The 55666-nt window shown below is 62.1% G+C and carries 54 protein-coding genes, 5 pseudogenes and 1 riboswitch (1 of these 60 cut by a window edge); of the genes and pseudogenes, 17 read left to right on the forward strand and 42 right to left on the reverse strand.

All coding sequences use genetic code 11. The annotated features are described in order from the left end of the window. Positions 1-89: 89 nt before the first annotated feature. Positions 90-194 (reverse strand): annotated as a pseudogene (locus GPJ75_RS20755) (DUF892 family protein); the annotation flags it as partial. Between the two features lie 132 nt (positions 195-326). Between GPJ75_RS20755 and ku (GPJ75_RS20760) the strand changes: the two are divergent. Then, complete coding sequence (gene ku / locus GPJ75_RS20760; protein WP_163270928.1) at positions 327-1142, forward strand: non-homologous end joining protein Ku; 816 nt, start codon at positions 327-329, stop codon at positions 1140-1142. On the opposite strand, the gene ligD is transcribed toward ku (GPJ75_RS20760), so the two are convergent. Together ligD and ku (GPJ75_RS20770) are read right to left on the reverse strand one after the other, a co-directional pair. After that, complete coding sequence (gene ligD, locus GPJ75_RS20765; RefSeq protein ID WP_163270930.1) at positions 1143-3635, reverse strand: DNA ligase D; 2493 nt, start codon at positions 3633-3635, stop codon at positions 1143-1145. Then, a complete protein-coding gene (gene ku, locus GPJ75_RS20770; protein ID WP_163270932.1) occupies positions 3636-4478 on the reverse strand; it encodes a non-homologous end joining protein Ku in 843 nt (280 codons plus the stop codon). It lies immediately after the preceding gene. 352 nt (positions 4479-4830) lie between these two features. On the opposite strand from ku (GPJ75_RS20770), the gene GPJ75_RS20775 reads away from it, so the two are divergent. Then, a complete protein-coding gene (locus tag GPJ75_RS20775) occupies positions 4831-5415 on the forward strand; it encodes a sigma-70 family RNA polymerase sigma factor (protein ID WP_163271191.1) in 585 nt (194 codons plus the stop codon). A 222-nt stretch (positions 5416-5637) separates the two neighbouring features. Here the strand turns inward: GPJ75_RS20775 and GPJ75_RS20780 are convergent, their stop codons facing one another. From GPJ75_RS20780 to GPJ75_RS20790, 3 genes are all read right to left on the reverse strand, one after another. Further along, entirely contained in the window at positions 5638-5856 is a 219-nt protein-coding gene (locus tag GPJ75_RS20780) for a hypothetical protein (protein ID WP_163270934.1), read from the reverse strand. 106 nt (positions 5857-5962) lie between these two features. Next, a complete protein-coding gene (locus GPJ75_RS20785; RefSeq protein WP_163270936.1) occupies positions 5963-6409 on the reverse strand; it encodes a DUF421 domain-containing protein in 447 nt (148 codons plus the stop codon). Positions 6410-6418: 9 nt separating this feature from the next. Continuing rightward, a complete protein-coding gene (locus GPJ75_RS20790; protein ID WP_163270938.1) occupies positions 6419-6925 on the reverse strand; it encodes a hypothetical protein in 507 nt (168 codons plus the stop codon). Positions 6926-7036: 111 nt separating this feature from the next. Between GPJ75_RS20790 and GPJ75_RS20795 the strand changes: the two are divergent. Then, positions 7037-7317: pseudogene (locus GPJ75_RS20795) on the forward strand (SDR family oxidoreductase); the annotation flags it as partial. 76 nt (positions 7318-7393) lie between these two features. Here GPJ75_RS20795 and GPJ75_RS20800 read toward each other — a convergent pair. The 9 genes from GPJ75_RS20800 to GPJ75_RS20840 all read right to left on the reverse strand — a co-directional run bounded on the left by GPJ75_RS20800 (position 7394) and on the right by GPJ75_RS20840 (position 16358). Further along, on the reverse strand, positions 7394-8482 hold the full coding sequence (locus GPJ75_RS20800) for an ABC transporter ATP-binding protein (RefSeq protein WP_163270940.1): 1089 nt from the start codon (positions 8480-8482) through the stop codon (positions 7394-7396). A gap of 2 nt (positions 8483-8484) precedes the next feature. Continuing rightward, the gene (locus tag GPJ75_RS20805) at positions 8485-9270 is read right to left on the reverse strand and encodes an ABC transporter permease (protein WP_163270942.1); all 786 of its coding nucleotides are present in this window, start codon (positions 9268-9270) and stop codon (positions 8485-8487) included. Continuing rightward, positions 9267-10253 carry an ABC transporter permease gene (locus tag GPJ75_RS20810; RefSeq protein WP_163270944.1) on the reverse strand — a complete coding sequence of 329 codons (987 nt, stop codon included), beginning with the start codon at positions 10251-10253 and terminating at the stop codon, positions 9267-9269. Before GPJ75_RS20810 ends, GPJ75_RS20805 begins: the two co-directional genes overlap by 4 nt. Positions 10254-10374: 121 nt before the next feature. After that, positions 10375-11484, reverse strand: a complete 1110-nt coding sequence (locus tag GPJ75_RS20815) for an ABC transporter substrate-binding protein (protein ID WP_163270946.1) — start codon at positions 11482-11484, stop codon at positions 10375-10377. Positions 11485-11572: 88 nt separating this feature from the next. Continuing rightward, the gene (locus tag GPJ75_RS20820; protein ID WP_163270948.1) at positions 11573-12664 is read right to left on the reverse strand and encodes an NAD/NADP octopine/nopaline dehydrogenase family protein; all 1092 of its coding nucleotides are present in this window, start codon (positions 12662-12664) and stop codon (positions 11573-11575) included. 46 nt (positions 12665-12710) lie between these two features. Further along, positions 12711-13289, reverse strand: a complete 579-nt coding sequence (locus tag GPJ75_RS20825) for a peroxidase-related enzyme (protein WP_163270950.1) — start codon at positions 13287-13289, stop codon at positions 12711-12713. Further along, the gene (locus GPJ75_RS20830) at positions 13286-13792 is read right to left on the reverse strand and encodes a CMD domain-containing protein (protein WP_246249161.1); all 507 of its coding nucleotides are present in this window, start codon (positions 13790-13792) and stop codon (positions 13286-13288) included. Before GPJ75_RS20830 ends, GPJ75_RS20825 begins: the two co-directional genes overlap by 4 nt. Positions 13793-13800: 8 nt before the next feature. Beyond that, a complete protein-coding gene (locus tag GPJ75_RS20835) occupies positions 13801-15312 on the reverse strand; it encodes an NAD(P)-binding domain-containing protein (protein ID WP_163270952.1) in 1512 nt (503 codons plus the stop codon). Beyond that, on the reverse strand, positions 15309-16358 hold the full coding sequence (locus GPJ75_RS20840) for a LysR family transcriptional regulator (RefSeq protein ID WP_343036334.1): 1050 nt from the start codon (positions 16356-16358) through the stop codon (positions 15309-15311). The genes GPJ75_RS20835 and GPJ75_RS20840 overlap by 4 nt, the downstream gene beginning before the upstream one ends. A gap of 350 nt (positions 16359-16708) precedes the next feature. On the opposite strand from GPJ75_RS20840, the gene GPJ75_RS20845 reads away from it, so the two are divergent. The 3 genes from GPJ75_RS20845 (at position 16709) to GPJ75_RS20855 (ending at position 22371) form a co-directional block, all read left to right on the forward strand. Then, a complete protein-coding gene (locus GPJ75_RS20845) occupies positions 16709-19960 on the forward strand; it encodes an autotransporter domain-containing protein (protein ID WP_163270956.1) in 3252 nt (1083 codons plus the stop codon). Positions 19961-19980: 20 nt separating this feature from the next. Further along, a complete protein-coding gene (locus tag GPJ75_RS20850; protein WP_246249162.1) occupies positions 19981-20487 on the forward strand; it encodes an invasion associated locus B family protein in 507 nt (168 codons plus the stop codon). A 168-nt stretch (positions 20488-20655) separates the two neighbouring features. Beyond that, the gene (locus GPJ75_RS20855) at positions 20656-22371 is read left to right on the forward strand and encodes an ATP-binding response regulator (protein ID WP_163270960.1); all 1716 of its coding nucleotides are present in this window, start codon (positions 20656-20658) and stop codon (positions 22369-22371) included. On the opposite strand, the gene GPJ75_RS20860 is transcribed toward GPJ75_RS20855, so the two are convergent. From GPJ75_RS20860 to GPJ75_RS27455, 13 genes and pseudogenes are all read right to left on the reverse strand, one after another. Next, entirely contained in the window at positions 22368-22991 is a 624-nt protein-coding gene (locus GPJ75_RS20860; RefSeq protein ID WP_163270962.1) for a LuxR C-terminal-related transcriptional regulator, read from the reverse strand. The two genes, GPJ75_RS20855 and GPJ75_RS20860, sit on opposite strands and share 4 nt — an antisense overlap. Before the next feature lie 324 nt (positions 22992-23315). Further along, the gene (locus GPJ75_RS20865; protein ID WP_163270964.1) at positions 23316-24593 is read right to left on the reverse strand and encodes an amidohydrolase family protein; all 1278 of its coding nucleotides are present in this window, start codon (positions 24591-24593) and stop codon (positions 23316-23318) included. Then, the gene (locus tag GPJ75_RS20870; RefSeq protein WP_163270966.1) at positions 24590-25531 is read right to left on the reverse strand and encodes an ABC transporter permease; all 942 of its coding nucleotides are present in this window, start codon (positions 25529-25531) and stop codon (positions 24590-24592) included. Before GPJ75_RS20870 ends, GPJ75_RS20865 begins: the two co-directional genes overlap by 4 nt. A gap of 2 nt (positions 25532-25533) precedes the next feature. Further along, the gene (locus GPJ75_RS20875) at positions 25534-26583 is read right to left on the reverse strand and encodes an ABC transporter permease (protein WP_163270968.1); all 1050 of its coding nucleotides are present in this window, start codon (positions 26581-26583) and stop codon (positions 25534-25536) included. After that, positions 26573-28129, reverse strand: coding sequence for an ABC transporter ATP-binding protein (locus GPJ75_RS20880; RefSeq protein WP_163270970.1), 1557 nt, complete (start codon positions 28127-28129; stop codon positions 26573-26575). The genes GPJ75_RS20875 and GPJ75_RS20880 overlap by 11 nt, the downstream gene beginning before the upstream one ends. A gap of 154 nt (positions 28130-28283) precedes the next feature. Then, positions 28284-29321 carry a BMP family protein gene (locus tag GPJ75_RS20885; RefSeq protein ID WP_163270972.1) on the reverse strand — a complete coding sequence of 346 codons (1038 nt, stop codon included), beginning with the start codon at positions 29319-29321 and terminating at the stop codon, positions 28284-28286. 155 nt (positions 29322-29476) lie between these two features. Next, on the reverse strand, positions 29477-30052 hold the full coding sequence (locus tag GPJ75_RS20890) for a hypothetical protein (protein ID WP_205602593.1): 576 nt from the start codon (positions 30050-30052) through the stop codon (positions 29477-29479). A gap of 4 nt (positions 30053-30056) precedes the next feature. Then, a complete protein-coding gene (locus GPJ75_RS20895; RefSeq protein WP_425483177.1) occupies positions 30057-31295 on the reverse strand; it encodes an agmatinase family protein in 1239 nt (412 codons plus the stop codon). Between the two features lie 39 nt (positions 31296-31334). After that, a complete protein-coding gene (locus GPJ75_RS20900) occupies positions 31335-32126 on the reverse strand; it encodes an ATP-binding cassette domain-containing protein (RefSeq protein ID WP_246249163.1) in 792 nt (263 codons plus the stop codon). Continuing rightward, positions 32123-32944, reverse strand: coding sequence for an ABC transporter permease (locus GPJ75_RS20905; RefSeq protein ID WP_163270974.1), 822 nt, complete (start codon positions 32942-32944; stop codon positions 32123-32125). Before GPJ75_RS20905 ends, GPJ75_RS20900 begins: the two co-directional genes overlap by 4 nt. A gap of 68 nt (positions 32945-33012) precedes the next feature. Beyond that, entirely contained in the window at positions 33013-34083 is a 1071-nt protein-coding gene (locus tag GPJ75_RS20910) for a putative urea ABC transporter substrate-binding protein (RefSeq protein WP_163270977.1), read from the reverse strand. Between the two features lie 104 nt (positions 34084-34187). Then, positions 34188-34310, reverse strand: a riboswitch (guanidine-I (ykkC/yxkD leader). 287 nt (positions 34311-34597) lie between these two features. After that, a pseudogene (locus GPJ75_RS27755) lies at positions 34598-34921 on the reverse strand (proline iminopeptidase-family hydrolase); the annotation flags it as partial. Next, positions 34919-35574: pseudogene (locus tag GPJ75_RS27455) on the reverse strand (IS110 family transposase); the annotation flags it as partial. The pseudogenes GPJ75_RS27455 and GPJ75_RS27755, both read right to left, overlap by 3 nt. A 337-nt stretch (positions 35575-35911) precedes the next feature. Here GPJ75_RS27455 and GPJ75_RS20920 point away from each other — a divergent pair. Further along, a complete protein-coding gene (locus GPJ75_RS20920; RefSeq protein WP_163270979.1) occupies positions 35912-37771 on the forward strand; it encodes an ABC transporter ATP-binding protein in 1860 nt (619 codons plus the stop codon). 353 nt (positions 37772-38124) lie between these two features. On the opposite strand, the gene GPJ75_RS20925 is transcribed toward GPJ75_RS20920, so the two are convergent. The 5 genes and pseudogenes from GPJ75_RS20925 to GPJ75_RS20945 form a co-directional block, all read right to left on the reverse strand. Continuing rightward, entirely contained in the window at positions 38125-39426 is a 1302-nt protein-coding gene (locus GPJ75_RS20925; protein WP_163270982.1) for a PQQ-dependent sugar dehydrogenase, read from the reverse strand. 310 nt (positions 39427-39736) lie between these two features. Further along, positions 39737-40471 (reverse strand): phosphotransferase enzyme family protein, encoded by a 735-nt coding sequence (locus GPJ75_RS20930; RefSeq protein ID WP_163270984.1) that lies wholly within the window; start codon positions 40469-40471, stop codon positions 39737-39739. A 335-nt stretch (positions 40472-40806) separates the two neighbouring features. After that, entirely contained in the window at positions 40807-41481 is a 675-nt protein-coding gene (locus GPJ75_RS20935; protein WP_163270986.1) for a UPF0149 family protein, read from the reverse strand. Continuing rightward, positions 41447-41581 (reverse strand): annotated as a pseudogene (locus GPJ75_RS20940) (transposase domain-containing protein); the annotation flags it as partial. The pseudogene GPJ75_RS20940 and the gene GPJ75_RS20935, both read right to left, overlap by 35 nt. A 178-nt stretch (positions 41582-41759) precedes the next feature. Beyond that, positions 41760-41945 carry a hypothetical protein gene (locus GPJ75_RS20945; RefSeq protein ID WP_163270988.1) on the reverse strand — a complete coding sequence of 62 codons (186 nt, stop codon included), beginning with the start codon at positions 41943-41945 and terminating at the stop codon, positions 41760-41762. Positions 41946-42088: 143 nt separating this feature from the next. Here GPJ75_RS20945 and GPJ75_RS20950 point away from each other — a divergent pair, with 143 nt between their 5' ends. Together GPJ75_RS20950 and GPJ75_RS20955 are read left to right on the forward strand one after the other, a co-directional pair. Next, complete coding sequence (locus GPJ75_RS20950) at positions 42089-42454, forward strand: DUF2200 domain-containing protein (RefSeq protein ID WP_163270990.1); 366 nt, start codon at positions 42089-42091, stop codon at positions 42452-42454. Between the two features lie 85 nt (positions 42455-42539). Then, positions 42540-42881 (forward strand): 4a-hydroxytetrahydrobiopterin dehydratase, encoded by a 342-nt coding sequence (locus GPJ75_RS20955; RefSeq protein ID WP_163270992.1) that lies wholly within the window; start codon positions 42540-42542, stop codon positions 42879-42881. A gap of 228 nt (positions 42882-43109) precedes the next feature. Here the strand turns inward: GPJ75_RS20955 and GPJ75_RS27620 are convergent, their stop codons facing one another. Together GPJ75_RS27620 and GPJ75_RS20965 are read right to left on the reverse strand one after the other, a co-directional pair. Then, positions 43110-43250: a hypothetical protein gene (locus GPJ75_RS27620; RefSeq protein WP_205602595.1), complete on the reverse strand. Its 141-nt coding sequence runs from the start codon at positions 43248-43250 to the stop codon at positions 43110-43112. Position 43251: 1 nt separating this feature from the next. Next, positions 43252-43677 (reverse strand): hypothetical protein, encoded by a 426-nt coding sequence (locus GPJ75_RS20965; RefSeq protein ID WP_163270994.1) that lies wholly within the window; start codon positions 43675-43677, stop codon positions 43252-43254. Positions 43678-43812: 135 nt separating this feature from the next. Here GPJ75_RS20965 and GPJ75_RS20970 point away from each other — a divergent pair, with 135 nt between their 5' ends. The 6 genes from GPJ75_RS20970 to GPJ75_RS20995 are packed head-to-tail and all read left to right on the forward strand — an operon-like array spanning position 43813 to position 49127. After that, on the forward strand, positions 43813-44496 hold the full coding sequence (locus tag GPJ75_RS20970) for a (2Fe-2S)-binding protein (protein ID WP_246249164.1): 684 nt from the start codon (positions 43813-43815) through the stop codon (positions 44494-44496). Positions 44497-44500: 4 nt separating this feature from the next. Beyond that, positions 44501-46915, forward strand: a complete 2415-nt coding sequence (locus tag GPJ75_RS20975; RefSeq protein ID WP_163270996.1) for a xanthine dehydrogenase family protein molybdopterin-binding subunit — start codon at positions 44501-44503, stop codon at positions 46913-46915. A gap of 22 nt (positions 46916-46937) precedes the next feature. Next, entirely contained in the window at positions 46938-47927 is a 990-nt protein-coding gene (locus GPJ75_RS20980; RefSeq protein ID WP_163270998.1) for an FAD binding domain-containing protein, read from the forward strand. Between the two features lie 3 nt (positions 47928-47930). After that, on the forward strand, positions 47931-48077 hold the full coding sequence (locus GPJ75_RS20985; RefSeq protein ID WP_163271000.1) for a hypothetical protein: 147 nt from the start codon (positions 47931-47933) through the stop codon (positions 48075-48077). Positions 48078-48129: 52 nt separating this feature from the next. Next, a complete protein-coding gene (locus GPJ75_RS20990; protein ID WP_163271002.1) occupies positions 48130-48732 on the forward strand; it encodes a cytochrome b/b6 domain-containing protein in 603 nt (200 codons plus the stop codon). Beyond that, on the forward strand, positions 48729-49127 hold the full coding sequence (locus GPJ75_RS20995) for a hypothetical protein (protein ID WP_163271004.1): 399 nt from the start codon (positions 48729-48731) through the stop codon (positions 49125-49127). The genes GPJ75_RS20990 and GPJ75_RS20995 overlap by 4 nt, the downstream gene beginning before the upstream one ends. Positions 49128-49161: 34 nt before the next feature. Here GPJ75_RS20995 and GPJ75_RS21000 read toward each other — a convergent pair whose 3' ends face one another. From GPJ75_RS21000 to GPJ75_RS21030, 7 genes are all read right to left on the reverse strand, one after another. Then, positions 49162-49548: an RES domain-containing protein gene (locus tag GPJ75_RS21000; RefSeq protein ID WP_163271006.1), complete on the reverse strand. Its 387-nt coding sequence runs from the start codon at positions 49546-49548 to the stop codon at positions 49162-49164. A gap of 125 nt (positions 49549-49673) precedes the next feature. Then, positions 49674-50444 (reverse strand): ABC transporter permease, encoded by a 771-nt coding sequence (locus GPJ75_RS21005; protein WP_246249165.1) that lies wholly within the window; start codon positions 50442-50444, stop codon positions 49674-49676. Next, complete coding sequence (locus tag GPJ75_RS21010) at positions 50441-51142, reverse strand: ABC transporter permease (RefSeq protein WP_163271008.1); 702 nt, start codon at positions 51140-51142, stop codon at positions 50441-50443. Before GPJ75_RS21010 ends, GPJ75_RS21005 begins: the two co-directional genes overlap by 4 nt. A 68-nt stretch (positions 51143-51210) precedes the next feature. Then, a complete protein-coding gene (locus GPJ75_RS21015) occupies positions 51211-51984 on the reverse strand; it encodes an ABC transporter ATP-binding protein (RefSeq protein ID WP_205602596.1) in 774 nt (257 codons plus the stop codon). A 24-nt stretch (positions 51985-52008) separates the two neighbouring features. Next, positions 52009-52686 (reverse strand): GntR family transcriptional regulator, encoded by a 678-nt coding sequence (locus GPJ75_RS21020; protein WP_163271010.1) that lies wholly within the window; start codon positions 52684-52686, stop codon positions 52009-52011. 12 nt (positions 52687-52698) lie between these two features. Continuing rightward, positions 52699-53628, reverse strand: a complete 930-nt coding sequence (locus GPJ75_RS21025) for an ABC transporter substrate-binding protein (RefSeq protein ID WP_163271012.1) — start codon at positions 53626-53628, stop codon at positions 52699-52701. Positions 53629-53682: 54 nt separating this feature from the next. Then, positions 53683-53877, reverse strand: coding sequence for a hypothetical protein (locus tag GPJ75_RS21030; RefSeq protein WP_163271014.1), 195 nt, complete (start codon positions 53875-53877; stop codon positions 53683-53685). 155 nt (positions 53878-54032) lie between these two features. On the opposite strand from GPJ75_RS21030, the gene GPJ75_RS21035 reads away from it, so the two are divergent. Both GPJ75_RS21035 and GPJ75_RS21040 read left to right on the forward strand, forming a co-directional pair. Further along, positions 54033-54803, forward strand: coding sequence for a cyclase family protein (locus tag GPJ75_RS21035; protein ID WP_163271015.1), 771 nt, complete (start codon positions 54033-54035; stop codon positions 54801-54803). A gap of 10 nt (positions 54804-54813) precedes the next feature. Then, positions 54814-55666, forward strand: the 5' portion of a protein-coding gene (locus GPJ75_RS21040) for a fumarylacetoacetate hydrolase family protein (RefSeq protein WP_163271017.1). The gene runs 107 nt beyond the window's last position; the window shows 853 of its 960 coding nt (coding positions 1-853); the start codon lies at positions 54814-54816; its stop codon lies beyond the right edge, outside the window.

The following is a 55666-nucleotide window of genomic DNA, read 5'->3' on the forward strand; positions in this document are numbered from 1 at the left end:
GCCGCTCGCTCGCTACAGCGCGGTTGAGGGCGCGCGCGCGAGCGGCTTCGTCACCGCCGCACCTACACCACGGGCTGGGACACGACCTAGTTCTCGATCCGCTGAGCCTGGGCCTCCAGCATCTTTTCCGCCTGCTCCTCCATGGCGTGAGCATCCCGCAACCACTGATTCAGTGTTTCGTTGAGGTCGGCCATCTGCATCTCCTTCCGGCTTTCCGCTGCGTTCGCCCAACAGCCCATTTGAACGATTGTTCCGTGGCAGAGATGAACCGTGGAAACAAAGTCGCCTCCACAACGTTTTACGATCTCACCTCTTGGAGAAATTCGATGGCGCCGCGTCCATACTGGAAAGGCTACCTGAAGCTTTCGCTGGTCACCTGCGCGGTCTCCCTCACGCCGGCTGTAACCGAACGTGAAAAGGTGCGCTTCCACACGGTGAACGCGGAAACTGGACACCGTGCCAGAAGCCGATACGTGGACGCGGAGACAGGTGAGCCCGTCCCCGATGACGAGGAAGTGCGGGGGTATGAAGCGGAGGAAGGCCGCTATGTCTTCATTGAAGATGAGGAACTGGAGGCGGTGGAACTCGAAAGCACGCGCACGATCGACATCGACGAGTTCGTTCCTGCCGACTCGATCGAGTGGTTCTGGTACGACAAGCCATACTACCTAATGCCGGATGACGAGGTCGCCGAGGAGGCGTATGCCGTTATCCGAGAGGCAATGGCCGCAACGAGCACTGTCGGCATTTCGCGGCTGGTCCTTTCGCGCCGGGAACGGGCGGTGATGCTGCAACCGCGCGGCAAGGGCATCATCTTGTGGACTCTGCGCTATGGGGACGAGTTGCGCGATCCCGCGAAGGTCTACGGTGACGTGAAGGCAAAAAAGGCGGAGCCCAAGCTGGTGTCGCTCGTCGAAGCGCTGATTGAGGATCTGACGAGACCGTGGGATGAGTCCATTGTCCGTGATCCCGTGCAAGAGCGCCTGAAGGAAATCATCGAAAGCCAAAGCAAGAAGAAGACCAAGAAACCGGCGAAGCGGAGAAAGAACGACGGGGAGCCGGAAACACAAGGCAATGTCGTCAACATCATGGATGCTCTGAAGCAATCGATCTCGCAGGAGAAGGAGAGGAAAAAGGGGTAGTCAGGCTGCTTTCCTCGACGCTCTCCGCAGTGGAACAGCTGCCTTCGGGAACTCTTCCCATGGATGGTGATCCAGACCCGCCAGCCGCGAAAGTGTATTCTCCACTGTAAAATAGCTCGGACCGATGGCGAGACTCAGTTCTTCCCATGCAAGCGGCAGGGAAACAGCCGCGCCAGACCGAGCTCTCGTCGAATAGGGTGCGACAGTGGTCGAGCCTCGGGCGTTGCGCAAATAGTCGACAAAGATCCTGCCCACGCGCTTCGACTTCGTTGTGGTCGCCACATATCGCTCGCGGCTGTCGGATGCCATGCCGTCGGCGATGCTCTTAGCGAATGCTTTCACATCGTCCCATCCCGCCTCGGGCTCGAGCGGCGCCACGACGTGCAGGCCTTTCCCGCCCGATGTCTTCACGAAGCTCTCCAGGCCTGCCGCATTTAGCCGCTCCCGCGCTTCGAGGGCCGCCTCGATCACCTCGCCCCATTCCACGTTCGGTCCCGGATCCAGGTCGATAGTGATGAGATCCGGCCGATCGAGATCACTGAGCTGCGACCCCCAGGGATGGATTTCCAGCGCGCCGCCTTGGACCAGCCCTAGAAGGCCCGGCAGGTCATCGATCGCGATAAGGGGCTGCTCATCCTCGGGATCGTCCGCTTTCAGGATTTCCTTCGACTGTCCGCGCCAGGCATGTTTCTGAAAGAAGCACTGACCACCCACCCCATCGGGACAGCGCACCAGCGCCAAAGGCCTGTTGACCACGAAAGGCGCAATCAGCGGCCAGATTTCGCAGTAGTAGTCGGCAAGGCCCGCTTTGGTCACGCCGGCATCCTTCCAGTAGAGCCGGTCTGGGTGGGTTAGTTTCACCGCGGGAGCCGCCTTGCCGGACGTTGTCGAGGAACCGGCGCTTGGCGGTGCGCTGAAGACCACATCCCGCGCCTTCTTGTCCTCGCGCAGGCCGCGGAAGGATGCGTGCCTTATCACGCCGTCAACCGTCCACCTGCTGAACTCAATCTCGGCGACAAGTTCCGGCCGAACGAATTTCGCCTGTCTTGCCTCATCGGCAGAGAGACTTCGGGCAAACGGGCTTTTCGGCTGCCGCAGCGTGTCCAGTCGCCTGAAAAGATCTTGCGCAGCATCCAGCGAATAGCCCGTGCCGACACGCCCTGCATAGGTCAGCTTGCCGCTGTCATAATACCCGAGAATGAGAGAACCGATTGCCCTGTTTGCTGTGGTGGAAGGCACGAACCCGGCGATGACGAACTCCTGCCGCGCGGCACATTTCGATTTGATCCACTCCTTGCCTCTGCCGGACCGGTAGGGCGCGTCGCGGCTCTTCGATACGATGCCCTCAAGGCTTAGCCGGCAGGCGTGGCGCAGTACGATTTCGCCCTGCTCTTCAAAATGCTCGCTGTACCTCAGCACGTCTGGCGCGGCCTTCAGCAGGCTGGCCAGCGTCACCTTTCGCTCGATCTGGGGCGAGGGGCGAAGGTCGTGGCCGTCAAAATAGAGCAGGTCGAAGGCGTAAAAGGCGAGGCGATCAGTGCGACCGGCGCCGAGGTCGGCCTGAAGGGTGGAGAAATCGGTGGCCCCCGCCGGTCCCTCGACCACGACCTCGCCGTCTATGATCGCTTCCGCTTTCGTCAGCTGCGCCAGGGCCGAAGTAATGCGGCCGCCGAACCTATCTGTCCAGTCGAGCCCGCTGCGGGTGAGGAGGCATATCTTGCCCTTCCGGATATGCACCTGCAGGCGGTAACCGTCGAACTTGATCTCGTGGAGCCACTTGGTGCCCTTCGGCGCCGACTTCCGTAGGGTCGCCAGCGCCGGTTCGACGAAACCGGGATAGGCCGCCTTCTTTGCCTTCTTCGGTAGACGGGGTGGTTCGGCCTGCGGCTTCTCGATCCTGCCCGTCTTGGAGGACCAGCCGGGCGCTTCGCCGGCGATCTCCTCGAGGGTCCTGCCTGTTTTCACCGACTCTGGGCGCTCCTCGATAATGTCGGGATCGCCAGCGCCGCGCGCGAACTCGTCCTCCCCCTTGATAAGCAACCAGTTTTCTTTCTTCTCCCGCGGCTTCTTGGCCATCCGGACGAGATGCCAACGGCCGCCGAGCTTTTCTCCTTTGATTTCGAAATCAATCCGTCCCTTGGCGTATCCCTTCTTTGCATCCCCGATCGGCGACCAGCGGCCGCGATCCCACAACAGCACCGTTCCTCCCCCATATTCGCTCTTCGGAATCGTGCCTTCGAATGAGCCGTATTCGAGAGGGTGATCCTCGACCTGGACGGCAAGCCGCTTCTCCCCGGGAACAAGACTCGGCCCCCTGGTCACGGCCCAGCTTTTGAGCACCCCCTCCATCTCCAGGCGCAGGTCGTAGTGAAGCCGCCGCGCCGCGTGCTTTTGTATGAGATAGCCGTTTCCCGCCAGACGAGTCCCCGCTGTCCCACGTGGTTCCGGGGTTGTCTTGAAATCGCGCTTCTTGCGGTAGGCGGTCAGTCCCATCTAACCCGCCTTACGCCGCTGTGCAGGCACTGTCTTCTTCTTGTCCGTCGCGGGCTTTTTCGCCCTGTCTGCGGCTTTGGCGCTCTCGCGCAGGGCATCCATCAGGTTAACAACCTTTGTCTCCTTCGGCCGTTTGGGCGTCATGATTTCCCGCCCTTCCATCTTCGCCCGCACGAGGTCGACCAACGCGTTGTCGTACCGGTCCTCAAAGGTGCGAGGGTCAAAAGACCCAGCCTTGGTGTTGATGATGTGTTTGGCAAGGTTGAGCATCTCGCCCTCGACCTTGAACTCGGGCAGTTCGTCGAAGAGCTCGCCAGCCTGTCTGACCTCGTAGTCGAAGTTGAGCGTATGCGCCACCAGCCCCAGTCCCTGCGCCCGCAACAGCAGCGCACGCGCGCGGCGGAAAAGCACGGCCTTTCCGACCGCCGCCACGTCCTTGCGACGCATTCCCTCGCGAATGACAGCGAACGACTCGCCCAGAATTCCCGTCGGCGGCGCCAGGTAGTATGGTCGGTCGAAATAGACCGTGTCGACGTCGGGGCAGCGGATAAAGGCGTCGATGCGGATGGTCTTGTCGCTCTCCGGTATCGCGCTAGCGACCTCTTCGGGGTCGAGGACGACCTGTTCGCCTTCCTCCGTTTCGTAGCCTTTTGCCCGTTGCTCACGCCCGACCGGCTTCTCGGTTTCCTCGTCGATATACTGGCGCTTCACGCGGTTGCCGGTCTTGCGGTTGAGAATGTGGAAGGAAATGCGTCTTGAAGTGGTGGCGGCGGCGTAGAGCGCCACCGGAAAAGCCAACTCGGCGATCTTGATGTGCCCTTTCCATGTCGCCCTGGGTGCCATTACTCTTCACTCCACTTCCGGCATACTGAATCAACCCGACACCGGAAGAGAAGTTCCCGCGGTCGGAGGGCCGTGCCGCAAAGGGCCGCGGGGAGCCGCAGATTGCCGGTACAGGTGAGAGGGCGCCCCACGGACGTCGACGTATACACGCCTTTTTCCAAGACCTGACGTCCACGCGACTGTCGCCGCACCATGAAGCCCTTTCGAAAAACCTGCATCCAGGCATCAATCTGTACAGCAGCGCCATCACGTCCCGTTACAGCTTCGGAACTCTATGACCGATGATGCATTGCCAAACAGGTACATCGGGAGAAGGGGGATTCGGAGCTATCTAATCCAAAGGAGACGCGGCATGCCGCCGTCATCGGACTGGAAGAATGGCACCCAATTTCATCCTGACGGCGAGATCGTCGCCTTGATTCCGGCGCTTAGAGCTTTCGCGCGTACGTTCTGCCGCGATCGGTACGATGCCGATGACCTTGTCCAGGAAACGCTGGCAAAGGGGTTGGCGAACATTCACCAGTTTCAGCCCGGCACGAGCATGAAATCCTGGCTCTTCACGATCATGCGCAACACGTTCTGCACCCGCGCAAGAATCATGCGGCGCGAATTGCCCAGCACGGAGGACTGCGCATCCATGCGACCGGCGACGGACCCGACACAGGGATGGTCAGTACGCGGTAGCGAGGTGCGCGAGGCCGTCCAACGGCTCCCGGCCCAGCAGCGGCAGGTGCTCGTGCTCGTCGCTCTTCTCGGCGCAAGCTACGAAGAGGCCGCCGAAATTTGTGGCTGCGCGATGGGAACGGTCAAAAGCCGCCTGAATCGCGCCCGCCTGCGGCTCGTCGAAGAGTTGGGAGAAGACTCATCCCGCTCGTCGCTTGAGATGATGGACGAGCATCCGGCCACCTCGATGAAGGCATCCGCCTTCAGCAGGTAAGTGTCCCCCAATCCGCGGCTTGAGACGGCGTTCCTGCCCGCGCATCGCGGAACGAGCACTGGATGATTCAACGACCGGCATGGATCGGGTCCGACTTGCTGCTGCTGGTGGCGCTGACTGGATTCTCGGCAGGAAGCCTCGTCCGCAACGAACGTCTCCGGCCCGACGTTCCACGATGATTTCACAGGCGAACAAGTTCAGCGCAGCCGGACCATAGCGAGGCTACCGTGTCGGGGCCTGCGGTGCCAGGAAGCTACCCACATCGACGATGATCGCCTCGACCTCGCCATCCCGCGTCAGGACGACGTCGCCGGCTGGTTTCTGTATCAGTCCTTCGAAGAAGCCGGTGTCGACGAATTCGCCGCTTGCAAGCGGTCGGCGGAACAGTCTAATCGGGATGAGACCGAACGGGAAAAATGAACACTGCGCACGGATGCTCATTAGCCGCCAGAACTTCCGGTGGGCTCGCGTCCGGTCAGGTGGCAAAATCCGTTAGCCAACAGTTTCTGCATCTCGCGGCTTCAAAACAGCCCCCCACATGTTGTCGCTACTGTTCCCTCGGGATGATGCTGAGGTTGCCGCTGATTTCGAGCACAGCGTACTCGACCTGGTCCAGCCGGCTGAGTCCATGTTGCTGCCGGGCGCTCTCCATGACATCGTCCAAGCTTACGCGCGCGCGCCGCAATGCGTGAAAGTCGGGCTGTCCGCGGCTGATAAGAACCGTTGGCAAACCGTCCAGCAGGGCTGCGGACCGGGGCGACTGTTGCTTGAGGTAGGAAAGGACGATGTCCGTGACGAACAGCGTCACAATCAAGACGGCCGCGTTCGTGATCGAGTAGTCTTCGCCAAGCAGCGCCTGTTGCGTTGTCTCGGCGACGATCAGGAGAAGCACGAAATCAAAAGGCGTGACCTGCGCCATAGTGCGGCGACCCGAAAGCCGCGTGACGAGCAGAAGCACGAAATAGACTGCAAGGCCGCGCAATACCGATTCCACACCGACCTCCTATGGCAATACCACTGTCCATGCGGTCTCGCTCGCCGAGCCGATCGAAACGTCGAATGAGGCCCAGCCGGGGCGCAACATCTTGACGTCGAGATCGATTCTCTTGGTTCCGCTGCCGGTCAGGGAAAACCGAAGCAGCAGGCCCAAGGTGGTGGCTTCGCTGTGGTCTGGTTGCGGTTGTATTTGTTCGATTGTGAAAAGATTGTGGAACGTCGGGCCAAAGACGACCGTTACGGTAGAGGTGTCTCGCACAGCCAAGCTGATGCTGTCGCTGTCCTGCCAGCGTGAAACACGCGGCAGAACCACGGTCGCGTCCCCTAGCTGCAGGGTCTGCTTGCTGAAATAGCCCCCGCCGCCCGAGAAACCAGCCAGCGCCACCAGCAGCAGCAATCCGAACCCGATCCAAGCAAGTCGCTGGATCGTCCAATGCCGGTTCTGAAACGAACGGTCCTCAGCCAGTTGGAGGCCATCGTTCCTGATCGGCGGCGGCTGGATGTCGTTTGACATGCCTCCAGAACCTGCAGAACTGCCTATTGTTCCCATAGAAGCCGTGGTCGGAGCGCCCATCAACCGAATGCAAAGCTGCACGACCCGATCGAACAAGGCTGCTGCGAGCACCTTGAAAAGTCGGAGGTGGCGAAGGAGAGCATCACCGTAAACGCTATCTGCCCAGGCATCATCGATATCGACATGTGGGCCTGCAATGATGCCGCTTGGGCAAGCTACTCGGCAACTGCAAGCCGGGCGAACTGATGGCGAAAAGGGTAAAGCACATTCCGATGGTGCGCGCAGGTACCAGCGAGGACGTCTCCGGTCTCGTGGCCTTCCTTGCAAGCATCGACGCGACCTATATCACCGGCCGAACGATCAATGCCGACAGTGGATTGATCAGGTCGTAGCCATAGAATGGTTGGGCAAGTAGGTGGGCCGATTGCCCTTTGGCTTCTCGAGCCAATCGCCTACCAGGTCGATGCGCTAGTCCCGCAACACCGTCAATCGCTCAGGCTCCCAGCTTATCCAGAGCCGGTCATCGGCAACCTGCGCAGCGTTGCCTGCATCCATATAGGCGTGGATGACCGTATTCTGGTGCCCGCCGATGCGGATGTCCAAGGAGGTGCGACTCCCCTTGAAGAGCTTGCTGACGATACGCCCCTCGATGGCGTTCATGCGGGCTGGCTTCCTGGGATGGCACATCACGTTTTCGAGCCGTAGCGAGGCCGTGACCGTGTCGCCCTCGCAAGGCTGGTGGCCGTGCGCCACGCCGCGCACGTCCGTGCCGTTCCAGTCGATGGCGATCGTGTCCTTGTCGATACCGCGCACCGTGCCTTCGATGAGGTTGGTCTCGCCGATGAACTCGGCCACGAAACGGCTCTCCGGGCGGAAATAGAGATCCTCCGGCGTGCCGGCCTGTTCCACCCTGCCGGCATTCATAACGACGACGCGGTCCGACATGGTCAGGGCTTCTTCCTGATCATGCGTGACGAAGAAGAATGTCTTGCCGGTGCGCTTCTGAATATCCTTGAGCTCGATCTGTACCTGGCCGCGCAGCTTGGCGTCGAGAGCGCCGAGCGGTTCGTCGAGCAGAAGCAGCTTGGGGTCGGGGGCGAGTGCGCGGGCGAGCGCCACGCGCTGCCGCTGACCGCCGGATAGCTGGTCCGGCGAGCGGTCGCGGAAGCCGGAAAGCTGCAGGAAGTCGAGAAGTTCTCCCATCCTGCGGTCGATCTCATCGCGCGGCTCGCCTTTCAGCTCCAGCCCAAAGGCGATATTTTGACCGACTGTCATATGCGGGAACAGCGCATAATCCTGAAAAACCATGTTGACGTCGCGCCGGTTGGGCGGCTTGCGGGTCACGTCGACGCCGTCGAGGACGATGCGGCCTTCATCGGGCGTTTCGAATCCACCGAGCATGCGCAGCGTCGTGGACTTGCCGCAGCCGGATGGACCGAGGAACGTGACGAATTCGCCGGCCATGATCCGCATGTCCAGCCGGTCCACCGCGACGACGCTGCCGAAGCGTTTGGTGACGTTGTCGATATGGACGATGGTATCCGTTTCGCCGGTCATTGTCAGGAGCCCTTGTTCAAGCGCCGCATGGAGCGCTCGGCCCACAGGCCGAGGATTGCAGTCATGATGAGTACGATCGTCGAGATGGCGTTGATCTCCGGCGACATGCCCGAGCGCAGCTTGGCGAAGATCAGCACCGGGAGGGTCGGCTGGTAGCCACCGAGGAAGAAGGCGCGCACGAAGTCGTCGAAGGACAGCAACATGCAGAAGATTCCAGCTCCGATCAGTGCCGGCTTCAGATAGGGCAGCGTCACGCGGAAGAAGGCGACGATGCTGTCGGCGCCGAGGTCGCGCGCTGCCTCGATGTGGCTCTTCGGCTGGGTCGACAGCCGCGCCATCACCACAAGCGCCACGAAGGGAACATTGTGCACCGTGTGGCCAAGGATGATGGCCAGCATGCCGGGCTCTATATCGATCAGCCGCGCGAAGATGCGCAGCGCAATGGCCGAGATGATGCCTGGAATGACAGCGGGGAGACAGGCAAGCGCAAAGACGATCGCCTTGCCGCGGAACATGTTCGGCCCGAGGAAGGTCGCCATCCATGTGCCGATGATCAGCGACAGGACCGTCGTCGAGACGGCGATCGCCATGGAGTAGCCGAAGACCGCCAGAACCTGCGTGTCCTGCATGACGGTGGCATACCAGTCGAAGGTCCAGGCGCGGATGGGAAAGCCGATGAATTTCGAATCCTTGAAGCCCATCGTCACCATCAGTGCCAAGGGCACGAAGAGATAGATGACGAAGGCCCAGTAGACGACAGACATCACGATGCGCGTGTGGCGGGTCATCGTATCATTCCCTTTCCGCCACGGCCCATCAGCTTCAGAAAGATACCGGTGGCGGCCAGAGTGGCGATCAGCATTATCGAGGAGAAGGCGGCGCCCATCGGCCACTGGTCGCCGGCAACATGGAAAAAGCCGGCGATGGTCTCGGCGAAGACAGTCGAGCGCGGTCCGCCGAGTAGCACGGGGGTGGCATAGTAGCCGGTCGAAATCAGGAAGACGAGCGTGCAGCCCGAGGCAATACCTTCCTTCGATAGAGGCAATGTGATGCGGCGGAAGCGCGTCCAAGCGCCGGCCCCCAGGTCGGCCGCCGCTTCCAAATAGTTGTCGGGAATCTTTTCCAGTGCCGAATAGAGCGGCAGAAGCATGTAGAGCGCCGTCAGGTAGATGATGCCGACGCCGAGCGAGAACCCGGTGTACATGAACGGAATGGGACGGTCGATTAGGCCGAGCGACTTGAGCACCAGGTTTACAGCCCCGTTGTTGCCGAGCAGGATCATGATCGCATAGGTGCGCACGATCTCGCCCACCCAGAACGGAATGAGCAGCAAAAGCAGAAACAGGAGCTGGTTCTTGCGCTTCACATGCTTGGCCAGGAAATAGGCCACCGGGTAGGTGATTAGCAGGGTAATCACTGTAAAGATGAGGGAGAAGGCCAGCGTTCGGAAGAATGGGACGATGAACACCCGATCCTGGAAGAAGGCCGCCCAGTTGGCGAATGTTAACTTCGGTTCGTATCCCACTTTCGGCGGATAGGAATCGAGAAAGCCGATCCAGAACATTTCGACGATGGGACCGAGATTGGCGAAGACGATCCACAACAGCGGCAGGCTTGCCAGCATGACGAACTGCCGGCGCTGCGTCTTGAACAGCGTGTTGGACAGTGTCTGATAAGCGCCGTTCTGCAGCAGCGCGCCCCAGAAGTTCATCCTGCCGCCCGGTGCGGATGCCTTGCCGAGGTCTGCCGTGTCGGATTCTGCATGGGCCATGAGGTCAGTCGCCTGTGCTTCTCGATGCGCGGTCCCCGACGACCGGGGATGATCTGCGCCACCCTGGCTGGATTGTTCGGGCCGGTCGGGCGGAGTTGGCCCCCGCCCGGCCGGCCGGTCGTCAGGCGGCCTTGATTTCCTCGACCGCGGGATCGACGAGCTTGTATTTCAACTCGTTCGCCTCAGCACGGAAGAACTGCAGTCCGGCCAGTTCCTCTTCGGTGAAGGAGGACGCCTTCTTCTCGATGTCGGACAGATACTGGTCGGCGCCCTTGTAGGTGGAGATGAACCCGGAAGACTGGGTCATCCTCGCACCCACCTCGGAGTTCGCCAACAGGGCATCGAGCAGCTTGTAGGCGTTGTCGGCGTTGGGCGCGTTGTTGGCGATGTTCAGCGTGTAGACGAAGCCGTAGGTGCCTTCCTTCGGAATGGTCATGTCGACCGGGAAGCCGTCCGTGATCAGCTTGGCGATCGGGCCGTTCCACGCATGGGCTAGCGTGATGTCCTGGTTGATGAACATCTGCTGGACCTCCGCGCCGGCGTCGTAATACTTGCGCACCAGCGGCTTCTTCTCGATCAGGAAATCGCGTGCCTCCCCAACAATCTCTGCGGCCTTTTCCGGATCGTCCATATACGCGACCATGTTTCCGTCATAGCCCTTATAGAGCATGACGACGGACATCATGTCCTGGATCGTGTAGGCGGTCTGGCCGGAGTATTTTTCGGAGAAGAGTACGTCCCAGCTCTTCACTTCGTCCTCGCTGACAACCTCGGTGTTGTAGGCAAGGATCTCCATGCCGGACAGGATCGGCGCGCCCCACTTGTTGCCGTTGATCGTCGCCCAGTCGCTCTCCGAATAGATGGGATTGATGTTGCCCCAGTTCTTGAGGCGATCAGTGTCGAGCGGCGCCAGCAGATCGGAGGAAATAAACTGCAAGAAGCGGTGACCGGCTACCGTGACGATATCGGTAGACGGGTCGGGCGCTTCAGCCGCGAGCAGGTTGAACTGCTTGCCCTGATCGTCGACCAGCCGGATCTGGATCTGGATGCCCGTCTCCTTTTCGAATTCGGCCTTGAAGTCATCGGGAATGAAATTGGCATAGGTCCACACGTTGACGACGCCCGAGGCACGGGCAGCGGTCGAGCGCAGATATGCCGGCGCCGCGAGCAGGCCGGTGCCTGCCGCGCCTGTCTTGAGAAGATGTCTGCGATTGATGACGAGTTTGGTCATGGTGATTATCCCTCTTTCGGTTCCGGTACTTTCATCATGTCATGCATTTCGTTCGGCAGGGCTCTTTCCGGCCCTTTCGTTCAGGCGTTCATGCCGGCAGTTTTTCGGCGCGATAGCCCTCGCGCGACAAGGTTCTGAGTTCGTCGAGCGTCATGTCGTTTATCGCGAGCGCATCTAGAAGCTGATTTTCGGCGAAGAAGTCGCGCCCATACATCGCCGAAAACGTCTCGACGCCCGCCCGGTGCAACTTCGCCTCTCGGCCCGTCAGTTCGCCGAGCCTGACCGTCATCAGCAGGCCATAGGGCACGTCCTCGGTGACGTAGCGGCTGTCGGCCGTGGTTGGTCCCGTGCCGCCGCGGCCTTCTTCGTGCATCTTCTGGTTCATGTTTGACACCGTGTCCTGCGGCACATGAAAGGACAGGTGGAAATGCTCGAAAATGGTGCGCACGGACAGGCCGAGCGCGTCGGCGATGGCGAGCCGCTCACGGTCGAGCGCTTCGAGCAGCCGTCCCACATTGGGCGTCACGTTGAAGCCCTGGCTCCAGCTTTCGCCATGCTCCATGCGGGTCATGTTGCAGAGCGCGATGCCCATATGGTTTTGCGGATTGAGATTGCTGAGCGCGATGGCGAGCAGCCCGTCGCGCTGGACGAAACGGTCGCCGAACAGGCGCCGGCAGAGTGCGAGGCCTTCGTCGGAAAGGCTCTCCGGCACGGTGCAAAGGTCGATCTTGCTGCGCACCGTGTTGACGTTGACCTCCGTAAGGCTCGGCTGGCGGCCGGTGACGGCCGTCGTTCCCCAGGCGACGATGGGCACGGTGATGCCGCGCGCGGCCAACAGGCGCGAAAGATAGAGCGCACCGAACGAGGCGTGCGAGGAGATGATCACCGCCTGGTCGGGGCGGATATGCGGGGCGATCGCATCGAAGGCATGCTTGTGCCCGTAGCCGGGCAAGACGATGAGGATCACGTCGGCGCCGGAGACCAGTTCCTCGGCCGATCGTGCGACGCCGGGATGGAAGGAGCCTTCGACGGCGCCGGTCGCAACGAGCGGTTCGCCGGCGGCCAGCCTCTTGGTGCGCGCGCCGGACGGTGACCACAAGACCGGGCGGTGACCCGACTGCTCGAGAAACGCCGCAATGCCAAAGGCGATGGCTCCTGCCCCGGCTATGCCAACACGCATCCTGCTGTCCCCCTTACTCAAAACGCCTTACTCCGAACCTCGTTCATCAATCGTCGATCACCGGGTCGCCCAGCGTGTGCATCAACCGGTTGGCCCAGCCGAACAGCGCAGCGGAGAGAATGAGGTCGAGCAACTCGTCGTCCTTCAGGCCTGCCGCGCGCAGCGCCCGCATATCGTCCTGCGTTGCCTCGCTCGGCGCCTTGGAGAGCTTCGCCGCGAAGGTGAAGATCGCTTGCTTGCGCTCGTCGAGCTCCGCATCCTCGCCATCGGCGAATATGCGGCGCATGACCTCTTCGTCCTTGGCGAGCTGGTTGTAGCGGCTCGCATGGACCGCCGTGCAATAGATGCAATGATTGACCACCGAGGCGCCGACCGCGCTGAGCTCGCGTTCCGCCCGCCCCATCCCGCCGCGATTGTACATGATCGCGTTGAAGAGCGGCGTGCGCACCTTGAGCGTCTCGACATCGTTGGCGAGCACCAGGACGTAGTCGGAGACCTTGGTGTTGGACGGCGTCACCTTGAGGGCGTCGAGCTGCTCGGGCGTCGCTTCGTCGAGCTTGATCGGCTGGACGCGCGGGCGCCAGCGGGGAATCTCGGTGGTGAATTCGTGGATGATGGTGCTCATGCCATCGCCTTCATCAGCTTGAGACCGGCGATCACGCGGATCTGGTAAGCCAGGAATGCGTTCAACTCGGAGAGGCGCACGATGTCCGCGTCCGAGACGCCGGCGGTCTTCAGCGCCTCGATGTCGGCCGCAGCCGTCTCGCGCGGGTACACCGACACCAGGTCGGTGTAGGCGATCAGCGCCGCACGCCGGGTGTCGCCGCCGCCCTTGTAGGCAGGATCGGCCATTGCCGAAACCGCTTCGTCAGCGCCCGCCTCTTCAAGCAGCGTCGCGTAGTGCGCGGCCAGACCCTCGTCGGCGTTGAGACGCGCGATGCGGGCGGCGAGCGCGGCCCGTTCGCCATGCGAGAGCCCGCCGGGGTCGGCCGGCTTCAGGGCGGCATCGTGGGTTGCCTGTGTCATGGCCATGATGTCGGCGCGGCCCTCCAGCGCGTCCCGGACAGGGCCGCTCTCTGCCGCGTCGGCCTGTGTTATCACGACGTCGTTCGGCGAAAGTTCATTCATGCCAATGTTCAGCCCCCAATCTGGTATGTCGGCTCGGCAACGGCCTCACCTGCGCCGTCTTCGAGCTCGGTGTCCGTCCACTCGTCACCGAGCAGTTCCGGTTTGTCGTAGTCGAGCATCCCTTGCCAATGTCGCTCCACGTCCTCTTTGTAGAGTTCGGCGGCGATGGCGTAGGCGAGCCATCTGGCACCCTCGCTGATGCCGGGGATATCGCCGGACACCTTGCCCAGGCTCGCCGATGCGCCGTAGTTGAAGCAGCGGATATTGGACAGCCAGGGCGCCCTGCCGGGGGTGCGCTCGCGAAACGAGAAATCGGGATTGAGATAGGGGAAATTCGCCAGTTCGCGGCTCTCTTCCCCGGCGGGCGGCGTGTAGCAATCACCCCACAAGAGGATCTCGCCCGCCGCATCGCCGAGTTCGGCGCGTGCCAGGGGATCGACGGTGAAGCCGGTGCCGAGAATGAGAAAATCGGCGCGCACGGTCTTTCCGGTGCTGGTTTCGATGACTACCTCCTCGCCTTCGTGCCACACCTGTGCGATCCCTTCGCCGAAGTGGAAGAAGGCATTTGCGTGCCGGCTGACCCGCAGCGTCGAGCCGCGCGGGGAGGGGGTTTGCGTGGCAAAGGAATACTGCATGAAGCGCCAGCGCCATTCGTCCGGCAGCTCGGCGTAGCCAGCGGTGAAGCCGAAGGAGCCGATGCCCATCATCTTGTTGATGGTCGGCATCTCCTTGCGGCGGATCAGATGCCGCACTTCCTTTGCGCCCGCCTCGAGCGCCTCCGCCGAATTGTCGACCGCCGATGCGCCGATCCCGATGACGATCACGCGCTTACCCTTCAGGGCCGGGAAATCGATGTCCTCGGAGGAGTGCGACCACAGGCGTTTCGGCAGGCCGGCGACAAAATCCGGGATATTCGGATGACCGGTGCCGTCGCGCCCCGTCGCCATGACGAACTTGCGCGTGAGAACCGAGCTTTCCGCCGCCCCGACGCCGCTGAGTTCGAGCCGGAGATAGCCGCCCTCCGGCGTCACCCTCTTGACCTCGACCTCGTTCTCCACCGGGATGCCCAGCACCTTGCGGTACCAGATGAGATAGTCCATCCACATAGGGCGAGGGATCTTGTCGAGCGCTTCCCAGGCGTCCGCGCCGTGCTGTGCCTCGTACCAGGCGCGGAAGGTGAGGGGGCCCATGCCGTAGGCCGGTCCGGGCAAGGTCTTGGGCGATCGCAGTGTCTCCATCCGGGCATAGGTAAGCCAGGGCCCCTCACGACCTTCGGGGCTGCGGTCGAAAATGCGCATGTTGTGTATTCCGCCGGCCCTGAGCGCGAAGCCCGCAACGAGGCCGCACATGCCGCCGCCGATGATCACAGCGTCGAGAACCTTTTCGCCCGTCTCAGTGCGGCGCTCCGGCACCCAGCTGGCGGGCGGCAGGTTGAGGCATTCGAGATCGAAGCGTATGCGGGCTGCCAACGCATCCAGGCCTTGTGCGGCGCCAGGCGTGGGGCGGAACTGACAGGTCATGCTGATCCTCGATGATGCTCTTGGATGCCCGATCGGCTCCGAGCGGCTGCAGGCGCCTGCTGGTTCGTTGCCTGTGCGCTGCGGGCAGGATCGAGAATCTCGAGATCGGGAATGAGGCGCAGCGCCTCTGCCTCCACGGCCTCGATCAGCTTCGTGACGAGAGGGCGTAGCGGGCGCGCGGCTGCGGCAACGGCGCCCCAGTAGAACGGCACAGCGACATCGATCGGGCGGATCACCACACCCGGCAGGGGAACCCCATAGGCGCTGACGGGGTCGATGATCGACACGACACCGGTCTTTTGCACGAGCCGCAGCGCGGAATAGGATACGTTGGTGCGGATCAGCGGGCCCGGCTGTACACCATTCGCCTCCATCACCTGCGAGACCTGGCGCTGAAACCGTCCTGGATCGAGCATGGTCACGAACCGTCGGCCGGCAAAGGCCGAAAGCGGTACGACATCGTGCTCGGCGAGCGGATCGCTCTCGGGCAAGGCGGCGACGTCATTGGCGCGGTACAGCCGCGCGACTTCAAGCCCCGGTACGTCCAGCGGCATGCTGGAGAAACCGATCTCTGCGCTGCCGGAACCCACTTCCTGCGCGACCATATTCGGCAGGTATTGCGCGATCTGGACTTCGGACGGCAGTTTTCCGACGGCAAAGTCGGCCAGCGCGGCGGGAATGAGCCCGGTGGCGATCGCGGAAGTTGCGGCCACCTGCAACATCCGGCCCTTGCCCGCCGCGATCGCGCGGGCACGCGCGGCCAGGCCGGAAAGGGAATTCAGGACACGGCGCGCGTCTTCCTCGAAAGCAACGCCTTCGTCCGAGAGCATGACCCGTCGGCCGGCGCGTTGCAGAAGCGGAAACCCAAGCTTGGCCTCGAGCTCCTGGATGGTTCGTGTGACCGATGGTTGCGACCGTTCCAGAAGCACCGCAGCTTTCGTGATGCTCCCTGTCTCGGCAACGGCCAGAAAGGTCTGAAGGTCCCGTGTCTCCATGGAATAATATGCTATATGAATAATTTCATCGAATCCATCCAAAATTGACATAGATCAAGGCACGCGGATTCGGAGCTTGTTTCTCCTGAACGAGCGCCGGATGGCGCGGAGAATGTCCGGGTGGCGGGCATGCCTTTGTTTCCGATCCAATTCCAAAAAGCCCCTTCGGAGCGCTGCCGATAGGGCATCTGTGCTAATGGCTAAAATCCCCATGTCATGCTGAATGTGGCGCCCGGGAGCAATCGAGCATCCGGCTCGATGCTCGATGACCGCTTTGTCGGCTCGATGTTTGTCGTGGGAGCATTTCATTGATAGATAACAGGAAATTTTTCGAGCTGAAGAGATGGCTCTGCAGTTCGACGGCCTTGGGCTACACCGGACTGGGGTTCGCTCTTTCGGCCATGGCTTCTATTGGTTTCAGCGAAGCACGGGCGGATGTCGTCTGCGATACCCGGCCCGGTAGTAGCCCCCTCGTCACCGACTGTACACTCGATCAAGGTTCCGTAACCTGGGCCGAAGAGCATGCCTTTAATGGGGAACTGACTGTCGGCACGGTGAATGGCGTGCCTGCCGAATTGTCGATCATCGGCACGAAAGTCTATAGCGGTGCGGGTCTTATCGGCGTCGGCGGCAGCCGTGATGCTCCCAATACGGGCACGGTCAGGGTCTCAGGCCCGGGGGCGGAATGGCATCTCGCCGGGGACGCTCCTATCGTAAATGCCGGTGTGCTCGGCATCGGTGCAGAGGGCACCGGCAGTGGAAACGGTACCCTTATCATCGAAGACGGCGGCAAAGTCTTCGCCGATAGGATCCGCATCAGCAATGCAGTCGGATGGGGCGGCGAGTCTCACATCACGGTCTCAGGCCAGGGCTCTGTGCTGGATGTCGACGAACTCCGCGGCTTGAGCAGCAGCACGCCGATCCTCGACCCCATCGCCATCAGGGACGGGGGTCTCATATCCACCGATTATGTCTCTCTCGGGGGGCAGGGCAACACGATACAGGTCAGCGGCGCGGGGTCCAGGTGGCTCAACGCGGGCGAGATGATCAACCGCAACGGCTTTGCCATCGAGAACGGAGGCAAGGTGGCGACGCGAACCCTCCTGCTCGGCGAGGACACGACCATCACCGGCGCGGGCTCCGTACTGCACGCCGAAGAACGCGTCGACCTCGAAGGCGCTTTCGACACGGGCTACATCACGGTTTCCAATAACGGCTTGCTGGAAACGCCGACCCTGGCGATCTCCTCGCAAGGTGGCGTGCGTGTCGAGAGCGGCGGCACGGTGACGGCTGACACGACCGGCGTGGGGCTCCTCGCCTATCTCTCGGTCGACGGCCAGAACAGCCTGTTCGACGTTTCCGGTAACTTCAATGCGAATGGACGGGTGGCGCTCAGCGAGGGCGGACATCTGGAGGTCGGCGGCCAGTTCAATCTCCGCAAGGTGCTGATCATCGGCGGCGCGAAGGAGAGCGACGACGGATGGCTGGTCATGGGAGACCCGAAGGCCGCCGGCTCTCTCAATGCCGACGCAACGATTTTCCTCGATGACGCCGGTCTGTATTTCAATCACACCGACACCGGCTACGTCTTGGCAAACAAGCTCTCGGGCAGTGGCTTCATCGAAAGCTACTCCGGGGAGACGATCATCGACGGCGACCTGTCCGAGTTCTACACAACGAGAGGCGATGATCTTGCTGTCGTCGTCGACGGCGCGGACGCCCGGCTTGTGCTCGAGAGCGACATGGACACGACGGACCTCGATGCGCGCGCGGACAGGGAGACCGAAACCACTTTCGAGGTCAAGAGCGGCACGCTGATCGTCGACGGGACCGTCGGTCGTATCTATGAGATCGAAGGCAGCTCCGGGGAAAAGATCGCCCGCTATTCGAACCGCATCGACGTCTGGGGTGCGGAGTCGAACAACGAATATGCCGACCGCGATCCGACCCTTTTCGGCAGGCTCGGCGGATCGGGAACCGTCGGATCCGTTCTCCTCGAAAGGAATGCGCGCATTGCTCCGGGCAACAATTCGGCCGGCACATTGACGGTCATGGGATCGCTCGCGTTCCATGACAATTCGGTCTACGAGGTGGACGTCCTCGGCGATGGCACGAGCGACAAGATCGTCGCCAAGGACATCGGCTACGAGTCCTCGCTCGATATGTTCGATCGCGGTGGCAAGGTGACGATCGGCTACGGCGTCAATGTCGAGGTCACGGCACTCGATTCCAACACGAGCTATCAGAACGGCCAGACATATACGATCCTGACTGCCGAGAAGGGTATTTCCGGTGAGTTCGCCGAGGCGATCTCGAAGTCGGCCTTCCTTGATGTCGATCTCGTACATAGCGAGAAAGAGGTCGATCTGACGATCGCCGTTCTGGATTCGGGTGGACCTGGAGATCCCGGTGGACCCGGAGATCCCGGCGGCCCCGGAGATCCCGGTGGCCCCGGAGATCCCGGCGGACCTGGAGATCCTAGTGGACCTGGAGACCCCGGTGGGCCTGGCACGGGCCTCTTCGACCGTGTCGCCGAAACCGACAACCAGCGCAATGTGGCCGTCGCGCTCAACACGCTGGAGCAGAGCGGCTCGTCGCTGCGACTCTACAACAGCCTGCTAATGCTGAGCGCCGAGGATGCTCAGAATGCTTTTGAGCGGCTCTCCGGCGAGCTTCACCCTTCGGCTCAGGCCGCGCTGATCCTGGGCAGCCAGTACGTGCGGGACGCCGCCAACGGCCGCATCCGGGCCGCCTTCGGCGACGTTGCCACCGCTAGCATGCCGGTTCTTGCCTATGGCGAGGACGGTCCCAAGCTCGAAGACGCGGCTGCATCGGGCCCAGCAGCCTGGGGACAAGCTTTCGGCTCCTGGAGTGATATAGACAGCGATGCCAATGCCAGCGATCTGGACATTTCGACAGGCGGTTTCATAACCGGCATCGATGCCCCTCTCGGAAGCTGGCGAGCAGGCCTTCTTGCCGGATACAGCCGCTCGACATTCGACGCCGACGCACGCACATCTTCGGGCGATAGCGATAATTATCACCTCGGCCTTTATGGCGGTTCGCAGTGGGGCGCCCTGTCGTTCCGGTCGGGGCTCGCCTATACATGGCACAAGCTCTCGACCAACCGTTCGGTAGCGTTTCCCGGCTTCAGCGAGCGGCTGACTGCCGACTATGATGCCGGCACCTTCCAAGCTTATGGAGAACTTGGTTACCGGGTCGACAGCGCCGCGGCATCCTTCGAGCCTTTCGCCAACCTCGCCCATGTGAACCTGCGCACCGACAGTTTCACGGAGAAGGGCGGGGCTGCCGCCCTCACCAGCGCAGGCGAAACGCTCGACACGACCTTCACCACACTCGGGTTGCGGGCATCGTCCGATTTCATGCTCGGCGGAATCCAGGCAACCGCCAGCGGGACGGTAGGCTGGCGCCATGCTTTCGGTGATGTCGAGCCGTCTTCGACATTCGCCTTCGCCGGTAGCAATGCCTATACGGTCGCGGGGGTCCCCATTGCCGAAGACACGGTCATGCTCCAACTCGGCCTCGACATGAAGGTCACCGAGGCGGCGACGCTCGGCATAACCTATAATGGCGAGTTCGGGTCAGGATCGGGCAGGAACGGCTTCGATGCGAGATTGGGCATTCGCTTCTAATGAGGCCTCGTGGTGTGTTTATGGGAATGGCGGTGATCTTTATCGCCGCCATTCCCGTCCTTGCGCAAACCGGTTCCCAATCACCGGAAACTTCATCCTCGCTGTCGGAAACCTATGACAGCTGGAGGGTTGCCTGCGTGGGCCAGGGCGAGAAACGCCGCTGCGCATTTGCACAGCGGCAGATCCGGAAGGACGGTCAGCGCGTTTTGGCCATCGAACTCGCGCCCTCCGATGATGGCGGACTGAGAGGCTCGCTCGTACTGCCTTTCGGTCTCGATCTCGAAAAGGGAGCGACTTTCAGCATTGACGACCTGCCGCCGGGAAAGCCTTCGCATTTTCAAACCTGCCTGCCCGTCGGACGTGTGCTCGCCTTGATCTTCACGGAGGAAACGACAAAAGCACTGCGCGGGAGCGAAACGCTGAAGATCGGCACCTATGCCAGCGATGCGCAAAAGGAAGTACCGTTTTCAGTTTCGCTGAAAGGCTTCGCGGCGGCACTCGACCGCGCAATCGGCCTGACGCAGTAGCGGGCGTCGCTGCCACCGTTCATTGCGCAGGAGGTTTTTCGGCGCTCGATTGAAGCGTTCGGCCGGTGGTGTGTTCAAGGTGGCGGGGAAAATCGCCAGCCTGTGAAGATTGTGCGTCGCGGTCCACGCGCCCGTGCAGTAATTGGGTGATCCAACAGAGGATACTCCATGACCATAGCGGCGACCGTGGCGGGGAGACAGAATCCCTTAGAGGCTCTGATCGAGCGACTGACCGTGCTGCTCACGGGCAGCGCGAGCGAAGATTATGACGCCGAGCGAGGTCAGGCGGTCACACGGGTCATCAACGGCCCGCTGACGCTGCTGTACCTGATCGTGGCGTTGCTCGTCGGTGGCCAGGATGCGGCCTTCAAGATCTCCATTATATTGGTCTATGCCGCAATCTACATTCCGGCTTCATGGGTATTGCTCCTGAGGACGATCAAGCGGCCAGGCTACAATTTTGGTCGTCGTGCCTTCGCGATGGTCAACGACTATCTGGCGATGACGTTCGTTCTGGCCTTGGGTGGAGCCTACACGCTGCCGGTATGGGCGCTCGTGCTCTGGGTGACGGTCGGGAACGGGCTACGGTTCGGTTTGCGCTACCTGGTAGCGGCGACGGGCGGTGCGCTTGCCTCTCTCGTCGTGACATGGATGTTCAACGAGTACTGGCAAGCAAACCCGTTCATGGTGATGACCCTGGCCATCACCGCGATCCTGGTCCCCGCCTACATCTTCGGCCTGCTTGCACGGCTGCAAACGGTGTATAACACGGCGCTGGAAGCCAATCTGGCCAAGTCCAAGTTTCTCGCCCAGGCCAGCCACGATCTGCGTCAGCCGATCCATGCGATCAGCTTGTACATCGCCTGCCTGCGAGACGCGGGCCTCGGCCCCGAAGAGCGCTCCATGGTCGAGAACATCGACCGCTCGCTGCACAGCGTTTCGAGGCTGTTCCGCTCATTGCTCGATATCTCCACGCTGGACAGCGGCAAGGTCCGCCCCAACTTGAAGCCCGTGGCAATCGGCAAGCTGCTCGAGGAAATTGCGCAGCAGAATTCACGAGCCGCCGAATGGGCGAGAGTGTCCCTGCGGGTCGCGCCCTGCGCGCAGCATGTGCTCGTGGACGACGTGCTTCTGACAACAATGATCCAGAACATCCTGAGCAACGCGCTCAAATACGCTCCCGGCCGCAACGTGCTGCTCGGTTGTCGCCGGCGAGGCGGCGGGCTGGCGATCACGGTTCACGACCAGGGCGACGGCATTGCCGAGGTACATTTGCCGCACGTCTTCGAGGAGTTCTATCAAATCCGCGAAAAGGGCGACCGGGATGTGGAAGGGGTTGGGCTGGGCCTGCCGATCGTGCTGAGGCTCGGCCGGCTCATGAATCTGACCGTAGGGATGCGATCATTCCAGGGGCGCGGAACGACAGTGATTATCGAAGGAATGGAGATCGTGCCGGCGCCGGCGATCCAGGCAAGGCGCAATGAGGCGCCGTTACCGTCTGTCACGAGCGGCTTGCGCGTGCTCTTGGTGGAGGACGATCAGGACGTGTTGCTGGCCACGGCGATGCTGCTCGAGAAATGGGGTTGCACGGTGCGGGCCGAGACCGCGCCGCCGGCGACGGTGGACGGGTGCGATGTGTTGGTTACGGATTTCGATCTGGGCGCCAAGCGCACTGGCGCCGATTGCATAGCGCTCGTGCGGAAGCTTGCGAGGGAGGATGTGCCGGCAATCGTCATGACCGGCCACGATGAAACTCGGGTGCGGGCTGAGCTCGAAGATCCGTCGATCCCGATCCTGGCCAAGCCAGTGCATCCGGCCGAGATGCGGTCGGTGCTGAGCGCGGTCGTTCTTCGCATGTCAGCCTCGGCTGAGGCGAAGAATTAGGCGAGGCCGTAGGCGGTCGCTTTGGCGGCGGCGGCGGTCCTCGAAGAAACACCGAGGGTTTTCAGCAGTGCTGAGACGTGGATGCGCACGGTGAACGGCGAAATTTGCAGCGCTTGCGCGATCTCCTTGTTTGTCTTGCCAGCGGTCAGCAGGCGCAGCACATCGCGTTGGCGCCGCGTGAGTGCGGCGGGCTCGTCATCACGGTCTGAAAGGGCCGAGAAGGTAGGCTCAAGCAACAGAACTTGGTCGCCGTTCCGCACGGCCGCGATCGCCGCCACGATCTCGCGAGGTGATAGGGTTTTGCTGATAAAGCCGTCTACGCCCTTGCTGAGGATCCGTTCGGCAACGGTGCGATCGTCGACCATCGATAAGACGATGATGGAAGTGCGGCAGAATTCCAGACGCAACGCGGACAGGCTCGTTTCGACGCTTCGGTCGCCGAACATCAGGTCGACGATAAAGGTGGTCGGTACGGGACCCTCGCGGGCAAGCTGTATCATGTCCCGAAACGTGTCGGCTTCAATGACCTCGGCGTTGGACGCCGTTCCTTGGATCAGACGGCGGAGTCCCTCGCGGAAAACGGGATGGTCGTCGGCGATGACAATGCGATCGGCCCGCACCTAGCTTTCCTTCCAAGTTGCACCGAGGCTCATAACATTGCGCTGCGGCGCGAGCTAGGTAGATAGCACATCTGCACTATTCTACACGCTCTACGGGCTTCCCGACCGCCGTGGATTGGCGATCGGTATCGGACGCGCGTCGGGCGCCTCTGCAGCCATCGGCAAAAGGCGCCCCTAACGGCTTGATCAGGATTAGGCCTGGTGAAGCGAGCTTTCGGACTTTGGCAGATACCGATGCAATCAGATAAGACCATGCGGTTAGTGCCCAAAAGCCGGCTGATAGAATGTTGATGGAAACGTATAACTGCGACTGACGCAGGTTTGTCAGTGCCGATGCCGGCGGTCGACCGTCTGGGGGCGGCCGGGCAATGACAAACGCATGGCGCCGCCCGAGCCCTCGGCCACCACCTTGCCGGAAGCGATGACGCATCGCCGCGCGGCGCGCAGGCGGAGGGCTTCTATCGGGTCGCCTGCATCGAGCACAACGAGGCTTGCCTTCGCGCCAACCTTCAGTCCGTAATCCGGGAGTCTCATGATGGCCGCGCTTTCGGTCGTCACCATGTCGAACAACCGGCGCATGTCGGCCGGGCTCGTCATCTGCGCCACATGCAGCGCCATGAAGGCGACGTCCAGCATGTCGGCCGTGCCGAGCGAATACCACGGGTCGAGCACGCAATCCTGGCCGAAGCCAACGCGGATGCCGTAGCTGAGCATCTCCGGCACGCGCGTGAGGCCCCGGCGCTTCGGATAGGTGTCGTGGCGGCCCTGCAGCACGATGTTGATCAGCGGATTGGGGATTGCCGCGACCTCGGCCTCCGCCATCAGCGGCAGCAGCTTGGAGGCGTAGTAGTTATCCATGGAGTGCATGGAGGTGAGATGCGAGCCCGCCACCATGCCTTGCAGCCCCAGCCGATGCGCCTCATAGGCGAGTTGCTCGATATGGCGCGACATGGGGTCGTCGGTCTCGTCGCAATGCATGTCGATCATCAGCCCGCGTTCGGCGGCGATCTCGCAAAGCTCGATAACGGAGCGGCGTCCCTCCTCCATGGTGCGTTCGAAATGCGGAATGCCGCCCACGACATCCACGCCCATATCGAGTGCGCGGATAGTATTCTGCTTCGCCGTGGGGTCGCGGTAGAAGCCGTCCTGCGGGAAAGCGACGAGTTGCAGGTCGATCACGGGCGCGACCTCGCGTTTGACCTCCAGCAGTGCCTCCACTGCCAGGAGGCGGTCGTCGCAGACATCGACATGGGTGCGGATGGCAAGGAGCCCCATCGAGGCGGCCCAGTCGCAATAGGAAAGCGCCCGCTCCCTGACCGCCTCATGGGTCAACAGCGGCTTCAACTCGCCCCAGAGCGCAATGCCTTCCAGAAGCGTGCCCGACGCGTTGATGCGCGGCATGCCGTAGGAAAGCGTCGCGTCCATGTGGAAATGCGGGTCGACGAAGGGCGGGGCGACGAGGTGGCCGGCAGCATCCACGACCTTGCCGGCCACCGCCTCCAGCTTCGGCTCGATTGCCGTGATACGGTCGCCGTCGATCCCGATATCAGCCTTGCTGCCGCCGGGCAGCGTGCCGCCTTTGACGATCAGGTCGAAGCTCATCTTTCGCCTCTCTGGTAAGGAATCATCAGCGCCTTGGGGTAGCTCGCGCGGCGGGCCACCAGAACCAGCGCCAGGATCGACAGCACATAGGGCATCATCAGGAAGACCTGATAGGGGACGACGCCCCCCGCAAGCTGCTGCAGTCGGACCTGATAGGCATCGAACGCGGCAAATAAGATGGCACCAAGCAGCGCCTTGCCGGGCCGCCAGGAGCCAAAGACGACAAGCGCGATGCAGATCCAGCCTCGGCCGTTGACCATCTCGAAGAAGAAGGAATTGAAAGCCGACATCGTAAGAAAGGCGCCGCCCACGGCCATGAGCGCGCTGCCGGCCATGACGGCGCCGATGCGTATGGCGGCTACGCCAATCCCTTGCGCCTCGACGGCCGCCGGGTTTTCACCCGCCGCCCTGAGCGCAAGGCCAAGTGGTGTGCGGTAAAGCACCCAGGCGACAAGCCCCACAACAACGAAAGCCAGATATGTGAGCGGCGTCTGGTTGAAGAGGGCCGGGCCGACGACGGGGATATCCGACAGAAGCGGGATCTCCAGCGGCTGGAACGGCACGATCTTGGGCGGCGAGGAAACCTCCGGCAAGACGACGCGATAGGTGAAATAGGTGAGGCTGGTGGCAAGAAGCGTGATGCCGATGCCGACCACATGCTGCGACAGGCCGAACGGCCCGGTGAGAACCCCGTGCAGCAGTCCGAAGGCGCTGCCTGCAAGAGCGGCCACGAAGACGCCGGTCCACAGATCGCCGCCGGCGTAGACAGTCACCCATCCGGCAAAAGCACCGGCCATCATGATGCCTTCGATACCGAGATTGAGCACACCCACGCGCTCGCAGATAAGCTCCCCCATGGTGGCGAAGATCAGCGGCGAGGCGATGCGGATGGCGGCAACCCAGAAGGAGGCGGTCAGGAGGATGTCGAAGGCTTCCATCCTCACCTCCAGCGCACACGATAGCGCGTCAGCATGATGGCCGTGACCATGGTGAGGAGCGCGGTGGCGACCAGGACGTCGGCGATGTAGCTCGGCACGGCGGCCGTGCGGCTCATCGCATCGGCGCCGACGAAGATACCGGCGACGAAGATGGCGGCGGCAACGACGCCAAGCGGGTTAAGCATGGCCAGCATGGCAACGACGATGCCCGAATAGCCGAAGCCCGGCGACAGATCGAGCGTCAGGTTGCCCTTGAGGCCCGCCACCTCGGAGAAACCCGCAAGTGCCGCGAGGCCTCCCGAAAGGAGGGCTGTCTTCATCAGCACGCGGTTTACGGGAATACCGGCAAAACGCGCGGCCTCCGCATTGTGGCCAACGGCGCGCATCTCGTAGCCGAACGCCGTCTTCTTCATCACCACCCAGGTGGCGAGGGCGGCAGCAAGCGCCAGGACGAACCCGAAATGCAGCCGCATGCCCCGCGCCAGGCGAGGGAGCTGCGCCTCGGCGACGACGCGTTCGGATTGCGGCCAGCCAAGGCCCATGGGGTCCTTGAGGACGCCTTCCAGAAGCATCGAGACGAACAGGATCACGATGAAATTGAGGAGAAGCGTGGTGACCACCTCGTCCACCCCGAAGCGGGTCTTCAGGGTGGCCGGTCCAAGAAGAAGCAGCGCGCCGGCGGCGGCCACTGCCAGCATGACAAGCGGGATCAAGATCGCGGCCGGAAGCGGCAGGGCGCCGGTGCCGAGCACAACGGTGACCACCGCACCCACATAGAGCTGGCCTTCCGCACCGATATTCCAGAGCCGTGCCCGGAAGGCGACGGCGACGGCAAGACCGGTGAAGATGAGCGGCGTAGCCCGTGTCAGCGTCTCGAACAGCGCGAAGCGCGAGCCGGCCGCCCCCTTCGCGACCAGGGCAAAGACATTGAACGGCGAGGCGCCGGCCGTCAGCACCAGAAGCGAGGCGAAGACGACGGTCGCAAGGACGGCGCCCGCCGGCCAGCCGAAAGTGCGCACCAGGGAGCGTGAGGGGATCGGCTCAAGACGCATGGGCAAGCTCCTCGCCCGCCACGCCATGGCCGGCCATCAGTTCACCGAGCTCGCGCACCGTGCGCTCGCCGCGCCGCGACGGCGTGGAAAGCTTGCCCTTGGAGATCACGATAATGCGGTCGGAGAGAGTAAGAATCTCGTCTAGGTCTTCAGAAATGAGCAGTATGGCCGCGCCCCTCGCGCGTGCTTCCAAAAGCCGTTCATGCACATAGGCGACCGCACCGACGTCGAGCCCGCGGGTGGGCTGGCTGGCAAGGATGATCTCCGGCTCGGGATCGAGCGCGCGGCCGAGAATGAGCTTCTGCATATTGCCGCCGGAAAGAAGCCTGATGCGCATGTCGGGCGAGGGACACTTCACGTCATAATCGCCGATGATTTTCTGTGCGAAGGCCCGCGCCGCCTTCCAGTCGAGAAAGCCGAAGCGGCTGAAACGCGGCGTGCGGTAAGCTTCGGCGATGACGTTCTCGACAACGCTCATATCGGCAATGGAGCCGACCGCGTGGCGGTCCTCCGGAATGCGGCCGATGCCGTGGGCAAGAGCCGCCCTTGTCGACCAGGCTTTCACTGGCCGGCCGCCGATCAGGACGGTTCCCCGGACTGGCGGCTGCATGCCGGAAATCAGCGCGGCAAGTGCGGCCTGCCCATTGCCCGATACGCCGGCAAGGCCGGTGATCTCGCCCGCATGGAGGCTGAGCGAGACACCGTCGAGCGGGCTCAAGCCGGCACCCGCCGTCGTGGAGACGTTGTCGAGCACGAGGCGCGGCATGCCGGGCATTGCCGGCGAGACCCTGGGGGGCGGGATTTCGCGCCCGACCATCAGTTCGGCCAGTTCCGCACGGCTGGTCTTCGCGGTCTGCCGCTCACCGACGAGCCGCCCTGTCCGCAGCACGATCACGCGGTCGCTCACGGCCATCACCTCACCCAGCTTGTGGGAGATGAAGAGAATGGAAAGCCCCTTGGCGACCAGCATTTTCAGGGTGCGGAAAAGCGCTTCCGTCTCGCCCGGCGTCAAGACTGCAGTCGGCTCGTCGAGGATCAGGATGCGCGCGTCGCGATAAAGGGCCTTGAGGATTTCGACGCGCTGGCGCTCGCCCACTGAAAGGGAGGCGATCGTCTTGTCGGGGTCGACAGTCAGGCCGAAATCCTCGGTGAGTTGCCGGATGCGCCGTCGCACGGCGCGCCGGTCGAGCCGCCATTTCCAGGGCGGTTGCGTGCCAAGCGCGATATTCTCCATCACTGTCATGCTATCGGCGAGCGTGAAGTGCTGGTGCACCATGCCGACCCCCGCATCAAGGGCCGCTCGCGGGTCGCCAGGCGGCAGTGGCCTGCCGAAGGCTTCCACCGTGCCCTCGTCGGCCATGTAGTGGCCGAACAGGATGTTCATCAGGGTCGTCTTGCCGGCGCCGTTCTCGCCGAGCAATGCCACGATCTCGCCCTCGGCCAGTTCGAGGCTGATCGCGTCGTTGGCGAGAAGGGTGCCGAAGCGTTTCGTGAGCCGGTCAAGGCGGAGCACCGTTCGCGCCCCGCCGCTCTTCCCGTCATTCATGGGCGGCGCTTCTTAGAGCCTGATCCAGAAGTCGCTCCAGCGGGCTGCAAACGGCGTTCTGCGCTCCGGTGCTCATGTACCCTCATGTACACTGCGCTCTGGTGATCGAAAAACACCGTTTTCGCCGCACCGGACCGATTTTTGATTCAGGCTCTCAACTTGGCTTGGGTTCGCTGTCATCGATCTCGACGGTGAAGGTGCCGTCCTTGATGGCTGCTGTCCGCTCGGCCACCTTGGCCATCACGGCCTCCGGCACCTTGCCCTCGAACGTGCCGAGCGGCGCCAGCGAGCAGCCGCCGTGCTTCATGAACGAATAGACGCCGTAGTCGTCGGCCTTGAAGCTGCCGTCGTTGACCGCGGCGATTGCAGTGTCCAGCGTCGGCTCGAAATGCCACAGCGCGGAAGCGACCACGGTTTCGGGATAGTCGGCCTGGGTGTCGATGACATTGCCGATCGCCAGCACGCCCCGCTCCTGCGCGGCGTCGGAGACGCCGAAGCGCTCGGCATACATGATGTCGGCGCCGGCATCGATCTGGGCGAACGCCGTCTCCTTGGCCTTGGGCGGATCGAACCAGGAGCCGATGAAGGCGACCTGGAACTTGGCGTCCGGCGCTTCCTCGCGGACGCCTGCCATGAAGGCGTTCATAAGCCGGTTGACCTCGGGGATCGGGTACCCGCCCACCATGCCAATATTGCTGGTCTCGGTCATCGCTCCGGCGATGAGGCCGGACAGGTAGGACGCGTCCTGGATGTAGTTGTCGAAGACCGCGAAATTGGGCACGGCATCGTCGGGCTTGAAGCTCGAGCCCATCAGGAAGGCGGTGTCGGGATAATCCTGCGCCACCGTGCGCGCGGCATCCTCCACCGCGAAGACCTCACCGAGGATGAGCTTGTGGCCGGCCTCGCAATATTCGCGCATCACGCGCTCATAGTCGCTGTTGGACGTGTTCTCGGAGAACACATATTCGATGTCGCCGCGATCCTTGGCGATGTTGGCGGCCTTGTGGATGCGGGCTACCCATTGCTGCTCCACCGGCACCGTGTAAATGGCCGCCACCTTCAGCGGATCGGCGGCGAGAAGCCGGCCGGGAAAGCCGACGGTAGCGGCAACGGCGGCACCTGTCCCAGCGACCTGCAGGAGCCGGCGGCGGGAGACGAGAAGGCTTTTCGAATGGAAATGGAACGCGGACATAGGAGAACCCCTGGTGGCTTCTGGTGGCGATGTTTCCTCACCGTTTTTTATCGTTTGGTAAACGATATGCGAAACGATCAAGCCCTGCAATCATTTGCTTACAATACAATTAGGAGGGCGGTATTTGGCCTCGCCTGCGTGGTTCCCGAACGGCTTCAGGCCGGGCGGTCGGTTTCGCTGGCCGGCCGTCGCACCGGCCGGTCGCCGAACCCGCACAACTGGCGAAGTGCTGACGGCGGCAAGGCTCCGGTTTCAAGACGATCCGCCAACAGGTCCAGAAGATCGACATCCGCGCGTTTCGTGAGCGAGACATAGGTGAACGTCATGGTCTCGCGATGGGAGACCATGTCGCCGGGAAAGGGCATGTAGACGAGTTGGCGCGAGGCGAAGGCGGGCGAAGCTGTGCCGATTTGCCAGTTGGAGGCAATGGCGGCATCGACCAGGTTGAGGGTCAGCCCGTCCGCTCCCGGTTTCTGAAACGGAATGCCGGCCAGCCGGAGATAGCTAGTCTTGTCGTCCGCCGCGCGGAAGCCCTCGATGAAGCTCGTCGCCAGGACCTTCAGTTCCTCAATCCGCTCGCGCGACGAGGTGCCATGCACATGGGAATGCAGGTGATCGGCGGGCCCATGAGCGTGATTGTGCCCCAGACCGTGCTCGTGATGCGGGTGATCATGACCGTGAGAATAGCCATGACTATGATGATGATGGTGGTGGTGATGCGAATGGCGCATGGGCCTACTCCACGTCCGGACCGGCGGGAATCGAGACCGGCTTGTCGATGATCGCCCTGTGGGAACCGATCTTGCCGTGTGAGACGAGCGTGCCGAGCACGTCGACGATTACGCGGGTGGCAAGCAGGGCGGTGATGTCGGAGGTATCGTATGGCGGGGAGACCTCGACCACCTCAAGGCCGCAGATGCCCTCCGCGGCGACGCGCGATACCAGTTCGAGCGCCTCGCGCGGCAGGAAACCGCCCGGTTCGGGCCAGCCGGTGCCCGGCACGAAGCCACAGTCGACCGAATCGATGTCGAAGGAGATATAGACCGCGTCCGCGTCCTTCCAGGCAAGCTCCAGGGCACGCGTCGCCGTCTCCGCAAGGCCGAGCTCCTCGACGTCGCGCATGGTGAAGATGTTGGTATTGCGCTTGCGGGCGATCTCGACGCCCTCGCGCGGCACCTGCCAGCCGCCGATGCCGACCTGCACCAAATTGACCGCCGGCACGTTGGCGAGATCCGTTGCGTGGAACCACGGCGTGGTGTGCATGCGCTCGTCGAGATCCTTTTCCTGGATATCGATATGACGGTCGAAATGGACGATGCCGATGCGCTTCGACGTGCATTGCGCGATGCCGCGCACACAGGGGAAGCCGATGGAATGGTCGCCGCCGATCATGATCGGCAGGGCGCCGGAGGAGACCACGTGCGAGACGGCGCGGCTGATCTGGTCGAACGTCTTCTCGATATTGGCCGGGATCGTGAATACATCGCCGACATCGCAGAGCGTCATCTGCTCCCGCAGGTCGATGCCCATCTCGTAATTGTAGGGCGTGTAGAGCGCCGAGATCTTGCGCACCCCTTGCGGGCCGAAGCGGGTTCCCGGACGGTAGGTAGTGCCGCCGTCGAAGGGGATGCCGATGACCGCTGCGTCAAAATTGCCGACCTCGGTGACGTCCTCCACATAGGGCGCTTTCAGGAAGGTGTTGATGCCTGCATAATGAGGCAGCTCGCCGCGGGCAAAGGTCGGGATCTGCTTGTCCTCGATGGAATCGGCCCCGGTCAAACCCATGCGCAGCGCCCAGGCACGCTCCTTCTTCCAGGCCGCGGAGGGCAGGGTGCCTTCCTTCTCCGCCGCCTTCCAGCCGCGAAGCTGCAGCTTGTCGAAATCGGGGTGATGGCGGCGTTCGGGCGTGGCGCGCACCATGCGGCCGGCAATCCGGTTGAGGACCACGGGACCGTTATCGTTGAAGGTGGGCATGAAGGACGTTTCCTTTCTCGATTATGACGGTATGGCTGCTCACGCCGTGCCGGGCGGGACGCGGTTCACGATGGCTTCCGCCTTGCGCAGGTCTTCGGGCGCGATCTCGCCGGTCGGCAGGTCGTAGGTGATGGTCGCGCCATAGGCGCTCGGCTCCTGCGGGTCGTGCCGCACCTTGTCGAAGACAAGCAGGCGGGTGCCGAGCTTGAAGGCCTCGCGGATATCGTGGGTCACCATGAAGACGGTCATGGTGCGCTCCCGCCAGAGGCCAAGCAGGAGCTCGTGCATGTCGAGGCGGATGCCCGGATCGAGCGCGCCGAACGGCTCGTCGAGAAGCAGCACCCTGGGCCGCTTCACAAGAGCCTGCGCAATGGCGAGGCGCTGCTGCATGCCGCCGGAAAGCTGGGCGGGAAAGCGGTTGGCGGCGGCACTAAGACCGATGCGCTCCAGGAGGCCCTCGATCTCGTTGCGCAGTCTTGCCCGCGCCGGTCCATAGAGGCGGCCGGTAAGGGGCGCCTCCTCGAACTCCCTTGCCAGAATGAGGTTCTCGCTTACCGTCAGATGCGGAAACACCGAGTAGCGCTGGAAGACGATGCCCCGATCCGGAGTCGGCTCGTCGGGCAGGGGCGCGCCGTTTAGCAGGATTTCACCGCGGCTCGGGCGCTCCTGGGAAAGCAGAATGCGCAGAAAGGTGGATTTGCCGCAGCCCGATGCGCCGACGATTGTGCAGAACGCACCTTCATCCACCTCGATGGAGACATGCTCGAGCACGGGCGCGCCGGCGTAGTCCTTGAAGAGGCCCTGGACGGAGAGCAGCGGTGCGCCGGTCACAGGCTGTCTCCTTCGAGGTGATGCCAGACGAAGGCGCGTTTCGACAGGACGAGCAGCAGCCGGTCGATCACGAATGCAAGCAAGGCGATCCAGGCCACATAGGGCAGGATCACATCCATCGCCAGATAGCGGCGGACGAGGAATATCCGGTAGCCGAGGCCGGAGGTCGAGGCGATGGCCTCGGCGGAAATCAGGAATATCCAGGCGGGCACCAGGCCGAGCCGGATCGCGGTGATCAGCCTCGGCAAGACCTGCGGCAGGACAAGGCGGGTGATCATCTGCCAGACCGATGCGCCAAGGGTTTCCGCCTTGATCACCATTTCCCGCGGAATGTCGATCACCGCCTGCGCCGTGGAGCGGATCATGACGGGCGCCGTGCCGATGGCGATCAGCGCGATCTTCGAGACCTCGCCCAAGCCGAAGACGATGAACAGGATCGGCAGGATGGTGATGGGCGGAATGAGCGAGAAGGTGGCGAGGAAAGGCGCAAGCGACCGGCGCACATGGGGGATGAAGCCGATGGCGATGCCGAGTACCAGGGCGAACAGCGTGGAAACCCCGATCCCGACGCCCAGCCGCCACAGGCTGTCATAGGTATCCGCCCACAGCACCAGTTCGCCGGAGCGCCGGTCCGGCTCGAAAGCCATGCGCCAGAAGGCGCTGCCCATCGACTCCAGGGACGGCAGGAGCTTATCCGAGGGGTTTTCCAGCCGGCGGTAGTGGCTTGCCACGGCATAGGTCAGGATGAGTGCAACGAAGGGAGCGCCGCCAAGGGCCAGCGCGGTCAGCCGTCCAGGTCTGCGGTTGATGATGCGCATGCGGATCCTTCCCCCAAAGACCGACCCGCCGATGGAGAGCGGGTTGATCTGCTTGCCTTGAAAGCCCCCTACAGGGCGCCGTCGGCGGCCATCCGCATGTAGGTCGGATCGAAGCGCAGCTTGACGTTGCTCTCGTCGCCGTACACCGAGCCGTCGGGGAAGGAGATGCCGACGAATTCCGGGCTTGGCGCGCCTTCGCCGAGGATGCCCTTGTCGAACAGGAACTCGGCGACGAACTGCATCGTCTTCGGCAGTTCGGGGGATTGCGTGAAGGCAACGGCATCGGCCGGGGTAAAGAACATCTCGGTAGAGGCGAGCTGAGCATCGTAGCCGGCCAGATCCGTGCCGGAGGCTTCTGCCATTGCGGTTCTCGCTGCTATCCCCTCCTCGGTATCGGAAGACATAATGCCCATCAGCTCGTACCAGGCGCCGACCAGCGCCTTGCCGAAGGCCGGGTTGTCGGCGAGCGTCTCGGTGTTGACCATCATGATGTCGATGATCTCGCCGGGAATGCCGGAACTGTCGAACACCTTGGTGGCGTTTTCCTCAGCCTCGATTTCCGAAAGCAGGGGATTCCAGGTGACCACGGCCGTCACGTCGGGCGTCGTGTAGGCGGCGATCATGTCCGCGTCCGAGGTGTTGACGACCGTCAGGTCCCTTTCGCTCAGCTCCACCGTGTCGAGGGCGCGGGCAAGCAGGTAGTGCGAGACCGACAACTCGACCAGATTGACGTTCTGGCCCGCAATGTCTTCCAGGCTCGTCTTGTCCTTGAGGATGACGCCATCGTTTCCGTTGGAATAGTCGCCAACGATAAGCGCGGTGGTATCGACACCGCCGCCCGCCGGAACGGACAGCGCATCCATATTGGTCATGGAGCAGCCGTCATATTCACCGGCCGTATATTGGTTGATGGATTCCACGTAGTCGTTGATCTGAATGATCTCGACGGAGATGTCATATTTATCGGCCCATTTTTTCATGATCCCGCTGTCGGAGAGGTAACCCCAGGGCATCCAGCCCACATAGATCGACCAGCAGACCTTGAAATCGGTCTTGACTTCGGCAAGGGCAGGCGAGGCCGAGAGTGGCAGGGTGACGGCCGCGGCAAGGAAAACGGATTTGGCGAGAGTGCGGATCATGGCTGTACGCGTCTCCTTTTTGAGGCTGCTCCCCTGGGCAGCCAGTGAAAGAGGCTTCGCGCACGATCCCGGCAGACGGTTTGCGTGCGCAAACCTGTGCAGTTGTCTCCCGGGCTTTTGTCCCGCCGTGTTACCGGACATATGAGCCGCGCAGGCGGCAATCAGTCCGGCTTGCGCCTCTCGGTCCTGCGTTTTTCAGAAAAACCGGATCCCTAGGCGCGCTGCACACCTCATGTCTGGCAAACGCCGTGCCAATTATCGTCCGATGCTGCCGGAAAGAAAATTACTCCATAAATATCAGTAAGTTATGCTATTTTGTGGTCCCGCACTGACCGAACGCGGGAATGCACAGAACCAGCACCCGCGGTGAATGTGCATAAGGCTTGTCCAAACTGCCTCGTTTTCAATCACGCCGATGAAGCCATCCTCCGGATCACGCAAGACGCATCTTTAACGGCCTGCTAGGGCTGGCTGCCTACCCACCCCACAAGGGCAAGCCGGGAAAAGGCCGGCGTCACCCGTCCAGCTCATCGAGAAAGGCGGAAACCACTTCCATGCAGGCGGCGCGCTCTTCGACATGGGGCATGTGGCTCGATTCCTCGAAAATCGTCCAACGCACATTAGGAATATTGTCGGCAAAGGGCTGCACCACCTTCGGCGTCGCCTCGTCGTGCCGGCCCGAGATCAGGAGGGTCGGTACCGCGATGTTGTGCAGCCGGTCGATGATCGACCAGTCCTTCAAGGATCCGATCACGTGGAATTCGGTCGGCCCGTTCATTGCCTCGTAGACGGTCGAATCCTCGTCCATGATGGCGAGGGTGCGGGCGACCTCCTCGGGAAGCGTCATCAAGCGCCGGCAGGTCGCATCATTCCTGGCGGTCATGAGCACTTTTTTGTGCAGGCGAGCAAATTCGGCACGCAGCTTCCGCCGAGCGGCCAGCAGCGGCTCCATGATCTCTTCGAGATCGGGCATGCCTTCGACGAGCTCGCGAATGCGCTCCTCGAACTTCACCCTTCCCACAACACCGACTGAGGCCGAAGTTGCGCAGAAGACCGAGGATGTCGTTCTCGATGGCGATCGCCTTTCCTTGGAGCAGCTTGCGGGCCGTTAGGAGTGCCCGCCGCCTCTGGCTCGTGAGCGTCTTGAGATGCACCGGGCGGTACAGGTTGATCCGCATCATCTACGCGATGCCGCGCGCATCGTTGCGATCCGTCTTGTTCGGCTGTGCCTTCAGGAACGCTTTCACGTGGCGCGTCTCGATGCAGATGACCGGCAACCCGGCGCTCGCCAGCTTCTCGAACTGCCATTGCGACAATGGCCCAGCCTCAAGACCAACCCGTTCAATATTCAAGGCAGGATCCTTCAGCACGACGACGAGATCGTCGGGATGGCTGACAACCTTCACCTCGCGGCAGATCCTGCCGGATTCATCAACAATGCAAACGGCGGTCTCTTTCACCGCGACATCCGAGACCGATAAAGTGCTTCATGCTGCGCTTCCTTTCCTGATGCTTGTGGGTGTTTGGACAGACCACGTTCTATCATCAGCTCGAAGCGCAGCACGTTCCCGCATCATCGTTGAAGAAGCGGCGCAAGCCGAATACCCCATCTACCCACGGCGCCAGAAGCTTCCACGGCCAAAATCTAACCGTCGTGTTGGGGCCGGAGAAAGCTGCCGATCCGCTTTCGGGGCCACCCCATCAGAATGCGGCCATTCCTGATCCCAACCCGGACATTCGGAGAGTAACCCGGCTCGAGTTTTCTCGCTGAGCCCAATCCGTGATTAACTACCGGCGATTCTCATTCCCTTCGCCTATTTGACCCGATATGTCGCTTTTGGATTTGATTTACCGCCCCTTCGAGACGCTCGTCCGTCCGCTCGATATTCCCTACGCGCCGCTGCCCGCGGCGGGGCCCTTCGCGCTGCTTCTGCATTTTGCGTGGATGTTCCGTGGCGTGCTGGTGGCCATTGCTATCTTCATGATGGCGATCGAAGGGATCAATCTCGCAACGATCTGGGGCATCTCGTTCATTGTCGACGGTGTGAGCGCGAAAGGTGCGGCGGCATTCTTACGCCAGGACTGGCCGACGATGACCGTTCTCGGCGTGCTGGTGTTCCCTGTCATGCCGCTGCTTATCTTCCTCGGCAATACGCTGCGCTCACAGGTGGTGTCCGTTTGCATGCCGGCGGCGATGCAGTGGCAGGGCCACAAGGCGGTCGAACGCCAGGACCTTGCCTTCTTCCATGACCTCTTCGCCGGTCAGGTGGCGTCGCGCATCTCTCAGGTCGCGTCCGCCGTGCAGCAGCAAATCGCCGTCGCCTTCCAGAGCATGCCGTATTTTCTGGTGCAGTTTGTCGGTTCGCTTGTGCTGCTTGCGACGCTTTCCTGGCCGCTGTCAATTCCGGTCTTCGTGTGGATTGCGGCGAATGCCGCCCTTGCGGTGGTGGCGGTGCCGCATTTCTCCGAACGGTCCCGCCATTCGGCCCGCGCGCGCAGCTTAATTGTCGGCGCCATGACCGACCTCTATAGCAACATTCAGGTGGTGAAGCTGTTTGCGGCCGAAGATAGCGAGGCGGGCGCGATGCGCACCGTCATGGGAAAGGCCATTGAGACGCAGCAGCTTGAAAGGCGTATCCACCTGACGACCGACAACAGTGTGGTCCTGCTCAACGTAGTTCTTATCATCGCCAATTTTGCGGTTGGGTTCTGGGGTCTCGTCGCGGGCTTCGTGACCACCGGCCAGTTCGTCGCCTCGATCGCCATCGTTCAGCGGCTCAACGCGAATTCCCGGGCATTTCTGAACATGGGGCAGCAGATATTTCAGGCGGTGGGCACGGTCCGCGACGCGATGCCGGTCGTCACCACTCCTCCGACGATCACTGATGCGCCGGGTGTCAAGCCACTTGCTGTGAAGGTCGGCAAGGTGGAATTCAAGAACATCCGGTTCGAGTACCGGCAGGGACAGGGTGTGATCGAGGACCTGTCGCTGACTGTGTACGCCGGTGAGAAGGTCGGTCTGGTCGGCCGGTCCGGTGCCGGCAAGTCGACACTGGTCGGCCTGCTCCTGCGGTTCTTCGACTTGAAGGACGGTGCGATCTATATCGATGGCCAGGATATCCGCAGCGTGACCCAGGCAAGCCTGAGGGAGAGCATCGGCGTCGTTACCCAGGAGGTGTCGCTGCTGCACCGCTCCGTCGGCGACAATATCCGCTACGGTCGGCCCGACGCCTCGCAGGAAGAGGTAGAACATGCCGCAAAGCTGGCCGAGGCGGACGGCTTCATCGCCGATCTCACGGACAGCGAAGGCCGCACCGGATACGACGCCTTCGTGGGCGACCGTGGGGTGAAGCTTTCCGGCGGGCAGCGCCAGCGCGTTGCGATCGCCCGGGTGCTGCTCAAGGACGCGCCAATCCTCGTTCTCGACGAAGCAACGTCGGCGCTCGATAGCGAAGCCGAGGCGGCGGTTCAGGACAAGCTCGCGCTTTTGATGGAAGGCAAGACGGTGATCGCCATCGCCCACCGCCTGTCGACGATCGCCAGCATGGACCGGATCGTGGTGCTCGACAAAGGCCGCATCGTTGAGGAAGGGACGCCGCCGGAGCTGCTTCAGCGCAACGGTCTTTATGCCCGGCTGTGGAAGCGGCAGACCGGCGGCTACATTGCCGATACCGTCGACGAAGCATGAGGTCCGCCCAAGAACCTCAGGACACTGGTGTTGCAAAAGTCATTTCGACGGGGATGCTGCGCCGAAGGATTCTACCAATGACGGCCCCTCGGCAGTTCCGAGGGGCCGCTACTATATTCAGATCTCGGTTCTTCGGAGAGAGCAAGCGCATCTTCGATGCCCACACCGAGGTACCGGACGGTGTTTTCGATCTGGTGGGCCGAGCAGAACCTGCACTGCCCGCAGATTGCCGGTCGCCTTGTTGGTGCGACGAGGTGAAAACGATTGAGCGAAGTGGGGGCCGGAGCTGCCAGTCCGTTACCAGGGCGGGCAAGCACCAATCCACGGGAAAAGTATCGTGGTCGCCCCCGCTCTTACGCGCCGGTGACGCGCCAGATGACGTCGCCCACATCGTCCGCCATCAACACCGCGCCGTCGGCCGCCAGCGCCACCCCGACAGGGCGGCCATAGGAATACTTCTCGTCCGCCGACAAGAAATCGGTGAGAACTTCGCGCGGCATTCCCACAGGCTTGCCATTCTCGAAGGCGACGAACGCCAGCTTATAGCCCGAGAGCTTGGAGCGGTTCCACGACCCGTGCTGGCCGATGGCCATGCCCGCCGGAAAGCCCGGCAGCGTCCCCTCGGGCAGCCAGCAAAGCCCCAGTGAGGCTGTATGCCCGCCCAGCGCATAATCGGGCTGCAGCGCCGAGGCCACCTTGGCGTCGTCCTGCGGCACCCGATCGTCCACCACCCGGTCCCAATAGCAATAGGGCCAGCCATAAAACCCGCCATCGCTCACCGACGTCAAATAGTCAGGCGGTGTCTCATCGCCCAGCCCGTCGCGCTCATTGACAACCGTCCAGAGCATTCCTTCCTCGGGCTCCCAGGCCATGCCCACAGGGTTGCGCAAGCCACTGGCATAAATGCGGGACTGCCCCGATTCTAGGTCATATTCGTGTATGCAGGCGCGGTTTTCTTCCGCCGCCATGCCCTTTTCGCCGACATTACTCAGTGACCCCACAGCCACATAAAGCTTGGTGCCGTCCTTGCTGGCAATTAGATTACGCGTCCAATGCCCGCCGGGCACCAGATCCATCAGCTTTCTGGCCGGCTTGGTGATTATCGTTGCGCCCGCCTCGTAGGGATAGGCCAGAAGCGCGTCGCTGGCCCCGACATAAAGCGTCTCCCCGACAAGCACGATGCCGAAGGGCTGCCGCACATTCTCGATATAGGCGTAACTTTCCTCAGCCACCCCGTCGCCGTCGGCATCGCGCAGCAGCGTCACGCGGTTGGGGCTATGGCCAGAAGCGCGCGCCCGCTGCATCGTGGCCGACATGGCATGGTCGAACAAAGTGCGTGGATTTCCCGACTCGCCCATCGATTCAGCTACCAGCACATCGCCATTGGGCAGCACATGCATATTGCGCGGATGCACCAGCCCCCGCGCAAAGGCATTGACCTTGAGCCCGGCGGCCGCCGTCGGCTTGTGCTCGCCCTCCCAGCCCTTGGCCGTTGGCATCTTCAACGTTGGTATCTTGCCCTGCGCTTTGGCCACCGGAATGACCGGCGCCGTGCCATAAACCGGCTCCCGCGAACCATCTCTCGAATGACGAATGGCAACGGCGCCTTGGCCGACAAGGGCAACAAAGCGGGCGAATAGGGAAGGCTCGGCCATGTGTCGTCTCTAACAATGAGGGAAAACAAGGAGAGACCAAGACGCTAAAGCCTTTGCGCGGCCAGCACTAGAGGGCGGCGCGAAAAATCACATAAGTGACGGGACAGTAGTTTGGGGCAGGTCTGGGGACGCAACGTCGATATTCGCGTCGGCATCAGCGATGTCCGCTTCTCTATTCGGCGCGTTGAAGTCAAGCGCTTGTCGAGTTTCGGGCCGGAGCAGGCTGACCGCTTCCTACATCTGCGAGGCCAATGGCGGACGTTCGATTGAGGAAGCTGAACCTTGACTGGCCTAACCCGGCTGCCGCTGCTCAGACCGCTCGAACCTCGGCAAGCCGCTTGACTGCGTACTCGTCCTTCCAGCAAACGGCGGCTTCCCACGCGGCCGACGCTTGCGCGGCGATATCATGCGCGGCGCCTTCGAGACCGGCGGCGTTGTAGGGCAGCACCAAGTCAAGGTCGGGGACGTCGACGTGCGACTCGTCCCAGTCGATCAGCGCGACCCGATCTGCGGTCACTCGTACGTTGCTAGGGTTATTGGTGTTGCCGTGAACGACGCATTGCTGACGTCCGATGAGCCGCGCCCACGCTGCTCGGCATCGAGCAACACCCTCAGGCGGCATCGCGGCGAGGTCGATCTTCGTCCCGGTCTCGGCGTGCAGGAGGTCGGTCGACGATCGCCAGCCTGGGCGCTGCGGCCAGCCCTGCGTCAACCGATGCAGCTGGCGGAGAGTCTCGGCCACGCGACGCCGGTCGGCCTCCGTCTCGGGCGGTCCGCCCTCCACGTATGTCATCACCACCAGACCGTCGACGAATAGCCGGCCATCCGTCGTCGGGATCGGCACTGGCACGGTCAGGCCTTCACGATCGAGGTGTTGGAGAAGCTCGGTCTCCCACGCGAGATCAGCATCGCTCCTGGTACCGAGACGACCGACCGCGAAGTGCCCGTCGACGCGTACGCTCCACACGTCGTTGGCAACTCCGCCAGCGAGCGGTTCGATGCAAGCTATGTCTTCACCCCACTGCGCGAGTGCTTCCCATCCCACTGGCGACATCCTCGACCAACCCTGTTGCTGCTCAACTTGTTGCTGCTCAACTTAAGGCGGACGCAAGCCCTGAACAACGCGAGGCGGTTCCCCCCGGTCTGCCTGCGATGTCAGGTTTTGGTGCACCGCGGCGTTGACTTCACCGGCAATGGAGGGGTGAAGCCGCCATGCACGGTTCTGCCAGCCAGGGTCTGCTTGGGATCATACTTGCTGGTTCCAAGGGAATAGTTCCTCATGCTTAAGTCGTGACATTGCGGTCAACTACGCTCGGAGGTGCCATATCGCGTTCCGGCGCTGTAGCACGCCTCCGATGAGAACCGGTAAGGATGTGCGGGTCAGTTGCTGCCGCAGCACTTCTTGTATTTCTTGCCGGATCCGCAGGGGCACGGATCGTTTCGGCCGACCTTGCCGAAGCTGGGTTCTGGTTGTCCTGGTTGACCGGCAGAGTGCTGGGTAAGCCGCCAGGCATTGAGGGTCTCCACCCAGTGCGCAATCAGCTCCGGGGCGTTCTCGGCGAGGTCGTCGGCCTCGGGCTTGGAGAGGCGGCTTTCATTGCGGCTGATCTCGGTGAGGGCAACGAGCCCGGCCAGCGCGATCTGCGTGTCTTCGTCGCTCTCCAGCATCGCCGCCCAGCTAACCGGGCGCAGTTGCATGGCCGCTTCGAAGCCGTCGATCCAGAACTCCCAGAGGATTTCGTCGTGTCGGGGATCGACGTCGAACACCGGGGCGTACCGGCCCCGGTGCAGGTCGTCGGCGGTGGCGTTGTAGTGCTCCATGAGCAGCCCAACCACCTTCTCCAGTTGCCCGGCGTTGTCGAAGACGGGCGCGGCGTCCTCCTCTGTGCCGCCCCATACCATCGGCAGCCACTCGCCGGGCATGATCAGGTCGGGACAGACGAGAATCCCGGCCAGGAAGCCATCGAACTCGCTGATGAGCATCGGATCGCTGTTTTCCGGCAGGCCTGCCAGTTGCTTGTCAAGCAGCTTCAGACGTTGCGGGATGCTCGGCATACGGCTTCCAGTTCCAGAGCAGCAACTCGCCGACGCGGTTGATGGGACGATCAGCGATCCTGGCGAGAACGTCGCGCAGCCAGGCTTCGGGATCAAGCCCCATTCAGCCTGGCCGTTTATGCCGGCCGATCGAGACATCGACGTGAATGGGCGAAGGATGGCGGCTGGGAGCGCGCTCGGGGAGGCTCGAAAAGCGGGGGGTGTCGAAAACGATCCCCCTTCTGTTCAAGGGCGCGGAGGGTGGCTCGTCTCGCCGAGACGGACGAAATTGCGGCGCATCATGACCAAGCCCGCGCCTCCCGTTTCGCGTTGTCGAATGCGACTGGACTGTTCCTGCGGCGACTGGCGGGGACGAGCCGGGCGTGGAAGATGCGGCCGTCGGCTATGAAGTGGGTTCTCACCGGCTCACCTGCTTCGATATAGCGTTCCTCCGTAATGCCCTCGGCGTCACGAAGCGTGGTCACGATATGCTCGCGCTCTGCATGACGGTCCACCCTCTCAACCCAAACCGGTGCGTCCTCGTGCGTGCGACAACAGCGCCCGAGGGTGGGCAGCTTGATCTCAGCGACATTCGATCGGATGATCTCTGGAGAGCTTAGGAGGACGCATGGCGAAGCATCGCATCTATTCTGTCAGCGTGGTGAGCGTCTATCCCCACTATGTCGCGAAAGCGGAAAAAAAGGGACGCACGAAAGCGGAGGTCGATGAAATCATCTGTTGGCTGACGGGTTACAGCCAAGAGAGGCTAGACGATCAGTTGGCGAAGAACGCAAGCTTTGAGGACTTCTTTGCGCAAGCGCCTCAGATGAATCCCTCGCGTTCGCTGATTACAGGAGTGATCTGCGGCCTCCGCGTGGAAGACATCCAAGAACCCATCATGCGGGAAATCCGCTACCTGGACAAACTGATCGACGAACTCGCCAAGGGAAGGACGATGGAGAAAATTCTGCGAAATAGCCAGGTGGATTCCTGAAATCCGCCCATCTGAACGTCGGGCAGCATTATGCGAACAAATACCGGGTGCGTTGACCAGAGCCGGCTCCGGAAAGGAGAAACCTATGACCGAGAATATCGCCGAAAAGACCTGCACGCCCTGCCGCGGCGGCATACCGCCGTTGAGCAAGGACGCAGCCGGCGGATATCTTTCGCAGACACCAGGCTGGGACCTCCAGGATGACGGCCATCTGATCCGCCGCAAGTTCAAGTTCGATGATTTCAAACAGGCGCTGAACTTCGTCGACGCGGTCGGCCGGCTGGCGGAACAGGAGGGGCATCACCCCGACATCTGCATCGGCTGGGGCTATGCGGAGGTCTCGCTGCAGACCCATAAGATCAAGGGTCTGCACGAGAATGATTTCATCCTGGCGGCGAAGATCAACCGCCTGCCGGGGGCATCCTGAGATGCAGGTGAGGCCGGCTTAAGGATGTCGGCTTATCCGCGACCGCGCCGTTCCGAGAATTCGGTTATTCCTATCTGTACGAGGACGCGGATCCGCAGGCCGGACGTTACCCCGGCGGCTATCAACCCTGGCCAGCCGGCGCGCGTCGCCGGGCGGTCGTTGGCGTGGCGTCAGAGTGCTTCACCAGAAGCGGAGACGCTCTCTGCGGACCAGTGACGCATGTAGCCCTCACATACTCGGCGGCAAGCCTTCGCGGCTGTATGTCGCCAGCATCGTGTTATGCATCAACGTCATGATCGTCATCGGCCCAACGCTTCCGGGCACTGGTGTAATGGCCCTTCGAACAGGCGATTTCCTCCTGTGGACCACTTCAGTGGTGGCACACTTCGATGAGGGCCTTCACCCGCTCCGTCTGGCCCAGGATATCCGTGGCGCGGCTCCGGCAGCTGGCCCTATCGTCGCCGGCTTTCTCGATGAGAGCCTCCATGGTCGAGGCAAGTTCGCTGCACCCGCAGGCGGTTGCATGGTCAAAGGCGGATTGGAGCGCTTCGAGGGCCTCCTCAAGCGCGGCAGGACAGGCAAGGGATTCGTCCCGCAGTGCGTATCGCGCGCCATAGAACACCTCCAGCGATGGCAGACAATGGCGATCTGCATAGCTTGGCGAAGGACAGAAAAGTGTCATCGACACAATATAACTTGAATATACAAGTCCAGTTTTAAGACCCTTAAAGATCTGCCGCGCACGAACGGAGACGATGTTCAGAGCAGTTGTTATCACACAATTGTGTTCGCTCATGCCGAAAATCCTTTGGCACATTGTCTCCATTCACTTGAGAGTCTAGTATTCTGTCAGAGTGTGGGCAACACGCTGACGCGGCCTCATAAGGACACGCGCTCATCCTGCCAGGCCGCATGACTGGGAGGAGCACTCATGGAAACTTACGGACCCTACGATCCGACAGTCGACTATGTGCCGGGGCCGGCACCGAGGCCGAAGCACGGACGTGACGGGGAGACTCGCTCGTGGCGACCGCTGCATATGTCGCGGCGCAATTTTCTGCGTGGTGTCGTCTGTTCCGGCGTGGTGATCGGCGGATCGGCCTATCTGTTCTCCGCTACCACGCCCGCGCGGGCCGACACGCGCGCCGTCGAGCGGCTGGTACGCCTCACCGTCAACGGCCGCACCCGCAGCGTGGAGGTGGCGCCGAACGAAACACTCGCGACCACGCTTCGCTACCGCCTCGGGCTGACCGGTACCAAGATCGGTTGCAATCAGGGCGAATGCGGGGCCTGCACAGTGATCGCCGACGGGACCACGATCTATTCCTGCTCGACGCTCACTCACCGTGTCCGCGATAGCGAGATCACGACCGTGGAAGGCATTGTTGGAGAGGACGGCAGGCTGCACCCGGTGCAGCAGGCCTTCATCGAGGAGATCGGCCCGCAATGCGGTTTCTGCACGCCCGGCCAGGTCGTGAGCGCAGTTGCGCTTTTGAACCGGAATCCGAACCCGACGATCGAAGAGGCGCGCCTGGCGATGTCCGGAAACCTCTGCCGGTGCGGTGCCTACGACCACTACCTGCGCGGCGTCATGAAGGCCGCAGAGAGGGTGTGAAGCCATGGCCTACAAGCTTATTGGTAAGAATTTCATTCCGCCCGACATCGAAGCCAAGGTCACCGGCGCGGCCGATTATGCCGAGGATTTCCGCGCCGACGGCATGGCGCATGTCAAGTTCTACGGCTCTCCCATGCCGCATGGCCAGGTCAACAGCATTGACCTGAGCGAGGCGGAAAAGGTTCCGGGATTTCTCGCCGCGCTGCTGCCAGAAGAGGTGAAACAGCCCGACTCGCCGGTCGGCTTTCCGATCCTCACCAGCGAGCCGACCTATTTCGGTCAGCCGATCCTGGCGATCGCGGCCGAGACCGAACAGGCGGCTGCCGACGCCATCGCCGCGGTTCGGGTGGACATGGAACTTCTGCCCTTTGTGACCGACCCACTTGAAAGCCTTCAGCCCGATGGGCCGAACGCGCTCGGCGGCTTGAACGTCGCTGGCCGCGACATCGACGCTCAGGAACTGAAGTGGTCGGGCCGCGAGTTTGCCCTGGCCGGCGAGAATGCCCTGCCTCGCGGCGAAGCGCCCGTGGAATGGAGCTTCGGCGACGTGGAGGCCGGTTTTGCCAATTCCGCCGTCATCGTCGAGGAAAGCTTCGTGCATGCCTCGAACGCCCATCATGCGATGGAGCCCCGCTCCGCTGCGGCCTACTGGGAGGGCGGCAAGTGCCATGTCTGGGGATCCACCCAGTCGACCGCCTTCGCGCAGCCGGGCCTTGCCAACCTGATCGGCATCGAGCTGTCGGATCTGGTCCTGGTTTCGGAGTTCTGCGGTGGCGGCTTCGGCGGCAAGGGCACGACCTACCCGCTGATGGCCCTTCCGGCGGTAGTGTCGCGCAAGCTTAACGGCCGACCGTGCCTGCTGCGCGTCACCCGCAACGAGGAATACAACAACGGCTCTGCCCGCGCCGGCTTCCAGGGCTGGGCGAAGCTCGGCTTCAGCCAGGAAGGGCGCATGCTGGCAGCTGACATCTATGTCGTCCAAGATCTCGGCCCGACCTCGGGCTTTCCGGACTTCAACAATGTCGGGTCTGCCGCCGTCATCGTATTCCAGCCTGAAGCGGCCCGTTTCCGCGCCACGCCGGTGCTGACCAACACAGTGCCCAAGGGTCCGCAGCGCGGTCCTGGCGAAAACCAGGCGGCGAACATGCTGGAACCGCTTCTGGACAAGGCCGCGCGCGAACTTAACATCGACCGGCTTGCGCTCAGGCTCGCCAACGCGCCCGGCGGCGGCGTCGGCGCCAAATACGGTCACGAACAGGGCCCGGTGACCTCCGCCTACCTGAGGGAGGCTCTGGAGATGGGTGCGGAGGCCTTCAACTGGACAGAACGCTCGAAACAATCCGGCATGCGCAACGGCTCCAAGGTGCGCGGCTACGGGATCGGAGAGGCCTATCACACCGCAGGCTCGAGCGGCTTTGACGGGCTGGTGCGCATCACCCCCGACGGGATGCTGCACGTGCACACCGGTGTCGGCAATCTCGGGACCTTCTCCTATGCCTCGACCTCGCGCATCGCCGCGGAGGCCCTCGGCTATGAGTGGGACCACGTCGTGCTGGAGTATGGCGGCACCACTAAGCATGTGCCATGGAATCTCGGCCAGTTCGGGTCCAACACCAACTTCACCATGGCGCGGACGAACTATGTCGCCGCGATGGATGCCGTCCAGAAACTCAAGGAGATCGCAGCCGCCACCCTGGGTGGTAGCGCGGAGGACTACGAGCTGAAGGACGAGCGCGTGGTGAAGACCGACGACGAGAGCGTCGGCATGTCCTTCGCCGAAGCCGCGCAGAGGGCCATCGAGATGGGCGGCCGGTACGACGGTCATGAGATTCCCGACGATATCCACCCGATGACCCAGGCCTCCGCCAGCGCCATCGCCGGTACAGGTCTGATCGGCGTAGCCAAGGACAACCTGCCGAAGGATGCCACGGTTCCGGCTCTGGCGGCCGCATTCATCGAGGTGGATGTCGATGTCGAGACCGGAAAGTACGAGATCCTCGACTATCACTGCGTCGCCGACTGCGGCACGGTCATCCATCCGATGGGGCTGGCCGCGCAGGTGCGCGGCGGTGCGATGATGGGCTTCGGCCTCGCCACGTCGGAGCGGCACGTCTACGACCCGCAATATGGCCGGCCCAACGCCCAGGCGCTCTATCAGGCCAAGCCACCAACCTATCTGGACATGCCCGCGCAGATGAACTGGGCGGCGGTTGACCAGCCCGACACCCAGAGCCCGATGGGCACCAAGGGCATCGGCGAGCCGTTGGAAGGGGCTGCCTCCTCGGCACTGATCTGTGCCATCTCGGATGCGCTTGGCGGACACCTGTTCAACCGGACGCCGGTCGTGACCGACATGATCCTGAATGCTGCCGAAGGGCGGCCGCAGTCCCACAAGCCGCTTGCCACGAACACCGTGTGAGCGAGCGCGGGAGGAGGACATAATGACTGACGTGATGCACAATTTCGAGCTCTTCCAGCCGGCCACGCTGGCGGACGCTCAGGCCATCCTCGGCGATCACGAAGATGCCTGGATCATTGCCGGCGGCATGGACAGCCTCGACTGGTTCAAACACCGGGTGAAGCAACCCTCGGTGGTCGTCGACATCGCCAACATTCCCGACCTGCACGGCATCCGCGAGGAGGACGACGGCGGCCTTTGGATTGGCGCGACGACCACGCTCACCGAGGTGAACGAAAGCGAAGCGGTGCAAAGCCGCTTTCCCGTTCTGGCGCAGGCGGCGCTTCGGGTCGCCTCGCCGCAGATCCGCAACAAGGGAACCATCGGCGGCAATGTCTCGCAAGACACGCGCTGCACCTACTATCGCGACGGTTTTCCCTGCTACAGGGCCGGGGGCAACACCTGTTACGCCAACACGCCCACGGCGATGAACCGCGAGCACGCGCTTTTCGGCGTGAGCCGCTGCGTAGCGGTGACGCCTTCGGATACGGCGATCGCGCTGAGCGCACTGGAAGCGATGTTCATCGTCGAGCGGCACGGAAACCGGCGCGAGGTGGCGGCCGCTGATTTCTTCATTGGCCCCGATATCGACATCACCCGCATGACCATCCTGGAGCCGGGCGACATTCTCGTCGGCATCCGCGTTCCCGGCAAATGGGCCGGATCGCGCCAGTATTTCGAGAAGGTGGCCGACCGTAACACGTGGGATTTCGCGCTCGCCAACATCGCCATGGCGGCGACCGTGGACGCTGGCGCGATCTCGGATATCTCGATGGTCTGCGGTGCTGTGCAATGCACGCCGCGAAGGCTGACCGACGTGGAGAGCCTGGTGCGCGGGGAAACCCCGGGCGAGGAACTGGAAACGCTCATCAAACGCGTGGCGGCGAGGGGCGCAGAACCCCTGAACTTCAACCACTTCAAGGTTCCGCTGATGGAAAACCTCGCCGTGCGTGCGATCCGGTCCTTGGCGTAGGCCATGGAGTTTCTCCGGTATACGCAGGACGCCTTCGGCCAAAGGATGCTCGTCGGTGTGAACTGGGATATCCTGTGGCTTCCGGTCGCGGCTGCCGCCGCCGTGATTGTCCTGCATCTTGTCATAAGGACGCTGCGCCGGGCGGGCTGACCTTCCGCCCGGCTCCACTACTTCCTCGGCAAAATCCAAAGGAACAGAACGCATGAACACTCCGATCCGGCATCAGAGCGTGCGCCACCGCTTTGCCGATCGACTTTTTCACTGGGGGATGGCGGCCTGTGTCATCTTGCTGGGGGCGACCGCCTTCCTGCCGATCCTCGGATACAGGTTCGACTGGGTGCCGCTGCACTGGACCGCCGGTGTGGCGCTGGCACTTTTTGTGCTCTTCCATCTTTTTCGCGTATTCTTCATCCACGGCGTGTGGGAAATGGTCCCGCGGGGCGACGACATTCGCGAAATAGGGCGTGCCACAAGAGGTGCCGGCCGGGAGGCTCTCTCGGAGGCGAAGTACGATGCCTTCCAGAAAGGCTTTCACCTTACCGCGGCCACCACCGTTCTGGTTCTCCTGGCAACGGGTCTCATCATGCTCGCCAAGATCGACACGACTTTCTGGCGGCGCGATCCGTCGATCCTGACCGACTACACCTGGGGGATCATCTACGTCATTCACGCGGCCGCGGCCTTGGTGCTGCTGTTTCTGTTCATCCTTCACGTCTACTTCGCGCTCCTTCCCGAGCACAGGAGCTTTCTTTCCGCCATGATCAGCGGACAGGGGCCAGAAAAAGCTAGAAAGGGCAATTCATGACCGACCGGATGACGCAAGCCGCTGCAATGCGTGACGCCTTCGACCGCATTGAGGAATCCTATGAGTTCATGCTGGCCTATGCCGCCCAGGGCAGGAAGCACGAGATGGTGGAAGGCAGCGGCGAAAGCCAGATCCGCCGCTACCTCAAGCGCTTCAGCGCAGCGCTCGACGATCTTGAAAAGGCGCTAGATCAGGGGCTGGGCTTCCCGGACGGCGCGGCATTCGGCGAACGCTTCCGAACCGACCTATCAGTCGTGCGTTCGGTTCTTGCCATCTTGCTGGCGCAGCCTTCCATCACATCGGACATGATCGACAACACAAACGGCCTGATCGCCATGCGGTCGCTGCTTACAGGCGTCTTCTTCACCGATCAGGCGGTTTTGCCATCGCGCTGAGCATGGAACTGCGGAGCATCGTTGGGAACCTAGGTCATCGCCAGATGCTGCATTCGCGCCACCAAACACACCGCGTGCCGTTCCTGACATGGAAGTATTTGATTCCTGCCCATTCGATGATTGTGCGCGCACCGGTCGGCCTTTGCGAACGCTGGTGATGGAATCGATCGAACTCCTCCTGCAGGAGCAGGCGCTCGGATTTCCCTTCGAAGCGATCGCGGATGATGGTCGCCGCGACCGCCGTTTTCACGTCCTGCGCCAGATACAGGAGCTTGAATTTGTCCCGTGGACTCGAAAAGCGGGTCTTGCCGAACTCCATGCCAAGTGGAGTCGCCGTATGCTCTCGGGCGAGGATGCGCACGTAGTCATCTACACGAACCCGAACGACCAGCCTCTGCAGAATCTGTTGATCGAGCGTCATTGGGCAGCGAAATACGCCGCGGCGGCATCGACAACTTCATCTACGCGATCCTGTTTCAGCAGATCGATAGGTTTGCGTCCACCTAGAACGGGATTGCGGATGCGATTTTCGGGCTTCGGGACCGATCAGTTCGCCGCCGATTTCCATTTCAGCGCGCGCGCCTCGACGAGATTCATAATCAGGCTGCTGGCGTATCCCATCAGGCCAAGCACAACGATTCCCGCGAACATCTTCGTGCTCGCGAAGGCGCGAGAGGTTGCGAGGAGCCATTGCCCCAGTCCTTCGCTGCCGGTCAGCATTTCGCAGACGACCGCAAGGATCAGTGAGACGGTCAGGCTCAGGCGCATGGCCGCCAGAATGTCCGGCATGGCGCTGGGTAGGCTGATTTTCCACAAAACCTTGTGTTTGGGCATGGCGAGGGCTTGGGCAACCTCGATCAGGAGCGGCTCGACGCTTACGATGCCATGTGTAGTGGCCAGCAAAAGCGGCCAAAGCGCACCGAAGGCAATAACGCCAAGGATCATGCCCTCGGAGAGCCCGATCACCGCAATGAATAACGGAATGAGCGACGAGGCAGGCAGGGGCCGCAAGGTTTCCAGCATCGGGGCGACATAAATGCGCAGTTTTTGTGAACTACCAACCAGCGCACCAAGGGAAATGCCAGCAAGACAGGCAAGAAACCAGCCAAAAAACATTCGCCGCAACGTGGCAAGGCTGGCATCGAGAAGCACGCCGTTCTGCATGCCGGTCACCAGTGCGTCAAACGTCTTCTCCGGGAGTGGCAGGAAGATTGGCGGCACCAGGCGCGCACTCGCAACAAAATGCCATAGGCCAATCAGAGCAAGCGCCACTAGAAGCGACAGCGCAAAGGAGGCGATCTGGGTGAAGCGGATCATTCGCTTCCTCCTCCGCCCGGCAGGCTATGCCTGAACAAGCGGTTCTGCGTTGTCAGCAGCACTTGATTGATACCCGCGCCCACCACGCCGGTCCAGATCAGCGTTGCAAGCATCACTTCGGGGCGAAAGCTGATCTGCGCCGCTAGGATCGCCGCGCCAAGGCCGTAGGGGTTTGCCGCCACCTCAACCGTTATGGCGACAATCATCGCGACGCCGGCGGTCAGCCGAAGCGAAACGAACAGTCGTGGCAGGATCGATGGCAGGACGATCTTAGTGGCGGACTGGAGAAGGCTCATCTGCAGCACGGTGGCAACCTCCATTAGGCGCGGCTCAACCTCGCGCACAGCCGCCCGCGCCAGGACCATCGCTGGCCACTGGGTGGTGAAGGCAACGATGGTAATTTCCATCCGCGTGCCAAACCCGAAGACCATCATGGAAAGCGGAATGAGAGCAACCGAGGGGATAAGTCGGACCGACTCTACGCTGATCTGCATGGCACGATCGAACCAGCGCCAAAGCCCGAAGGCCGCACCCAGAAGTGATCCGAGGGTAAAGCCAATGGCAAGGCCGCCAAGTGCTGAAGACAAGGTTTGTGCCGTTTGAAGTGCAAGCGTTCCGTCCGTGACAATACCGAAAAAGCCGAGGATGACCGCATGAGGTGGCGCGAGGGTTTCGCTTGCCGTGGGAAAAGCCAGCATCAGCGCCTCCCAAAGCAGCACCAGCCCCAGCGGGACGGCAAAGGGCCGAAAATCCGGCTTTCGCGCGCTCAATGCTCGCTCCCCTTGACGAAATCGTAGAGTTCGTGGCGCAGGGCGAGGAAGCTCCGGTCTTCCTTGGTGATCAGTTGATCGCGCGGTCGTGGCAGCGGCACATCGAAGATGCGGCCGATGCGCCCGGGGTTGGGCAAGAGACCGATGATGCGATCGGAAAGATAGATTGCCTCCTCAAGATCATGGGTTACGAAATAGATGGTGACGCCGGTGCGGGCCGAAAGGTCGAGCAACTCGTCCTGAAGCGACTGGCGGGTCATTGCGTCCAGCGCGCCGAAAGGTTCGTCCATCAAGAGGACTGCCGGGTCCTGCGCCAGCGCCCGCGCGATTTGCAGGCGCTGCTGCATCCCGCCGGACATTTGCGCCGGATATTTGTCATGATGCCCGGCAAGGCCGGTCAGCGCCAGCAACTCGCTGATCCGCGACCGGCGCTCGGGGCCCGGCACTCCCATGACTTCGAGCGCGAGCGAGACATTTCCCTCGGCGGTGCGCCAGGGCAGCAGCGCCTTGCCATAATCCTGAAAGACAATCGCCGTCTCGCGTCGCGGCCCACGAACGGGCTTTCCCTCGAAGGATACACTTCCCCCGCTTGGCGCAAGAAGGCCGGCAAGCAGGCGCAGAGAGGTCGTCTTGCCGCAGCCCGAAGCGCCAACGATGGAAATCACCTCGCCTTTGAAAACTTCAAAATTGAGCCCCGAGAGAACCGTTTTACTGCCAAAAGAGACATCGACATCAGCCAGGGATATCTGTGCTGGCATGGCAGTGGACATCTGGATGCTCCTCGGGCGATGCCGTCAGTCGTCGGAAAAGACGTGGGAAGTTAGTTTGAGGTGCCTCGCCAGCGCGGCGCATGCGCTGTTCACATCACCCCCCAGAGCAAGTTCAACGAGCACCGCATGTTCCGCGATGGCGCGCTCAGGGTCCATGCCAGACACCACCAGCAAGCGACGGTAGCGGTAGGCCTGATCGTAGAGGCTCGTCTGCATATCCAGAAGCCTGTCTGATCCGCAGCCAGCGACCAGCGCGTAATGGAAGCGGCGATGCGCCTCGTCATAGGCCTCGATGTTTTCAGAAATTGGCCCTTCAAATTGCCGGATCGTTCGCGTGAGCCGATGGTCAGCCGCCACTACATGATCAATCCAGTCCGCGTGTTGGCGCTCCATGGAAAGACGCAACGCTGCTGTCTCAATGGCAATGCGGGCGGTGGTGATATCGGCGAGGTCTTCGCGCGAGATGGTGGCAACGCGAAAGCCGCGATTGCCCTCCACCACCACCATGCCGCGCCGTGTCAGCCGTGAGAGCGCCTCGCGCAGCGGCGTCAAGCCGATGCCGGTTCGCTTGGCAAGGCTCGGCAGGATGAGCCGCTCGCCCGGCGCTAGAACACCCGACAGGATATCGGAGAGCACCATCCCTTCGGCCGTGTCGGCCAGAGTGATGGCGCTTGACGATGTTCTGGCCACTGTCTGGATCACTCTCTTGCCCACTCAGTCGCGGACCATCGCGTCCACGTCGAGTTTGCCTTCGATAAGGCCCTGCTCGTCCATGACATCGATCCACCATGCGATCTGCTCGGGCGTGATTTCAGCGTCAACCACGGGCAGCACGATATCGCTAAGGATTGCCGGCGGCAGTTTCAGATAAGCACCGATCACTGCGCGCGTCTCATCGGGATTATCCCTGACGAATTGCGCACCATCGCGGATTGCCGCGCGGAACGCTTCGACCGCTTCGGGGTTTTCATCGGCCCATGTGGTGGAGACGCCAAAGAACTGCGCCGTCTGACCATCGGGAATGCCTTCGAGAAGATCCCCGATAGGTGTGCCAACACCCGCGTCCTGGATACGGCTATAGAACGGATCGACGGTGACGACCGCATCGATCGTGCCGGCATTCAATATATCCATCTGCACAGGGAATGGGGTTTCCGTGTAGCTGAGAGAATTTATATCGACCCCATGCATCAGCATGATACGCCGGGCCATAATATCAAGCACAGCCGAGATACCGGGCACGCCGACCCGCTTGCCAGCCAGATCCTCAACGCTTTCCACGCCGCTACCAGTGCGGGCTACGATGCCGACCTGCATCGCCTCACGAGACGTTACGGTCATCCCGGCGATTGCCTGAAGATCAAGACCGGCCTGAACTGCCTGAATAAAAACCGTAGGCGTGAAGGTGCCGGATTGCACACTACCCGACATGATTGCCGCCGGCAGCGTTGAATTGACCGGAACCGGAACCAGTTCGACATCAAGGCCATGCGCCTCGAAAATCCCCTTGTCCTTGGCCACATAAAGCGGTGCCGTCACGCCGTTAGGGGTGTAGGCCACCTTCATTTTCATTGCGGCCCAAGCGGGGGCCGCGCTCGCTGTCAGGCCCGCTGCTATGAATGCGATCGTTGCAAAGAATCTCATTGATATTCCACCTGTTATCCGGTCCGGCACGCCTTGTGCCGGTTGAAACCGCAATTACTTCCTGACCATCGCGTTGACGTCGCGGTCGCCTTTGACAAGACCCTGCTGGTCCATGACGTCGATCCACCATGCGTTCTGCTCGGGAGTGATAGGGGAGTAGGCAACAGTCGATTTCGTGGCGACCCAGGCAGGGCCGGCGCTCGCCGTCAGCCCGACGGCGAGCAGCGCGTTGCGCGCAGTGTGACTCATATCGGTCTCCTCCCAGAGTTTGGAGCGCCGACTATAGGGCGGCATCAATCCAGTATCAATATATGAATTGCCGGATCGTATATGTTTTTGATAAGGATGCCGAAACCCACGGTGAAGGCCGAACGTACGGGGGCTGATATGAAAGCGAGAACCCGATGAGACTTGTTGACCTGTCCCGTCCGCTTGAAAACACGCAATATGCCGATCCGCCCGGTCTGGGGCCGAAAATCCAGTATCTTTCGCACCAGGAAACCGCCGATCAGGTGCTTGGCTTCTTCCCCGGAGTCGCGAAGGAGCAGTTGCCCGGCGGCGAAGGATGGGCCGTCGAACTGGTGACACTCTCAACGCACAATGGCACGCACCTTGATGCGCCCTACCACTTTCATTCGACGATGGACGGCGGGCAGCGCGCGATCACCATCGATGAGGTGCCGCTGGAATGGTGCTGGGGACGCGGCGTCAAGCTCGACTTCCGCCATTTCGAAAACGGCTATGTTGCCGGTGCCGACGATATGCGGCGGGAGCTTGATCGCATCGGGCACGAGCTGAAGCCGCTGGACATCGTGCTGGTGAACACCGCCGCCGCCGCGCGCTATGGTGAGCCGGATTATGTGGCCTCCGGCTGCGGCCTGGGCCGCGAGGCAACGCTTTATCTGACCGAGCGGGGCGTGAAGATCACCGGCACCGACGCCTGGAGCTGGGACGCGCCCTTCGTCCACACCGCGCGCAAGGTGACGGAGACGGGGGATGCTTCGCTGATCTGGGAAGGGCACCGGGCCGGAATGGTCAGGGGATACGGCCACATGGAGAAACTGGCCAATCTCGAAGCACTGCCTGGCACGGGCTTTGAGGTGATCTGCTTTCCGGTGAAGGTCAAGGGGGCGAGCGCTGGCTGGTGTCGCCCGGTCGCTGTCATCAGGGACTGAGGGACAAGAAATGAAACTGGCAACGTTCAGAACGACACGAACCGACAAGATCGGAGCGCTTGGCGCGGATGGGAGCCATCTCGTTGATCTTGCGACTGCCGCCGAGGGGCGCGATCAGGGGGCATTCGCCTCGATGCTGGCATTGATCGAAGGGGGCGAGCGGGCTCTTGATCTTGCCCGGTCTGTCGCCGAGCGGGCCGAGGCCAGCGGCGATCATCTGCTGAAGCTCGATAGCGTAGAATTGCGTGCGCCCATCCCCGTGCCGCCCCAGATCCGCGATTTTTCCGTGTTCCCCACCCATATTCGTCAGGCGCCGGTCGGGATGCAGAAGCTCGCGGCGATGCTCGCCGGCAAGCCGATCCCCGACATATCCCCCGCACCAGATGTGCCCGAGGTCTATCGCAAGCGACCCATTTACTACATCACCAACCGCTTCAGCGTCATCGGCCCCGAGCAAGTGGTGAAATGGCCGGAATATTCACAATACCGGGACTTCGAACTGGAACTGGCAGCGGTTCTCTGGAAAACCGGCAAAGAGATCCCGGTGGAGCGCGCGGCCGATCACATTTTCGGCTATACGCTTTACAATGATTTTTCCGCCCGTGACACCCAGCTTTTCGAGATGCAGGGCATGCTGGGGCCCGCAAAGGGCAAGAGTTTCGATCTGGGTAATGCCATGGGGCCCTGCATCGTCACCCGTGACGAAATCGAGAATGTGCGTAATCTCCAAGTTACCGCGCGCATCAATGGCGAGGTCTTCACGACGGACGATTGCTCACAGATGCTGCACGGTTTCGAAGAGATGATCGCCTTCGTCTCGCAGGGCGAAACCCTCTATCCCGGTGAAATATTTGGTTCAGGCA

It is taken from the genome of Chelativorans alearensis, assembly GCF_010993735.1.
Lineage (GTDB): Bacteria > Pseudomonadota > Alphaproteobacteria > Rhizobiales > Rhizobiaceae > Chelativorans > Chelativorans alearense.

What these genes read in the sequence shown, in the direction of transcription:
- ku (WP_163270928.1), top strand. Translation starts at nt 327, where the DNA reads ATGGCGCCGCGTCCATACTGGAAAGGCTACCTGAAGCTTTCGCTGGTC.
- ligD (WP_163270930.1), bottom strand. Translation starts at nt 3,635, where the DNA reads ATGGGACTGACCGCCTACCGCAAGAAGCGCGATTTCAAGACAACCCCG.
- ku (WP_163270932.1), bottom strand. Translation starts at nt 4,478, where the DNA reads ATGGCACCCAGGGCGACATGGAAAGGGCACATCAAGATCGCCGAGTTG.
- GPJ75_RS20775 (WP_163271191.1), top strand. Translation starts at nt 4,831, where the DNA reads ATGCCGCCGTCATCGGACTGGAAGAATGGCACCCAATTTCATCCTGAC.
- GPJ75_RS20780 (WP_163270934.1), bottom strand. Translation starts at nt 5,856, where the DNA reads ATGAGCATCCGTGCGCAGTGTTCATTTTTCCCGTTCGGTCTCATCCCG.
- GPJ75_RS20790 (WP_163270938.1), bottom strand. Translation starts at nt 6,925, where the DNA reads ATGTCAAACGACATCCAGCCGCCGCCGATCAGGAACGATGGCCTCCAA.
- GPJ75_RS20800 (WP_163270940.1), bottom strand. Translation starts at nt 8,482, where the DNA reads ATGACCGGCGAAACGGATACCATCGTCCATATCGACAACGTCACCAAA.
- GPJ75_RS20805 (WP_163270942.1), bottom strand. Translation starts at nt 9,270, where the DNA reads ATGACCCGCCACACGCGCATCGTGATGTCTGTCGTCTACTGGGCCTTC.
- GPJ75_RS20810 (WP_163270944.1), bottom strand. Translation starts at nt 10,253, where the DNA reads ATGGCCCATGCAGAATCCGACACGGCAGACCTCGGCAAGGCATCCGCA.
- GPJ75_RS20815 (WP_163270946.1), bottom strand. Translation starts at nt 11,484, where the DNA reads ATGACCAAACTCGTCATCAATCGCAGACATCTTCTCAAGACAGGCGCG.
- GPJ75_RS20820 (WP_163270948.1), bottom strand. Translation starts at nt 12,664, where the DNA reads ATGCGTGTTGGCATAGCCGGGGCAGGAGCCATCGCCTTTGGCATTGCG.
- GPJ75_RS20825 (WP_163270950.1), bottom strand. Translation starts at nt 13,289, where the DNA reads ATGAGCACCATCATCCACGAATTCACCACCGAGATTCCCCGCTGGCGC.
- GPJ75_RS20830 (WP_246249161.1), bottom strand. Translation starts at nt 13,792, where the DNA reads ATGAATGAACTTTCGCCGAACGACGTCGTGATAACACAGGCCGACGCG.
- GPJ75_RS20835 (WP_163270952.1), bottom strand. Translation starts at nt 15,312, where the DNA reads ATGACCTGTCAGTTCCGCCCCACGCCTGGCGCCGCACAAGGCCTGGAT.
- GPJ75_RS20840 (WP_343036334.1), bottom strand. Translation starts at nt 16,358, where the DNA reads ATGTCAATTTTGGATGGATTCGATGAAATTATTCATATAGCATATTAT.
- GPJ75_RS20845 (WP_163270956.1), top strand. Translation starts at nt 16,709, where the DNA reads ATGGCTTCTATTGGTTTCAGCGAAGCACGGGCGGATGTCGTCTGCGAT.
- GPJ75_RS20850 (WP_246249162.1), top strand. Translation starts at nt 19,981, where the DNA reads ATGGGAATGGCGGTGATCTTTATCGCCGCCATTCCCGTCCTTGCGCAA.
- GPJ75_RS20855 (WP_163270960.1), top strand. Translation starts at nt 20,656, where the DNA reads ATGACCATAGCGGCGACCGTGGCGGGGAGACAGAATCCCTTAGAGGCT.
- GPJ75_RS20865 (WP_163270964.1), bottom strand. Translation starts at nt 24,593, where the DNA reads ATGAGCTTCGACCTGATCGTCAAAGGCGGCACGCTGCCCGGCGGCAGC.
- GPJ75_RS20870 (WP_163270966.1), bottom strand. Translation starts at nt 25,531, where the DNA reads ATGGAAGCCTTCGACATCCTCCTGACCGCCTCCTTCTGGGTTGCCGCC.
- GPJ75_RS20875 (WP_163270968.1), bottom strand. Translation starts at nt 26,583, where the DNA reads ATGCGTCTTGAGCCGATCCCCTCACGCTCCCTGGTGCGCACTTTCGGC.
- GPJ75_RS20880 (WP_163270970.1), bottom strand. Translation starts at nt 28,129, where the DNA reads ATGAATGACGGGAAGAGCGGCGGGGCGCGAACGGTGCTCCGCCTTGAC.
- GPJ75_RS20885 (WP_163270972.1), bottom strand. Translation starts at nt 29,321, where the DNA reads ATGTCCGCGTTCCATTTCCATTCGAAAAGCCTTCTCGTCTCCCGCCGC.
- GPJ75_RS20890 (WP_205602593.1), bottom strand. Translation starts at nt 30,052, where the DNA reads ATGCGCCATTCGCATCACCACCACCATCATCATCATAGTCATGGCTAT.
- GPJ75_RS20895 (WP_425483177.1), bottom strand. Translation starts at nt 31,295, where the DNA reads ATGCCCACCTTCAACGATAACGGTCCCGTGGTCCTCAACCGGATTGCC.
- GPJ75_RS20905 (WP_163270974.1), bottom strand. Translation starts at nt 32,944, where the DNA reads ATGCGCATCATCAACCGCAGACCTGGACGGCTGACCGCGCTGGCCCTT.
- GPJ75_RS20910 (WP_163270977.1), bottom strand. Translation starts at nt 34,083, where the DNA reads ATGATCCGCACTCTCGCCAAATCCGTTTTCCTTGCCGCGGCCGTCACC.
- GPJ75_RS20920 (WP_163270979.1), top strand. Translation starts at nt 35,912, where the DNA reads ATGTCGCTTTTGGATTTGATTTACCGCCCCTTCGAGACGCTCGTCCGT.
- GPJ75_RS20925 (WP_163270982.1), bottom strand. Translation starts at nt 39,426, where the DNA reads ATGGCCGAGCCTTCCCTATTCGCCCGCTTTGTTGCCCTTGTCGGCCAA.
- GPJ75_RS20935 (WP_163270986.1), bottom strand. Translation starts at nt 41,481, where the DNA reads ATGCCGAGCATCCCGCAACGTCTGAAGCTGCTTGACAAGCAACTGGCA.
- GPJ75_RS20950 (WP_163270990.1), top strand. Translation starts at nt 42,089, where the DNA reads ATGGCGAAGCATCGCATCTATTCTGTCAGCGTGGTGAGCGTCTATCCC.
- GPJ75_RS20955 (WP_163270992.1), top strand. Translation starts at nt 42,540, where the DNA reads ATGACCGAGAATATCGCCGAAAAGACCTGCACGCCCTGCCGCGGCGGC.
- GPJ75_RS20965 (WP_163270994.1), bottom strand. Translation starts at nt 43,677, where the DNA reads ATGAGCGAACACAATTGTGTGATAACAACTGCTCTGAACATCGTCTCC.
- GPJ75_RS20970 (WP_246249164.1), top strand. Translation starts at nt 43,813, where the DNA reads ATGGAAACTTACGGACCCTACGATCCGACAGTCGACTATGTGCCGGGG.
- GPJ75_RS20975 (WP_163270996.1), top strand. Translation starts at nt 44,501, where the DNA reads ATGGCCTACAAGCTTATTGGTAAGAATTTCATTCCGCCCGACATCGAA.
- GPJ75_RS20980 (WP_163270998.1), top strand. Translation starts at nt 46,938, where the DNA reads ATGACTGACGTGATGCACAATTTCGAGCTCTTCCAGCCGGCCACGCTG.
- GPJ75_RS20985 (WP_163271000.1), top strand. Translation starts at nt 47,931, where the DNA reads ATGGAGTTTCTCCGGTATACGCAGGACGCCTTCGGCCAAAGGATGCTC.
- GPJ75_RS20990 (WP_163271002.1), top strand. Translation starts at nt 48,130, where the DNA reads ATGAACACTCCGATCCGGCATCAGAGCGTGCGCCACCGCTTTGCCGAT.
- GPJ75_RS20995 (WP_163271004.1), top strand. Translation starts at nt 48,729, where the DNA reads ATGACCGACCGGATGACGCAAGCCGCTGCAATGCGTGACGCCTTCGAC.
- GPJ75_RS21000 (WP_163271006.1), bottom strand. Translation starts at nt 49,548, where the DNA reads ATGACGCTCGATCAACAGATTCTGCAGAGGCTGGTCGTTCGGGTTCGT.
- GPJ75_RS21005 (WP_246249165.1), bottom strand. Translation starts at nt 50,444, where the DNA reads ATGATCCGCTTCACCCAGATCGCCTCCTTTGCGCTGTCGCTTCTAGTG.
- GPJ75_RS21010 (WP_163271008.1), bottom strand. Translation starts at nt 51,142, where the DNA reads ATGCTGGCTTTTCCCACGGCAAGCGAAACCCTCGCGCCACCTCATGCG.
- GPJ75_RS21015 (WP_205602596.1), bottom strand. Translation starts at nt 51,984, where the DNA reads ATGTCCACTGCCATGCCAGCACAGATATCCCTGGCTGATGTCGATGTC.
- GPJ75_RS21025 (WP_163271012.1), bottom strand. Translation starts at nt 53,628, where the DNA reads ATGAGATTCTTTGCAACGATCGCATTCATAGCAGCGGGCCTGACAGCG.
- GPJ75_RS21030 (WP_163271014.1), bottom strand. Translation starts at nt 53,877, where the DNA reads ATGAGTCACACTGCGCGCAACGCGCTGCTCGCCGTCGGGCTGACGGCG.
- GPJ75_RS21035 (WP_163271015.1), top strand. Translation starts at nt 54,033, where the DNA reads ATGAGACTTGTTGACCTGTCCCGTCCGCTTGAAAACACGCAATATGCC.